Origin of the sequence: Bordetella tumbae, from assembly GCF_965139195.1 — a bacterium.
In the GTDB taxonomy this organism is placed as follows: Bacteria; Pseudomonadota; Gammaproteobacteria; order Burkholderiales; family Burkholderiaceae_B; genus Bordetella_A; species Bordetella_A tumbae.
On sequence record NZ_CBCSJH010000008.1, the window covers coordinates 52,403 to 109,818 of the forward strand.

Sequence of the window (57,416 nt, forward strand, 5' to 3'; positions counted from 1 at the left end):
GCTCTCCCCAGGTACAGTCCGATCAAGGATTTACCGATCTCAAATAGCACCGCCGTCACGAAAGCGCCGGTCCAGACGTCCCGCCAGGCAACTGGCGCCTGCGGCATGAATCGATAGATCAACGCAAACAGCAGCGTCAATGTCCCCAATGTCACGACGATATTCAGCCCCTGTAGCAAGATTTCCCAGCCGGGCATCATGACGCCCGCCCAGCTGCCCAATGCCGCGAGTATCGAACTGATGATCAGTGACACCATCAACAAGAAAGCCAGTGTCAGGACCAGCCCGAAAGACAACAAACGGGCCCGGATCATGCTCCATATCCCGGACTGTTTCTTTGCACCGACTTTCCAAATGCGATCGAGCGCGCTTTGCAGTTCCGAGAATACTGTCGTCGCGCCAACCGCCAATACAACAACACTGATAACGGTGGCCACGATACCTTGCGATGGTTCTTGGGCACCTCGGACGACGCCTTCAATCGTCTTGGCGCCTTCTGCGCCGATCATGGCATGGACCTGCTGAAACAGTTGGCCGCGTACGGCTTCTTCGCCCCAGAAAAAGCCGGCAATCGCGATGACAATGATGACTAAAGGCGCCAAAGAAAACACGGTATAGAAGGCGATCGCTGCGCCCATACTCGGCGCGTAATCATCCAGCCAACTATTAACGGCCTGTTTGGCTAAACCGTAGAAACGTTTGATATGCATTCGGCGCTCCGCATTGGCCGGGACTGCTTATCAGCTCAACCGCTTCACCACTCGCGCCACGCGCGCGATGCCATCTTTACCACTGGCGGCGCGGCCGATTAACGCGGTACCGACCGTAGTCAAAATGCCGCGTCGCAGCACGGTACGACTACGCATACCCGCGACCATCAGCAAGGCACCCAGGCTGAACACGATCAGATGCTCGCCCGGAAAACCGGGCCTTTCGTCGTCAAAGGATTTCAACTCTCTCAACATCGAGCCGGCATCTCGAGCGGAAATGGAAGCCTCGGGGAGGGAATGTGTAGGCATGATGTTCCTTGTTCGATACCGCACAAACCGATGGTCCAGCAAGTGACGTGCCAGAGGTCGTAGACGTCATCAAAACGGGGCGGCGTGTACCCGGCCCGTTGATTTCACCTCAACGACGGGGCCGTACTCGCATGCGGCCATGCAATCGGCGCCCCGTCGAAACGACCCGGATGTGCTCTCGCCATCCGGGCCCGCTATCAGAACATAGTATTGTTATTGGCCGATTTTTCCGGAATCGGCTGAACGGCATCCCAGTGTTCGACGATCTTGCCATTCTCCAGCTTGAAAATATCAATGATGGCGTTACCACGCGTTCCGGGCTCGCGCACCGAATGCACATGCAAGATGACGTAATCACCATCCGTAAATGAACGCTTTATCTCGCTGTGGGATTTGGGGAATTTCTCTTTGAGAAACGCGATGAATTTCCGAAAACCTTCGGGCCCGTCGGCAGCGTTCGGATTGTGCTGCACATAGCGATCACCCACATAAGCAAGTGCCGCGTCGGCGTCCTTCTGGTTCAAGCCTTTTTCATAAAAGGCAAGCACGGTCTGGCGATTAGCCTCTTGCTGCGCCTCGCTCGTTGCCGCTGCGGCGGTACCGGCGGACAGAGCCAGTGCAGCGACAACAACCGTGCGCAAAAGATATTTCGTCATAATGAAACTCATCAACGTTCTCCTGTTGCTGGCGAAAAACCGCAGTGATCAACACATCACTTATTTGCGGCCAACGTCTCTAATTTACCCAGCAACTCGCGAAAACGCACGTTATCGTTCTGTATAACTTCAGAGAACGCTTGTTGATCCCCGCATGGACCATTTGTTTACATTATGGAATGCGAGACTGTATTGTTTGCTGCCCACAGCTGCAATCTTTGGATTTATCCGTGGACGGACGAAATGCGACGTCCGTATGCGATCAAGCCTCGCAAAGTTGCGCAGATCATGGGTAGCATTAGCACTTTCATGGCTCATATCACTATGAACTCTCGTACGCACATCGAACCCACCACCGTCGGTGCGCTGGCCGGCTGGCGTGTCACCACGCCTTATGGCAGCGCGTTGATCTCTCAACAAGGCGCACAACTGCTGAGCTACACGCCAGCAGGCGGGCGGCCATTGATCTGGCTGTCTGAACAAGCAGTCTTCAAACCCGGCACTCCTGTACGTGGCGGAATTCCGATTTGCTGGCCATGGTTCGGCGTCTATGACCGCAACCCGCAATCAGTGCGAGACAGTGTGGCCGCCGCGCCGGGCGCCTCATCGCACGGCTGGGTGCGGCAGGTCGACTGGCAGTTGTCGGCACAACTCATAGAGGATGACACGGCGAGACTGGAGTTCACTTTCGAGGCGCCGCGAGACCATGCCCCTGGATGGACACATCATGCGCAGCTCACACTACTGATGCGGTTCGGCAAAAACATCGAAATCACGCTGTCCGTGCGCAACCGAGGGGTCCAGGACCTGACCACAACGCTGGCGCTGCATACTTACTTGGCCGTCTCAGACAGCCAGCATGTCACCATCCAGGGACTCGAGGGCCACCGTTATTTGGACACCGTGGAAAATTGGGAACCTCGGCAACAACAAGGTGCAGTCAGATTCAACGGCGAAACCGACCGGATATATCTGGACACGGCTACGCCACTCACGCTGCATGATCCTGGTTGGAAACGCGATATCCGCCTGCAAGCGAACGGCTCTCGATCCACCGTTGTGTGGAACCCTGGTGCAGCCAAAGCCGCTCGATTAGCCGATATGGCGGACGACTCGTGGTCGCACATGGCCTGCATCGAAACCGCACGGGTGCTTGACGATGCATTGACGGTAGCGCCTGGAGCCACTGAGCGTGTTTCGTTGTCGATTGGCTGGTTGACGACGGGCTAACGCGGTCAGATTGACTCTAGATCTGGAACAATCTGTCCACCAAATGCAGATTTATCTCGAATAACAACAGAATTACAGTAGTGAAAACGGCATTTCCAATGAATTGCCGCCCCTGTTTTATTGGAGAGATCTGCCATGCAAGCCCAACCTACTCTTTTCGTATCTCATGGCGCCCCGACTTTTGCGGTCGAGCCAGGTTTGGCCGGCCCACAATTGAAGGCGCTGGGCGAGCGCCTTCAATCTCCGCGCGCAGTGCTGATCGTCTCGCCTCACTGGATGACGCGCAGCCTGAGCATTACCGCCTCGGCGCATCCTCAAACCATCCACGATTTTGGCGGTTTTCCCGCTGAACTGTATACGTTGCAATACCCCGTCGCGGGCGACCCCGCACTGGCCGAACGCATCGCAGCGTTGCTGCGAAACGCGGGGTACCACGCAGACCTGGATACCGAACGGGGCCTGGATCACGGTGCCTGGGTGCCGATGATGCACATGTTCCCCGAACACCAAGTTCCCGTGCTGCAGCTCTCGTTGCCGATGCATATCAGCCCCGAACAGACCTGGGCGCTGGGACAGGCTTTGGCACCGCTATCGCAACAAGGCGTGTTGATTGTCGGCTCGGGCAGTTTGACGCACAACTTGTACGAGTTTCGTCAGCATGGCGCGGATGAACCGTATGTGAAGGCGTTCGCGGACTGGGCTCGCCAAGCCGTGCAAACGCATGATCAAAATGCGCTGGTGGGCTATTTGGAACACGCACCACAAGCACGGCGTGCGCATCCTACTGCCGAACATTATCTGCCGCTGTTGATCGCCGCAGGCGCGGCTGCGCCCGATGCCGAGGTCGATGTGCTGGACGGCGGCATCGCCCATGGCGTGTTGTCCATGGACAGCTATGTGTTCAATGCGCCCGCTGTGCACTGATTAATCAGTGCATTTCATGCCGAGGTCTTGCCGCGCATCGGCGACCTCGCCAAGAACGGGGATGACATTGACACTCGGAACGTCGCCCCGTGCCTTGGCAAGCATGAACGCAAGCCCACTGCCAAGGACTGGACTACTGCGATGCAGCGCCGCTCGTCGTAGGCTGCCCCGCGGGCGCATTCTGCTGCAGCCATTGCAGTGACTTCATCCCCGCGCGGCCATCGGGTGTCAGGCCGGCGTCGCGCTGGATGGATTTCAGGGCCTCGCGGGTACGCGCGCCTATCAGGCCATCGGGCTGGCCGATATCGAAGCCGCGCGCGATCAACAGGGTTTGCAGCTCGCGCCGTTGGGCGCGTGAGAGGCCGGGATCGTCGGTCGGCCACGCATGTACAAACGGCCCACCGCCGCGCAAACGATCCGACAGGTGCGAGATCGCCAATGCGTAGCTTTCCGCCGCGTTGTAGGAATATATCGCGTCAAAATTCCGCGTCACCAAAAACGCCGGACCCGAAGGGCCTGCGGGCAATAACAACGCGACCTGCATATCGCCCGTTGGCAATGCGCTGCCATCGGCCTTTTTGACGCCCTTTGCCGCCCAGGTGGATATGGGCTGTTTGTTGCGGCGTCCGGCGCCAGAGGTATCCATGCCATCAGGCAGACTCACCTCAAAGCCCCAAGGCATATCGGGCTTCCAGCCGGCGCGTTTGAGGAAATTGGCGGTGGAGCCCAGCGCATCGGGTACGCTATCGACCAGATCGCGACGGCCATCGCCGTCAAAGTCTACGGCCAATCGCAGATACGTTGAGGGCATGAATTGCGTCTGGCCAAATGCGCCCGCCCACGAACCATTCAGGCGCTCGACGCCCAAGTGTTCCTGCTGGATGATCTTCAGCGTGGCAAAGAACTCGCCACGGAAATAGCTTTGCCGGCGGCCGACACATGACAATGTCGATAACGATGTCAGCAACGGACGTCCGCCCAGGATTTTGCCGAAATTGCTTTCCACGCCCCACACGGCGACCACGGTCGCCGGATCTACACCGAACTGAGACTGCGCACGAGACAACTCGGCCTGCCACTGCTGCAAGGCGAGCTTGCCGTCGGCAACGCGCTCGTCGTCAACCAGCGAAGCCATGTAGTCCCAGATCGGCGTCTTGAACTCGGGTTGCGCGTCCAGCAGAGGCAAGACGCTCAGGTCTGGTTCCAGGTCTTTGGTGTAGGTATCGTAGGTGCTGGCCGATACGCCTTGCTTGATCGCCTGGCCACGCAATTGCGACAGGCACTGAGCGAAATCGGCCGAACTATAGGCGGTTGCCGAAGCGGCCTCGACCGCGGCATTGCCGGCCGTAGCGGCCGATGCCAGCGGTGCAGCGCCCGCCCACAGCGCGAGAGAGATAAAGGGCAAGGAATATCGTAGTGTCATGGGCGGGATTTTATAAGCTGGCGCAAAAAATAGCCGACTGGCGAGGTGACGCCATAGTATCGCGCTGTAACCGGCCTGACACGCTCGATCTGCCCTCCCCCCTTTTCACCGTAACAGCGGCCCAATAGTTGACAGACCATATCGGGCCGCCTGCCGATGCCTATCGATCAAGTCGGAGGAATACCCGCGCTCTCTACCGCCCGATGCCAACGCTCACGATCCTGTTGCAAAAAGGTAGCAAACTCTGCCGGTGTATTACCTACTACCTCAACCCCGTCATTGCTCAGACGCTTCGCGATTTCTGGTTTTGCCAGCACGTTGCTGACCGCCCGTTGCACCTTGTCCAGCACCTCGGCAGGCGTGCCCTTTGCCGCGCAAAGCCCTGTCCATGGCACCAGATCCAATTTGGGCAGGCCGACCTCCGACACAGATGGAATATCCGGAAACGCCGTCAACCGTTTCGGGTTCACGGCCGCCAAGGCACGCAACTGGCCGCTTTGCACATACTGGTACGAGCTGATGGGTTGGTCGAAGATGACCTGGACTTCGCCCGACACCAGATCGCTCAACGCCTGACCGGTGCCCTTGTACGGGATGTGCAGCATTTTCACATCTGCCAAATGCTGCATGGCCTCGCCTACCAGGTGGCCAGCCGCGCCGACTCCCGAAGACGCGAAACTCAGTTTGCCCGGATTCTGCTTCGCATAGTCGATGAACTCCTGCATGGTTTTCACAGGCACCTTGGCATTGACCAACGCCAAATAAGGCGTCATCCCAACCAAGGTCACGGGCACAATGTCGGTTGCGGGCTTGATCCGCAGGCTGGGATATAGAAACGGCTGCACCGACATGAAACCCGTTGTGCAAACCAGTAGGGTATGCCCATCCGGCTCGGCCTTGAGCAACGCATCGGCAGCGATATTGCCGTTGGCCCCTGGCTTGTTTTCAATCACGACTTGCTGGCCCAGTTCTTTACTCAACTCCGGCGCAATCAAACGCGCAATCAGATCGTTCGATCCGCCGGGCGAAAAACCGACCAGAATATGAATAGGCTGAGTTGGAAACTCGGCCGCAAGAGCGCTGGCCGCCATCATCGATAGTGCCGCACCGATCGTCTTGATCAGTAACATGCTGCGTTTGGTTTTCATTGATTCCCCTTGTAGCCAAACATGTGGATGTGGACGCAAAACGCCCACCGTCAAGAAAGCACTGCGCGAGCGCGCGCAATACGTCGACACCCTTCCAGCAACTGCGCGTCGCTGGCCGCGAAAGACAGACGGAAGTGGCTGGGAATTCCATAAGCACTTCCCTGCAGCACGGCCAGGTTCTCTGTATCGAGCAAATGCATCACCCACTCATCGCTGTTGTTGATCACACGCCCGTCCGGCGTTTTCAGGCCGAACAAGGCATCGCAAGCGGCGAAAATATAAAAAGCGCCCTCGGGCCGATAGGCCTGGATACCATCGATCTCGTTCAGCGCCTGAACCACCAGGTCCCGCCGTGCCTGAAAACTGCGGCGGCTGGTCGCAATGAAGTCCTGCGGCCCATTCAACGCGGCAACAGTAGCGGCCTGTGCAATGGCGTTGGGGTTGGACGTGCTCTGCGATTGCAGCTTGACCATGGCTTTACACAACTCGATAGGCGCGGCCCCATAGCCGATACGCCAGCCCGTCATGGCATAGGATTTCGAGACGCCGTTGATGGTCAGCGTACGATCCCTTAGTTCGGGTACGACTTGAGCCATCGTGCAAAATTCGCGGCCGTCGTAAAGCAAGTGCTCATAAATATCGTCGGTCATCACCCATACTTGGGGATGGCGCTTCAATACCTCACCCAATGCCACCAGCTCGTCGCGGGTATACGTCGCGCCGCTGGGATTATTGGGCGAATTCAACAGCAACCAACGTGTGCGTGCTGTGATGGCGCGCTCGAGATCCTCGGGTTGCAGCTTGAATCCCTGCTCGGACTTGCCCGTGACGAAAACCGGTTTGCCATCGGCCAGCAACGTGATGTCGGGATACGACACCCAGTACGGTGCCGGAATGATCACCTCGTCGCCTGGCTCCAGCGTGCTCATCAGCGCGTTGAACACGATTTGCTTGGCGCCCGTGCCCGCCACGATTTCGTTAACGGCGTAATCCAGCCCGTTCTCACGCAACAATTTTTGCCGAATGGCCTCGCGCAACTCTGGCGTGCCGCCTACATCGGTATAGCGGGTTTTGCCTTGCTGCATGGCTTGCCAGGCGGCTTCCTTGATGTGTTCGGGCGTATCAAAATCCGGCTCACCCGCCGTCAGGCCAACAATATCGCGCCCTTGAGCCCGCAATTCTCGGGCACGTGCGCCAGCCATCGAACTCGGGGAAGGCTTGATGCGTTGCAGACGGGAAGATATGGCAATCATGCTTGCGGACCGTTGTCATGGAAAAGACAAAAGTATGTGGCAGGTCCTCGCCAACGGCGTAACGAATAATCGGCAGTCCGGGCTATTCCTTTTTTTCCTGCCTTGGCTGACAATCACTTGCGTGAAATTCGTTCTGATTGTTTTGCGGCCGACCCACCCTCTCAAACCTATGAATCCCACATTCAAGCAGCTCGAAGCGTTTTATTTCAGTATCAAGCTGGGCAGTTTCAATGCTGCGGCCGCTCGATTGCATACGACGCAGTCCGCGATCTCCAAGCGCGTGAGCGAACTCGAAACCATGTTGGACGGCCTGGTCCTGCACCGCAGGCCGGCAGGATTGGCGCTGACCAGCCTGGGCCATCGCTTATTGCCGCTCGCCACCCAATCCATACAGCTGCGTACGCAAATCGAAGACTTGGCCGGCACCGAGCAGACCATCAAGGGCGTATTACGCATCGGCGTCACAGAGCTGATCGCGCTGACATGGTTCAGCCGCCTGATTCAACAATTGCATATCAGCCACCCTGAGCTGCGGCTGGAGCCGCTCGTGGAGTCTGGGGTCACCCTATTTCGCAAGGTGGAGTCGGGGCGGCTGGATCTGGCCATCATGGCCGGGACCTACTGGAAAAACGGCTATACCACCGTACGCGTCGGCCAGACTCAGGACTATTGGATGGCAGGTGCGCATGTGTCCATCCCCAACCGTCCGCTGCAACCTGCGGAATTCGCCAACTATCCCGTGCTGGAACAAGTCGAAGACTCTGCAAAGAATCGTTTTTACGCGGCGTGGAGAGCGGAAAACGGTTTTGTATTTGGCCCGGTATTCACGACCAACAGCCTGGTGGTGCGGCGTGAAATGGTGGCCTGTGGCCTGGGCATCAGCCAGATGCCGCTCGATTATGTGAGGCAGGATATCGATAGCGGTGTGCTGAAAATCGTACGCAGCAATCCCATGCCGCCCGAGACCATCTACAGCGCCGTGTGCCACGAGGACAGCCGCAGCCCCGCCGTCGATCTGGTCGTCAACAAGGCTATCGAGCTATGCGATTTTTCGTGCAGGCCGGAATACCCCAGCGCGGATAATGACCTGAATCCCACGATTCCGCTGCGTTAACGGACAGTCCCCTGCAGCGCTGCCAGCTCTGCCTCGTCGAACCCCGCCAACCGGCGCGCCTCGAGATTGAACGGTCCGCGCAGCTTTGGGGCGCTATAACGCTGCGCCAACTCAGCATAGCAAGCCACAGGATCCAGCCCCTGCTGATCGCAAAGATAACGAAACCATTGATTCCCAATCGCCACGTGCCCGATCTCGTCACGCAGGATGATGTCCAGGATAGCGCCGCCGTCCTTGTCCCCGGCGCTGATCAGCTTGTCACGAATGAGCGGCGACGCATCCAGGCCGCGGGCCTCGAGGGTGCGCGGCACGAGCGCCAGGCGGGCCAGCAGATCATCGCGGGTTTTTTCCGCCATTTCCCATAGCCCGTTGTGCGCAGGAAAGTCGCCATAAACGTGACCCAAGGTGCCTAGATGGGTATTGAGCAGGTCGAAATGATAGGCCTCCTCACGCGCCACCCGCAGCCAGTCGCGGTAGAAACCTTCGGGCATGCCCGGGTACCGCCACACGGCATCCAGCGCCAGGTTCACCGCATTGAACTCAATATGCGCGAGCGCATGCAACAACACGGCGCGGCCCTCACGGGATTGCACAGAGCGCTGTTTGACCTGTTGAGGCGGTACGAGCTCGGGCGCGTCAGGGCGTCCGGGTAAATTGACAGGCTCGTCCAACACCAGGTCGGTACTAAGCACGGCATCGTCGCAAATAGCTCGGACAGCAGCCAATTTGTCCGGCCAGGCTCTCGCAGCCAAGGCTGACAGTGCCTGGCTACGCAGATCGGGGCGAATCATGGCGGAAATCACAGTATCGGTCATACAAAAAGAGAGAAAATCATCACCGTGCGATGGGTGTGCTCCATAGTAACCACAATGCCGGTATCACGGATTGCGGCAACTCGTCGGCCAGACTTTATCATTACGCCATGACCTCTCCCGCTCGCCTCGGCATCGCCACCTCGTTATCCCAAATAGACCCGTCCGAATGGAACGCGTTGGCGGGCAATCAGCCATTTGTGCGCCACGAGTTTTTGTCGGCACTACATGAGACAGGCTGCGCGTGCCCCGATACGGGCTGGGCACCGTACTACTTGGTACTACGCCGCGACGAGCGTCTAGTCGGTGGCGTACCACTCTATTTGAAATCCCACTCACGCGGCGAATACGTTTTTGATTACGCCTGGGCGGATGCCTTTGAGCGGCATGGTTTGCGCTATTACCCAAAACTGTTGAGTTCAATTCCGTTTACACCGGTCGGAGGATCGAGGCTATTGGCCGGCACGCAAGAAGACCGTCTGACCTTGGCGCAGGGCTTGATTGAATTGGCACAGGGATTGAAGGTCTCTTCGCTGCACATGCTTTTCCCTGACGAAGACGATTTGCTCGCGCTGCGCGAGGCCGGCTATATGGTGCGCGAAGGGGTGCAGTTTCATTGGCGCAATGCGGGATATGCGCATCTGGATGATTTTCTGGCGGCGTTGAATCACGACAAACGAAAAAAAATCCGCCAGGATCGCAAAAAGGTCCTTGAGGCAGGCGTCGAGTATCGCTGGCTGCACGGCACGCAAATCGATGCGCAGTCCCTGGATTTTTTCTATCGCTGCTATGAGCAGACCTATTTTGCGCACGGCAATGCACCCTATCTGAGCGCAGAATTTTTTGAACGCCTGCATCGCGAGATCCCCGACACCCTGGTATTGATTGTGGCAGTACGAGACGGACAACCCATCGCCGCAGCCTTGAACATGCGGGGCGGCGACACGCTGTATGGGCGTTATTGGGGATCGCTGGAATTTGTCTCGGGCCTGCATTTCGAGACCTGCTATTTACAGTCGATCGACTACTGTATCCAACATGGACTGGCCAGTTTCGAGGGTGGCGCGCAAGGCGAGCATAAGATGGCGCGGGGCCTGCTGCCCACGCCTACGTGGTCGGCGCATTGGATTGCTGATGCCAGATTCGCCGCAGCAATCGAGGACTTTCTGGAACGCGAGACACAGGCTGTAGACGGGTATCTGGGCGAACTGGAAGCCCACACACCCTTTCGGCGCGTACCCTGATTACAGAAAGTGATCGAGCAAGCGCCGGCTGTGTTTGTCCAGCGCGGCAACATCGCGGATCAGATAATGAATGCCATGGCTATCGTCGATCAACAAGGTCTGGCCAACCAGGCGGCGGATGTCTTCCTCGCCTTTTAGCGTGAACGACGTGTCTCCCCTATCTGTCTGAACGTCCCATACAGAGGGCGTGGCGTAGGTGGACACCGCGTTAATGCGCAGAATTTCCGGCATGAATTCGCGGCTGGCCAAAGCATCATTTACCTGCTGCTGCGTTTCGCGAGGCAAGTCGTCCAGCGTGTCCAGCCACAGCAGCTCGTATCCGTCCGCACTCACAATCGAGATGCCATGCAGCGGATCGCTGATCGGAAACGCCCGCACGACTTGAACGTCCTCGTGTGCCTGACCATCGGATGATACGTATACCCAGCGGCCCGAGACATTGAGACGCAAGGAAAACGCCGGCTTAGTATTGTGCATCGTCGTCCTCCGAGGGCAGATCATTTTCGTTGGTGCGAGCCTGGGCCTGATACAGCCGGTAGTACGCCCCCTGTCGAGCCATGAGTTCTTCGTGCCCGCCCTGCTCGATGACGCTGCCGTGATCCAGCACCACCAGACGATCCGCACGGCGCAAGGTACTGAGACGGTGTGCGATGGCGATCGTCGTCCGTCCACGAACCAGATTGTCCAAGGCTTTCTGGATTTCTTTTTCTGTCGTCGTATCGACCGATGAAGTGGCTTCGTCCAGGATCAGTACGCGAGGATCGATCAACAACGCCCGCGCGATGGAAATGCGTTGACGCTCGCCACCCGACAGCGCTTGGCCTCGCTCGCCGACCAACGAGTCATAACCATGCGGCAGGCGCAAGATGAAATCATGTGCATGCGCCGCACGCGCCGCCGCCACGATCTCGTCGCGTGTCGCTTCCGGTTTACCGTAGGCAATGTTTTCCGCGATGGAACCAAAGAACAAAAACGGCTCTTGCAATACGAGACCGATGTTGCGCCGATAATCCGCAATGCGCAGCAAACGAATGTCGGTATCACCCACGAGGATGGCGCCCTCGGACACGTCGTAAAAGCGGCAGATCAGGTTGATCAAAGTGCTTTTCCCTGACCCGCTGTGGCCTACCAGCCCGATCATTTCTCCGGGCTCGATACTCAGATTCAGCCCTCGAATCACCGAGCGATTGCCGTAGCGGAACGCCACGTTTCGCAGCTCGATACGACCATCCACTCGCTCCAGCCGTGCAGGGACGGCAGGCTCGGGAACACTGGATACATGGTCGAGAATATCGAAGATCCGTTTGGCGCCTGCAGCCGCCTTTTGCGTGACGGACACGATGCGGCTCATCGAATCGAGCCGCGTATAGAAACGGCCGATATAGGCCAGGAATGCTGCCAGCACCCCTACCGTAATCTGTTTGTTGGCGACTTGCCAAATACCGAACACCCATACGATGAGCAAGCCGATTTCCGTCAATAGCGTGACGGTGGGCGAGAACAGCGACCACAAGCTATTGACGCGATCGTTGACCTCGAGGTTGCGGTTATTCGCCAGCCGGAAACGCTGAACCTCGCGCTTTTCCTGGGCAAAGGCCTTGACCACGCGAATACCGGGAATCGTATCGGCCAATACGTTCGTGATCTCGGCCCAGATGCGATCGACTTTCTCGAAACCATGGCGCAGCCGATCACGCACTGCGTGAATCATCCAGACGATAAAGGGCAACGGTGCGAGCGTGACGAGCGCCAACCAGGGATTGATCGACACCAGGATGGCTGCCGTCATGGCGATCATCAACACATCGGTCGCGAAATCCAGCAGATGCAAAGACAGGAAAACGCAGATGCGATCGGTCTCGCTGCCGATGCGGGACATCAGATCGCCGGTGCGCTTGCCGCCAAAATACTGCAACGAGAGTTGCTGCAAATGCTCGTAGGTCGTGGTGCGCAGATCGGCGCCGATGCGCTCGCTCACCCAGGCCAGGATGTACGTGCGCGCCCATCCCAAGCCCCACGCCAATAATGCCGACAGCAACAAGCCGCCCAGATACCAGCGCACCAAACCATGATCGATCGGCGTGCCGTTCTGAAATGGAATGAGCACATCATCCATCAAGGGCATCGTCAGATAAGGCGGCACCAGCGTGGCGGCCGTCGCCAGCAAGGTCAATATGAATCCAACGATCAAGGCTGCACGATAAGGCCTCGCAAAACGCCACAAGCGCAATAGCGCCCACGTCGACGTGGGCGGCTCGATCGCCTGCTCACAGGTCTGGCACTCGGCATCCTCCGCTGACAGCGGCTGACCACAGCCTGAACAGCGCGGTTTGTCGTCAAGTACCGTGCTGTGCTGCCGCGCCTCGAACTTTGCAAGTAAACGCAACGCTGCGGAATTATTTGCCAACGTAAAGCACCAAACCCCTAGCCCCACATCGCCCTCATTCAGCGACAAGACCGCAGCACCCGCATGATCATGCAAGCTCAACCGCAACGTCGACGTCAGCCCCCATTCGCGCCACTGCTCATGGTCGGGGGATTTCGCCAGCAATCGTTGATTGGTCAATACAACCAGGCCAGGCCGGAAACGCAGGCGAGTGTCCAGATCGGTTTCCAAGCAGGCCAGAATGGCTTCGCCGGGCGCAAGGCGGGACCGCATTGCGTCGTACAGGGCAGCGTGAGGCTGCCCGGAAATGCCCAAAAAAGGCGGCTTGTTTTTCATGAATGGGGGTCCGGCGAGGCCGGGAAGGCGGCCTGTCCCTTCCTTACAACAGCACGAGTTTATCGGCGTAAAAAGGCGGCGTATAGTAGCAGCCGGATTTATCAATTTCCACTACTAGGAATCATCCCAGCCCAGGCTTCGGCTTCGCATTCTGCACGACATCCCCGCCACATTGTGGGGCCCCCTGTCCGCCGACGCTCCTCCCCCCTCCTCGACCATGAACGATAAAGACATTGAATTTCTCGATGTCGTGGCTTTGCGCGGCCCGAACATTTGGACTTACCGCCCGGTTCTTGAAGCCTGGGTGGACATTGGCGCCCTGGAGGACTATCCGTCGAACCTGATTCCTGGGTTTTACGAACGGCTCTCATCCTGGCTGCCAGGCCTGATCGAGCATCGATGCAGCCCTGGCGTACGGGGCGGTTTTTTGCAGCGCCTGCGCGAAGGCACCTGGACGGGCCATATCCTGGAACACGTAACGCTGGAGCTGCAAACGCTGGCCGGTCTGCCGGGTGGCTTTGGCAAGGCGCGGGAGACCTCGCGGCGCGGTGTCTATAAAGTCGTGGTGCGAGCCTGGCAGGAACACGTCACGCGTGCGGCCCTGGACGAGGCGAGAGCCCTGGTATTGGCTGCCATCAAAGACCATGATTTTGACGTTGATCGCGCGGTAGCGCGGTTGCATGATCTGGTCGATACGCACTGCCTGGGCCCCAGCACCGCCTGTATTGTCGACGCCGCCGACGATCGCGATATTCCTTGCATAAGGTTATTCGAAGGCAATCTGGTCCAGTTCGGCTACGGCAACCGCCAGCGACGCATCTGGACAGCCGAGACTGACCGCACCAGCGCGATCGCAGAAGGCATCTCGCGCGACAAGAACCTGACCAAATCCTTACTGTCCGAGTGCGGTGTACCCGTGCCCGAAGGCCGTGAGGTCGACACCCCCGAAGCCGCTTGGGAAGCCGCCCAGGATATCGGCCTGCCCGTGGTAGTCAAACCCTGCGACGGCAACCATGGCCGGGGAGTTTTCACCAACCTGACCACCGAAGCCGAGGTCTTATCCGCCTACGCTGTCGCCGTAGACGAAGGCAGCGGCGTCATCGTGGAGCGTTTTGTGCAGGGTAATGAGCACCGCCTGCTGGTCGTAGGAGACCGCCTGGTTGCCGCCGCCGCGGGCGAACCGGCCTGGGTGACCGGCGATGGCCAGCACTCCGTCGACGAACTGGTCGAGCTGCAACTCAATACGGACCCCCGGCGCGGCCGCACGGAAAACCACCCTCTGAACAAGGTACGGCTGGATTCCGCCGCCCGCCTGGAACTGACGCGGCAATCTCTGTCGGCCGACAGCATTGCCGAGCACGGCAGGCGCGTCCTGATCCAGCGCAGCGGCAATGTGGCCTTCGATGTCACCGACCGCGTACATCCCGATACGGCCCACACCGTGGTGCTGGCCAGCAAGATCGTCGGGTTGGATATTGCTGGCGTGGATCTGGTCGCCGAAGACATCTCAAAGCCCCTGGAGGAACAACGCGGCGCCATCGTCGAAGTCAACGCCGGCCCCGGCCTGCTCATGCACCTGAGGCCTGCCGACGGGACGCCACGCCCGGTCGGCCGAGCTATTGTTGACCACTTGTTCCCAGAGAATGACGACGGCCGTATTCCTGTTGTCGGCATCACAGGCACCAACGGCAAAACCGTGGTGGCGCGATTGGTAGCTCGCCTGCTGTCCTTGTCCGGCCGGCAAACGGGTTTGGCGTGCAGCGAAGGACTTTATGTTGGTCCCCAGCACGTGCAAACCGGCGACTGCGCAAATTGGGAAAGCGCTCGGCGGCTGCTGATGAATCGTCGTACCGAAGCCGCCGTGATCGAGAACGACAGCGCGGTGATACTCGGTCAAGGGCTGGCTTACGATCGATGCCAGGTAGGCGTGGTGACCAACATAGGCCAGGGCGATCATCTGGGCGATTTTGACATTCAGGACACCGAGCGTCTGGCCAATGTGTTTCGCACGCAAGTCGACGTTGTGCTTCCCACGGGCACTGCCGTCCTGAATGCACGAGATCCGCTGGTCGCGGAAATGGCTCCGCTATGTGACGGCGAGGTGCTGTATTTCAGCCCGGATGCCAATCTGGCGGTGCTGCGCGCGCATCTCGAGCTGGGCCACCGCGCGGTTTTCGTGCGGGACGGCAACATCGTGCTCGCCACGGGCCGCGATGAAACCTTGCTGGCCCGCGTGGCCGACATCCCGCTCACGCATGGCGGCCGCGTTGGCTTTCAGATCGAAAACGTTCTGGCAGCGGCAGGAACTGCCTGGGCGTTGGGCATCCCGGAGTCCATCATCCGCGCGGGTATCGAGGCTTTTGACGTCGACCAGGCTGATGCGCCGTGGCAATTCACGTTGTTTGAACGCAGGGGTGTCACGGTGGTGGTGGATGACGCTCACAACGCGTCGGGGCTGCAAGCATTGCTCGATGCCGTGGAGAATTTTCCCGCTGAGCGGCGTTGCGCGGTCTATGCCGCGGGAGCAGATCGGCGCGATGCCGACCTCGTCGAACAGGGGCGATTGCTCGCCCAGGCGTTTGATCACGTGGTGCTGTATGACGACGCCACTGTGAATAGCCGCCGGCCGGCTGGCGAGGCGCGTGCGCTATTGCGCCGGGGACTGGCGCAAGCCGCATTGGAATTCTCTAAAACGATCAGGATCGAAGAAGAACCGGATCATGCTCGTGCCATTGATCAGGTGCTGAATGCTATTCAGTCAGGCGACTTTGTCCTCCTGCAATCTGACGAGCGCTATTCCGGTCCCACCATCGATCGCGTGCGTCACTGGATTCAACAATAAATAACAACGCCTCGCACAGGACTCTAGACTATGGAAGTCTCCCGTATTCGCGCCCTGCGCGGCCCCAATTTGTGGAGCCGCAATACCGCTATCGAAGCCATCGTCACCTGCGACGATGCCGAGTGCGCCATCGATGAATATCTACCCAATTTCGAGGCCGAGCTACGGGCTCGATTTCCGCAGATTGGCCGGCTGCGTCCTGACGGCCATCAGGGCGCCCTCTCGATCGCTCACGTTTTGCAGGACACCGCATTGGCGCTGCAGGCCCATGCTGGCTGCCCGGTAACGTTCGGGCGTACAGCAGCCACCATTGAGCCCGGCGTATTCCAGGTCGTCGTCGAATACAGCGAAGAAGACGTGGGGCGGCGCGCCATGGAGGCGGCCACGCAACTGCTGCAGGCGGTACTGGCGGGCTCGCCCTTTGATGTGCCGGCGGTCCTGGCCGAGTTGCATGAGATGGACGAAGACGTGCGCCTGGGGCCCAGCACGGGCTCTATTGTCAATGCAGCGCTGGCGCGCAATATTCCCTTTCGGCGGTTGACGCAAGGCAGTATGGTGCAATTCGGCTGGGGCAGCCGGCAACGCCGTATTCAGGCCGCTGAGACGGATGCGACCAGCGCGATCGCGGAATCCATCGCGCAGGACAAAGACCTGACCAAAATGCTGCTGCATGCAGCGGGCGTCCCCGTTCCCAGAGGGCGTTCTGTGTCAGACGCCGAATCCGCATGGCAAGCAGCACAGGAGCTTGGCGGCCCTGTCGTCGTCAAGCCTCGGGACGGCAGCCAAGGCCGCGGCGTTGCTGTCAATATCGAGAGCCGCGAACAGGTCATTGCCGCGTATGAGGTCGCCGCCGGGATCAGCGACGAAATCATTGTTGAACGCTACATCCCCGGCCACGATTTCCGGCTGTTGGTCGTGGGAGATAGTCTGGTCGCCGCAGCGCGCCGTGATCCCCCTCGAGTGACCGGCGACGGACGCCACACTATCCGCCAGCTCGTCGAACAGGTGAACGCCGATCCCCTGCGCGGCGATGGCCATGCGACGTCTTTGACGAAAATCCGTTTTGACGACATTGCGTTGGCCACCCTGCAAAATCAGGGCTATGACGCCGATGCTATCCCTGCGGCCGGGACTTTGATCACCTTGCGCAATAACGCCAATCTCAGCACGGGAGGATCAGCGACGGACATGACCGACGAGGTCCATCCGGAGTTGGCGGCCCGTGCTGTGACGGCAGCGCGCATGATAGGGCTGGATATTTGCGGCGTGGATGTGGTGGCGGAGACGGTGCACCAGCCCCTTGAGGAACAGCATGGTGGTGTCGTCGAGGTCAATGCTGCGCCGGGTTTGCGCATGCATTTGAATCCCTCGTTCGGCAAAGGCCGTGCTGTCGGTGAGGCGATTATTTCCAGCATGTTCGCCGACGGCGATAACGGCCGCATCCCCATCGTGGCAGTGGCCGGCACCAACGGCAAGACAACGACGGTACGATTGACTGCGCACTTGCTCGCCAGCGCGGGACATCGCGTCGGCATGACGAATTCCGATGGGGTCTATGTGGGCTCGCGCTGCATCGATACGGGCGACTGCAGCGGCCCTCGCAGCGCGCGCCGCATTCTCGCGCACCCCGATGTCGATGCGGCCGTATTCGAAACCGCACGTGGCGGCATTTTGCGTGAGGGCCTGGCCTTTGATCGTTGTGATGTCGCCATCGTGACCAATCTGGGCATGGGCGATCATCTCGGGCTGGGCTATATCAGTACGGTAGAGGACCTGGCGGTCGTCAAACGCGTGATTGTGCAATACGTGCATGCGGGCGGCGCTGCAGTACTGAATGCCACCGATCCTGCCGTCGCCAACATGGCGATCGCATGTCCCGGAACGGTGGTGTACTTTTCCAATGATCCGACGCATCCGTTGATCGGTACGCATCGCGCTCAAGGGCACCGCGTGGTTTACCGTGATGGCCCCCTCATTGTCGCTGCGCAAAAGGACAGCGAAATCACAATTGCGCTCAGTGATATTCCGTTGACGCGCAACGGCAGCATCGGGTTTCAGGTAGATAACGCCATGGCGGCAATGGCCGCCGCATGGTCTCTCGGCATTGATTGGGCGGTTATCCGGTCGGGGCTTGCGACATTTGTGAGTGATGCGTCGACCGTACCCGGCCGCTTTAATGTGTTCGACTACAAGGGCGCGACGGTCATTGCCGACTACGGTCATAACCCTGACGCGATCCAGGCGCTGGTGCAGGCGATCGACGCCATGCCTGCGCAACGGCGCAGCGTAGTGATCAGCGGCGCCGGAGACCGGCGAGACGAGGACCTGCGGCTGCAGACCGAAATCCTGGGCGATGCATTCGACGAAGTCGTGCTGTACGAAGATCAATGTCAGCGTGGGCGGGCCGATGGAGAAGTATTGGCGCTCTTGCGCGAGGGCTTGAGCGCCGCGCGCCGTACCCGGCATGTGCAGGAAATCCATGGTGAATTCCTGGCCATCGATACTGCGCTGGATCGTTTATCAGAGGGTGACTTGTGCCTGGTGCTGGTGGATCAAGTCGATGAGGCGCTGGCACACCTGCAGCGCAGAATCGCGGCAGCTGAACATCCCGTGCAGGCCTGCACCAACGTCGCAACCGGCTGCGAATAGCACCCTATCTCTGCCCATAATTCGCCGAAATGTCGTTACAACTTTCCGTCAAAATCGCATAAAACTTTACTAATCAGTAACTGCCCCTGGGGCCGTCGCGCTCCCGCATCTCAGTGCGGGAATCGCTACGGCCCTATTTACATTTACCAACAGCATCGTTTGACAGCCCGCCGGGGTGGCTCGTAGGGTGGTAACACGCTCATCAACCCGGAGGATCACTATGAACAACGATATCGTTGCAGGAAAGTGGAAACAATTGACCGGTAAAGCCAAGGCGGCCTGGGGCGAACTGACCGACGACGAATTGACTCGCGTCGAAGGCAATGCTGAACGGCTGAGCGGTTTGATCCAGGAACGTTACGGCAAAACCAAGGAAGAAGCCGAAAAAGAAGTCCGCACTTTTTTCGACGCCAATCGCTAATGGGCTAATTGCACTCTTCGAGGAGAACTAAAAATGCTGTACTACGCTGCCGTGTTCTTCGTGATTGCCATCATCGCCGCTGTCTTGGGCTTCGGCGGTATTGCCGCCGGCGCTGCCGGCATTGCCAAGATTCTGTTCTTCGTATTTCTGATTTTGGCGGTGCTATCCATATTGAGCGGTGCACTTAGAAAGAAATAGACCGCGCGCGGCCACGCTCGGCCGCGCCCTCCACCCGATGCCACGTCATCGCTATGTAGAAGGAGCATTTCTATGAACATGCGTAAACTGATCATTGCCACGGCCATCGGAGCTGGTGCCATGTTCGGCGCCGTCGGTACGGCAGTTCATGCTGCCGAGGGCGATACCAGCAAACAATCTGTTAGTGAGTACGCATCGGACACAGTCATCACGACCAAAGTCAAAGGCGCGCTGGTCGCCGACTCGACACTCAGCGCGCTGGACATCTCCGTCGAAACTACTGATGGAACCGTCATGCTCAGCGGCACCGTGGGCACCGAAGCCCAAGTCGAACAAGCCGCCCGTGTGGCCCGTGACGTCGAAGGCGTCAAGCAAGTGCAGAACGACATCAAGGTCGATCCAAGCAAAGCTGAAAAGAAATAGTTGATAGAGGCGTCAGACTACGACATGAACCGCGTCTGGTCTGACGCCAACTATTTCCGACCGCTGCCGCCCTGACCGCCGCCCGGCGTAAAGGGAAACGAAGAGAACATGGCGCGCGTCTGGTCTTGCATTTGATCCTGCATCTGCACGAACAGGTTTTTGCTCTGATCAATATAGTTGTTCATCATGTTCTGCAGCATCGGCGTCTGCACATTCATAAACTGCGCCCAGGCCTCCGGACCGAATTGGCTACCGTACAAGCCTTTGGACTGCTCTGCCATGCGTTGCTGAATTTCCATGAATGCCTGGATATTCTTTTCCAGGTACGAACCCATGATGCCTTGCATGGCGTGGCCATAGAAACGAATGATCTGCGAGAGCATGTTCGAGGAAAACATCGGCATGCCGCCGCTTTCTTCTTCGAGGATGATCTGCAGCAGAATGCTGCGCGTCAGGTCGTCGCCGCTTTTGGCGTCGATCACCTGGAATTCCTCGTTGGCCAACACCAGTTGCTTGACGTCCGCCAGCGTGATGTAGGTACTCGTCTGGGTATCGTACAAACGACGATTGGGGTACTTTTTAATCAGGCGCTGACCGGCGCCAGTTTGAGCTTGCGTCATGGTTGTCCCCGAGATCGGGCGATCTCTTTAGCTTTGAAGTATTCCTAGTGTAAGCCGGAAAGCCTGCACATGCTTTCCGGCTCGTCTTTCATCAACCCATGTGCAGGCCGCCATTGAGCGAAAAATCAGCGCCCGTCGAAAAACCGGATTCGTCTGAAGCCAACCATGACGTCATCGATGCGATTTCTTCGGGGGTTCCCAGACGACGCACGGGAATCGTCGCGACGATTTTCTCCAACACATCGGGACGGATGGCGCGCACCATATCCGTGCCGATATATCCGGGCGAGATCGTGTTGACCGTTACGCCTTTGCTGGCGACTTCTTGAGCCAATGCCATCGTAAAGCCGTGAATACCGGCTTTGGCCGTTGAGTAGTTGGTTTGGCCGAACTGCCCTTTCTGCCCATTGACCGAACTGATATTGACGATACGGCCCCATTGACGCTCGACCATGCCTTCGATGACCTGCTTGGTCACATTGAACAAGCTGTTCAGATTGGTATCGATCACTGCACGCCAATCATCGGCGGACATTTTGCGAAACAAGCCATCGCGAGTGATCCCCGCGTTGTTGACCAGCACATCGACAGGCCCCAGCTCATTGGACACACGTTCGAACGCGGCCACGGTGGAGTCCCAGTCGGATACATTGCCGACCGATGCATGGAAGGTAAATCCCTGGGCAGCCTGCTCATCGAGCCACTGCTGGTAGTTGCGGCTGGGGCCGCAGCCGGCCACTACGCGAAACCCGTCTTTGGCCAATCGGCGGCAGATCGCCGTGCCTATGCCGCCCATGCCGCCCGTAACGTATGCCAGTTTCCCGCTCATATCCCTTCCTCCTGCGCACTGAGCGCCTCAATAACGTACTACCTGCTACTGATACTGCCGGATTGCTTATTCGATAACCACTGCTTGCTGTGCATACTCACTCTTGGTTCAAAACACTCCCGTCCGTCCATACAAAAATCCTGCTCGAGCGGCTCAAGCTGCTCGGACTTTAACGTAACTGCCTGGCGCCGGTTCGATCGGCGCATAGCGGGTATTTCCGGCTTTGGTACGTGCGCGGCGCTTGACGCCGGCACGTTCCGCCAACCACTGAGACCAATCGGGCCACCAACTGCCTGCACGTTCGGCCGCTTGTGAAAACCATACGCCAGGATCTCCGGGCAAGGCGGCATCGTCGCTGACCCAGTAGCTGCGCTTGCCAGCCTCGGGCGGATTGATGACACCAGCGATGTGGCCTGACGCACCCAGCACAAAACGCAGCGGCCCACGCAGCAACTGCGTCGATGCATAGGCAGAGGTCCACGGCACAATGTGATCCTCGCGCGAGCCGTATAAATAGGCCGGCATTTTCAAGCGCGTCAGATCCAGTGCGACGTCTGCGGCGCGGGCGCGTCCGGGCACCTTGAGATTATTTTCCAGGTAGGTATTGCGGAAATACCAGGTAAAAAAAGGCCCCGGCAGGTTGGTGCTGTCGCCGTTCCAGAACAACAAGTCGAACGCAGGTGGCGTCTGCCCTTTCAGGTAATTGCTCACCACATAATTCCACACGAGCTCGTTGGGCCGCAGAAACGAGAATGTCGTCGCCAGATCGCGGCCTGCCATCAAGCCGCGCTGGCCGATCTGCTGATCGCGCAGCATGGCATGAGCTTCGTCGACGAAAACCTGCAGTACGCCGGTGTCATGAAAGTCGAGCAGCGTGGTCAACAGCGTCAACGATGCGGCAGGATGTTCGCCGCGGGCCTGTGCCAGGGCCAACGCCGATGCCAGCATTGTTCCTCCGACGCAGAACCCCAGTGCGTTGACCTGGTCTTGCCCAGAAATGTCACTGGCGACCTGCAGAGCCTTGAGCACTCCATTATCCAGATACTCGGACCAAGTGGCCTGGTCGACGCCATCCTGATCGGTCGACAGCGGATTGCGCCACGACACCATGAAAACCGTGTGACCCTGAGCGACCGCATAGCGCACAAACGAGTTGGCCGGCTGCAAATCCAATATATAGAACTTGTTGATATTGGGCGGCACGATCACCAATGGACGCTCGTAGACCGTATCCGTTTGGGGTGTGTATTGAATCAGCTGGAACAACGCGTTCTGAAATACGACCTGGCCCGGCGTCGTAGCGACATTGCGGCCGATCTCGAACCGGCTGTCGTCGGTCTGGCTGATACGGCCCTTGCGCAGATCGTTGGCCAGATTGGCCAGGCCGTCGCTCAACGCCCGGCCTGCCGTGTCAATGATCGACTGTTGCGCATCCGGGTTGAAGGCCAGGAAATTCGACGGCGACAGCGCATCCACCCATTGCATGATGGAAAAGCGCAGCCGATTGCGCAACGGCTCGCCCACCTGCGCGGCATCGACCATGCGCGACAGCACCCGTGCCGACAACAAATACGCGTGCGCCATCAGCAGATGCTGGCGGCTGGCAGCCCACGCCGCGCCACGAAAACGCCGATCCGCAGGTGGCGCCAGTACGCCACGCTGCGCCTCGTCGCAAATACGCAGCCACTCTCGCGAAAAGTCGGCTTGGATATCTGCCAGCGCGTCCGGCGCCACGCTAACCGGGACGGGCCAAGCAGCGGAAATAGGGGCGTTCACTTCGACACCTTGTTATGGTCTAAGGCAGGAATGCAGCATCAACCTGCCTCCCCGCGAGATTAAATCACCTGCGTGACAGCCCGATGGTGCATGGCGCCCCAGAGGCTGTCAATGCGGGTATACAAGAACTCGGGTTTATACCGAAAACGAACTGTCACGCCATGCCAGCAGGGCCATGCGGCCAGTCGTCCCGTCCCGCCGGTACGAGAAAAAACGCCCGGGATCGGAAACCGTACACAACCCAGAAGCATGTACGTCCTCAACCCCTGCCCGTCGCAGCCGTAATAGCGCGAGCGCGGGAAGGTCTGCCAGCCATTTGCCAGGATGCCCGGCACGAGGTGTAAAGCAGGCCAGGGCCTGCGGACCGCCGGAGGCAAAAGCCTCGCGTACATCCTCTCCGACTTCGAAATGGTCCGGACCGATACCGGGCCCGACCCACGCTCGCCAGCCGCGTGCGGCCGGCGCCTTGGTGCGCAGTTGCCGCAAAGTATTTTCCAGAACACCGCCAGCCAGCCCCCGCCAACCGGCATGGGCGGCGCCTACCACGGTGCCATCCAGATCCGTCATGAATACGGGCAAACAGTCCGCCACCATGATGGCCAACACCCGCCCGGGGGTTGAGGTCACACTGGCGTCAGCGGCAAACTCTACTGTCCCCGCATCGGCCGCCGGGCTGTCGGCATCGACTACCTCGGCGCCATGGACCTGGCGCAGCCACAAGGGTTCGGCAGGGACCGCTGCACGCACGCGGCGGCGATTCTCCTGTACGGTTTCCGGCACATCGTCGGCCCGCAGCCCCAGATTCAAGGTGTCATGCGGAGCGACCCCTACGCCCCCGGCTCGCGTGGTGCAGAAATAGCGAACGCCCGGCCATTGGGGGCCGGTAATAACAGGTAATCCGTGAATCACGTGCTCCATTGCGTGGCTTCCTGGGCTTGTCTCATGTCTTCGGGAGGATCGGCACGAAAGACGGCTTCGCCGCGGCCGCCCGGATCATCGAAATGCAAGGCGCGGGCATGTAACATCTGCCGTGTCGCGCCCGTAGCCTCGCGTCCCCCGTAGATGGTATCGGCCAACAGCGGATGGCCCAGGCTGGCCAGGTGCACACGGATCTGATGCGTACGCCCCGTTTCCAGACGGCAAACCACCTCGGTCACCGGCTCGCCCCCCGGGGCGCGGCCGTGCCGCAAAGGTGAATAATGCGTAACAGCAGGTTTCGGAGCAATCGGGCGCTCGACGCTCATGCGGATAGGCACGCGCGCATCACGGCCGATCGCGCGATTGACGACACCCGCAGTCTTCAGCCAGCCATGCGCCAGGGCGATATATTCCCGGCCCATGCTGCGCGCCTGAAGTTGTCGAACCAGATGAGTTTGTGCCAAGTCGTTACGGGCGACCACCATCAAGCCGGAGGTATCCTTGTCCAGGCGATGCACGATCCCTGCGCGCGCCACTCGCGTCAGTTCGGGGTAGCGGTGCAGCAGGCCATTGAGCAGCGTGCCGTGCCAATTACCGGCGCCAGGGTGCGTCACCAGGCCCGCGGGTTTGTTGACGACGATCCAGTCGGGGCTTTCGTCCACCACCCCGAACTCGACCGGTTCGGGCGTAAACGCCAGGCTTTCCGGGGCAGGCTGCTCCCAGACGGCGATGACGTCGCCGGGGCCGACCACCTGGCGTACCTTGGCTGCAGCGCCGTTGACCTGGACCCAGCCGGCCTCGATCCATCCCTGCAAACGGCTGCGGGAATGCCCGTCCAACAAGGCGGCCAGTACCTTGTCGAGGCGGTCGGCTCGCGTGCCGGGCGGCACAGTAATACACTGAGGTTCGTCATCTGCCGCGAAGCTGGCACTGTCATCGGCAAGGGCGTCTGTATGGGACATGAAGCAAGATCATATAATTCAGCCGTGCCATCCTAACACCAAGGAAACGTATCTCGTGATTTTCCGTACTGCTGCCCTCTCGAACCGCCCTGCTCTACGCGGCTCGCTCCTGCGCGCGGCCATCGCGCTGTCCGTCGCTCTGACTGTCGCAGGCTGCAGCGGCACCGATACCAAGTATGACAAGACCGCTGGCTGGAGCGCGGAACAGTTGTACGCCGATGCCAAAGTCGAAATGGACTCCGGCGGCTGGAACGAAGCGCGCGACCGGCTCACCGCCATTGAAAGCCGATATCCGTTTGGGGTCTACGCTCAGCAAGCCCTGATCGACTTGGCCTACGTCAACTGGAAAGACGGCGAAAACGAACAGGCGCTGGCCGCCATTGATCGATTCCAGCAGATGTACCCCAATCACCCTGGCACCGATTACATGCTCTACCTGAAGGGGCTGATCAATTTCACCCCTGCCAGTGCGTTCATGAGCAACCTGACGGGCCAGGATCCTGCTGAGCGGGATCCCAAGGGATTGCGGGCCTCTTACGATGCCTTCAACGAGCTGATCAAGCGCTTTCCCCAAAGCAAATACACGCCTGACGCCCAACAGCGCCTGACATGGCTGGTCAATGCCATCGCCATGAACGAGGTCTATGTCGCGCGCTACTACTACGAGCGTGGCGCCTATATCGCAGCGGCCAACCGTGCCCAGACCGTGATCACGGATTTTGAGGGCGCCCCGGCCTCCGAGGAAGCCCTGATCATCATGTCGGCCTCGTATGGCAAGCTCGGCATGACTGACCTGCAGAACGACGCCCAGCGCGTGCTCAAGACCAACTACCCGGACAGCACCATGGACGAAAAAACGCTGCTGACCGACAAGAGCTGGTGGAACCCGTTCTCGTGGAAATAATCTCCGCGTAGTCGATATGAAATGTGCCGCCCGAGAGGCGGCACATTTCATTTATCTACAGGCGGACCACAATGTGGCCGCCCGGGAACACTCACTAATCGCCCTGCTCGCGGCGGGCGTAAAACGCCAGGACCTCGTTCATATCGCGCGTGCGGGAAAATGGCGGCAAGCCCCGCCACAAACGCTTGCCATAGGGTTTTTCGACCAGGCGGGCATCCCCGACCATCAGCACCCCCCAGTCACTTTCCGTCCGAATCAGACGGCCAGCCCCCTGTTTCAGGGAAATTGCCGCCTCGGGCAATTGATATTCCGCAAAGGGATTGCCGCCGCGCTCTCGACACGCACGCAGCCGGGCCTCGATCACCGGGTCGTCCGGCGGCGCGAATGGGAGCTTGTCGATCGCGACCAGGGTCAGCACATCGCCAGGCAAGTCGATACCTTCCCAGAATGTCGCGCTGCCGACCAGCACCGGATGCTCGAGCTTGCAAAAACGATCCAACAGATCGCGCCGGGTCGCGTCGCCCTGTTTCAGCAACGGCCAGTCGTACCCCTGATCCTCGAACGTCTCGGCCAACAGCGCGGCCACCCGATCGACGGCGCGCAAGGTCGTGCACAACACCAGCGTCCCGCCTGGACTGGCCTCGAGTAGCGGCATCAGCGTCTGAACAAAACGCTCGGCAAAACGCGGCGATTGCGGCTCGGGCATGTCGCGCGGAACAAACAGTAATCCCTGGTTGGTGTAGTCGAAAGGGGACTCCCAACGCCCTGTTCGGGCGTCATTTAGTCCTAATTGACGAGTGTAGTGGCCAAAGTCCGCCTGCACCGACAAAGTCGCCGAGGTCAGGATCCAGGCCTGGCCAGGTTTGCGAAATTTTGAGAACGCCTGGGCCACCGACAACGGTGCAGAATGCAGCCGGACATGATGCTGCCCATGCTCGACCCAGCGCACGGCCGGGCCGCTGAACAACCGCGCCGCCGCAGCACCTTGCAGCAGGGCGCGAGCGGTAGAAAGGCCATCATCAGAGGATTGGCCCGACGAATCATCATCCGCCCGAGCCGGCTCGTCATCGTCCGCAGGCTGAGCCGACGCGAGGGCTTGCAGATCCTGCCCCCAGCCTTCGTCAGCCAGTGTTGATCCACTGTTGGCCGTTGCATCGTCGCCCTGAACGACAGCGCCTGCGTTGGAACCATCCCTGGCAGGTGTCGCCCACTTTGCCAGACGCAATGCGATGTCTGCGCCGCTGCGGGCCGCAGCGGCCAGATCGGGGTGCTTTTCCGCGACGCCCGCCAATGCCCTCGTGGCAGCCTCGACCGCGTGGCGCAAGGCCGCCAGCGCGGCATCGAATTGCTCTGCGTCCGGCATGGCTTCAAAGGTCGCCTTGCGCCCCGGCAATTGGTCCAATGGCGCACAGACCAGGCGCAGTTCGCGAGCTGCGGTTTCCACATGCCGGCTGACATCGGCCCATTTCGCGGCTTCACGAGCATAGGCCAGGCCTGCGACCTCCAGAGCGCGGCCGAAATCGAGCAACTGATGGGTCGACACACTGCTGCCCAAGAATCGGGTCGCCGTGTCGGGCAACTGATGTGCCTCGTCAAAGATCACCGTGTCCGCCTCGGGCAACAAGTCGGTCACGCCTTCTTCGCGCAGTACCAGATCGGCCATGAACAAAGCGTGATTGACGACGACGATGTCAGCCTCCTGGGCCTGACGCCGCGCCTTCAGCACAAAGCAGTCCCGAATGCGCGGGCATTCCTGACCGAGGCAGTTTTCGCGCGTAGACGTCACCCGGTTCCAGATATCGGCATCCTCGGGGATTTTTCCCAGATCGGTGCGATCGCCGGTTTTAGAGATGCCTGCGAAGACCTGGATCTGGCGCAACTGCGAAATCTCGGTACGTGATTTCAGGGCGCGCTCGTCGCCTTGCAGGCGATCCAGATGATAGTGACAGACATAGTTCCCCCGCCCCTTGAGCAGAGCCGCCGTCACGGGCGCAGCCAAGGCCGCGCGCACCCGCGGCAAATCGCGGGCAAACAGCTGATCCTGCAGCGTGCGGGTTCCCGTCGAAATAACGACTTTCCCCCCGGCCACCATGGCGGGCACAAGATAGGCCCAGGTCTTGCCAATGCCGGTCCCGGCCTCGGCCACCAGCGTTGCGCGATCGGTAATGGCCTGGCCAATTGCTTGCGCCAGCTCGATCTGGGCCGGACGGGGGCTATAGCCAGGCAAGGCCTTGCTCAACGGACCGTCAGCGGCAAAAAACTCGGAAATATCCAGATCTAGCATCAATCACATCAACGATTAGGGGCGCTCAATGATACCCCGAGCCCCCAGGGCACCGTGCTCAAAATAACCCTCGACATGCGCCTTGTCGCCGCCTTGTGGCAAAATCCGGCCCTTGATTTCCCTTTGCAGCCGTATCGAGATGCCTGACACTTCCGCCACCACGAGCACTGCGCCCAGCGTCGACCAAGCCCGTATCCTTGCCCAGCTTGCCACCGAGCTGGGCAGCCGCCCCTCCCAAATCGCCGCCGCCGTCGAGTTGCTGGACGACGGCGCCACCGTGCCCTTCATCGCACGCTACCGCAAAGAAGCGACCGGCGGCCTGGACGACACGGTATTGCGTAACCTAGAAGTCCGATTGGGCTATCTGCGCGAGCTCGAAGAGCGGCGCGGCACCATCCTGGAATCCATCACGCAACAGGGCAAACTTACGCCTGAATTGCAACAGGAAATTGCCACCGCAGATACCAAACAGCGTCTGGAAGACTTGTACGCGCCGTACAAACCCAAGCGCCGCACCCGTGCCCAGATCGCTCGCGAAGCCGGCCTGGAGCCCTTGGCCGACGGCATTCTGGCCGACCCCGCGTGCGACCCGGCCGAGTTGGCGGCGCAATACCTGAATCCCGAGGCCTCGATCAACGACGCCAAGGCAGCCTTGGACGGTGCGCGCGACATCCTGGCCGAGCGCTACGCCGAAAATGCCGACCTGCTGGCCGACATGCGCGAGCACCTGTGGTCCACCGGCCTGTTGTACGCCAAGGTCGCCGAAGGCAAAGAAACCGAAGGCGCAAATTTCCGCGACTGGTTCGATTTCAACGAACCGGTACGCACCCTGCCCTCGCACCGTATCCTCGCGCTGATGCGCGGCCGCCAACAAGGCGTGCTGGAACTGCGCCTGGGACTGGAGGCGGAACTGGAAGCGCAGACGCCGCATCCGTGCGTGGCACGCGTGGCCAACTTCCTCAAGCTCGGCAATGGCCTGTTCGCCCTGGATGCCTCGCCACGCGCGCGCTGGCTGGGCGAAGTCTGCCGCTGGACCTGGCGCGTCAAACTGTTGACCACGTTTGAAAGCGAACTGTTCGGCCGTCTGCGCGAAGAAGGCGAAGCCGAGGCGATCCGCGTATTCGCCGCCAACCTGAAAGATCTGCTGTTGGCCGCGCCGGCCGGCCCCAAGGCCGTGCTGGGCCTGGATCCCGGCATCCGTACCGGCTGCAAGGTCGCCGTCATCGACCGCACCGGCAAGGTCGTCGATACCGCCACCGTGTATCCGTTCGAGCCGCGCCGTGACCGCGAAGGCACGATCGCCACACTGGCAGCCCTGGCAGCCCGCCATCAAGTCGAGTTGATCGCCATCGGCAACGGCACCGCCTCGCGCGAAAGCGAAAAACTGGTGGGCGACATGATGAGCCAGTTCCCCGATCTGAAACTGACTCGCGTGGTCGTCTCCGAAGCCGGTGCATCGGTGTATTCCGCCTCGGAAACCGCCGCTCTGGAATTCCCCGATTTAGACGTCACGCTGCGCGGTGCCGTCTCCATCGCCCGCCGCCTGCAAGACCCGCTGGCCGAACTGGTCAAGATCGATCCCAAGGCCATCGGCGTCGGCCAATATCAGCACGACGTCAACCAACGCGAACTGGCGCGCTCGCTCGACGCGGTGGTCGAGGACTGCGTGAACGCAGTGGGAGTGGATGTGAACACCGCCTCGGCCGCCCTATTGGCGCGCGTGTCGGGGCTAAATTCCCTGCTGGCCAAAAACATCGTTGCCTGGCGCGATGAAAACGGTGCATTTCCCACTCGCGACCAATTACGCAAGGTCCCGCGCTTTGGCGAAAAAGCCTTCGAACAAGCTGCCGGCTTTTTGCGTATCCCGAATGGCGCCAACCCATTGGACGCCTCGGCAGTGCACCCGGAAGCCTACCCCGTCGTCGAACGCATCGTGGCCAAGATCAAGGCCGACGTGCAACAGATCATCGGGCAACGCGAGGCACTGAAAGGCGTATCGCCTGCGGACTTTACGGACGATCGTTTCGGCCTGCCTACCGTGCGCGACATTTTCTCCGAGCTGGAAAAACCCGGCCGCGATCCGCGTCCCGAGTTCAAGACCGCCCAGTTCAAAGAAGGCGTGGAAACGCTGAACGACTTGTACCCCGGCATGGTGCTGGAGGGCGTCGTCACCAACGTGGCCAACTTTGGCGCATTCGTCGATATCGGCGTGCATCAGGACGGTCTGGTTCACATCTCGGCCCTGGCAGAGAAATTCGTCAAGGACCCACGCGATGTGGTGCGCGTGGGCCAAACCGTCAGTGTCAAAGTGCTGGAAGTCGATGCCGCCCGCAAGCGTGTCGCCTTGACCATGCGCTTGAATGACACGGCCCAGCCCGCACGCCGCAGTGGTAGCGATGTGCCGCGCAATGGTGGCAATGGTGGTGGCGCTGCACGCGGCGCAGGCGGCGGACGCCGTCCCCAGGGCGATGCTGGCCGTAACAACGAGCCGCGCAACAGTGCCATGGCGGATGCCTTCGCCAAGCTCAAACGCTAAGGCACGTCAGCCCAGCGCTCGTCTCACCGAGCCCTCGGGGGCCGGCCCTCCAGCCCCTGAACCGCACCCCAAACGTTGACATTGCGTTCAACCTTTGGGGTGTTTACGTTCTGGCGCCCAGGACAGGCCATCATCCGGCCCCTTCTGACCAAGCCTCTGCCGAATTACCGCGCCAACGCGTTACACTGGACGATTGTCCAATCATGCTTTCCGCCTCGACTCATGAGTACCCGCGTTCTAACCGGCATCACCACCTCTGGCACTCCTCACCTCGGCAACTGGGCTGGCGCTATCCGCCCGGCCATCAACGCCAGCACCCAGCCGGGTACCGACGCGTTCTACTTCATGGCGGACTATCACGCGCTGATCAAGTGTGACGATCCCGCCCGCGTAGCGCGGTCCCGGTTGGAAATCGCCGCCACGTGGCTCGCCGGTGGCCTGGACCCCGAACGCGTAACGTTTTATCGCCAATCGGATATCCCCGAGATTCCCGAACTGTGCTGGATCCTGACGTGTGTCACGGCCAAGGGCCTGATGAACCGCGCGCATGCCTACAAAGCCTCGGTCGATCAAAATACCGCCAAGGGTGTCGAACCCGATGACGGGATCACCATGGGCTTGTTTTCCTACCCGGTGCTGATGGCCGCGGACATCCTGATGTTCAACGCGAACAAGGTCCCGGTGGGGCGCGACCAGATCCAGCACCTGGAAATGGCGCGCGACATCGCCCAACGCTTTAACCATCTCTACAACGGCGAGTATTTCGTCCTGCCGGAAGTCGTCATCGAAGAATCCGTCGCCACCCTCCCGGGTCTGGACGGGCGCAAGATGTCCAAGAGCTACAACAACACCATCCCGCTGTTCGAGGGTGACCCGGCCGCGCTGCGCGCTGCCGTCATGCGTATCGTGACGGACTCGCGCCAACCGGGCGAGCCCAAGGATGCCGAGGGTTCGCATCTGTATACGCTGTACCGCGCCTTTGCAACCGAGGATGAGTCCGCAGCCTTTCGCGCGGAGCTCGAGGCCGGCATGGGCTGGGGCGACGCCAAACAAGCCCTCTACGAGCGCCTGGAGCGCGATATTGCCCCCATGCGCGAACGCTATCAGGCCCTGATGGCGCATCCCGAGCGTATCGAGGACATTCTGCAAGCGGGCGGCGAAAAGGCCCGCAAACTGGCCACGCCGTTCATGGCGCAATTGCGCGAGGCCGTCGGTCTGCGCCGCCATACCGCCATCCCGGCAACAAACAAAACCGCCACCAAGAAATCCAGCAAAGCAGCGCGCTTTGTCAGTTTCCGCGATGACGATGGCACGTTCCGTTTCCGGTTGCTCGGCGCAGATGGCCAAGAGCTCTTGCTATCACGCAGCTTTGATAATCCCAAAGAAGCGGGCGCCCTGGTACAACGCCTGCAGGCCGGCAGCGACCAGGACATTCTGCAGGTAGATGGGCTGACTTACACGGCAGTGCTGGATGGCTCGGCCATCGCTCAAGGACCCGCCGTTGCTGATGAAGCGCAGCGCGATGCGTTGTTGGCTCAAGTGCGTCTAGCCTTGGCTGCGCAAGGCTGACAAAACGCGAACGAAGCCTTTCCCGAACAAGGATGATCTTGAATCCCGCACCAACGTGCGGGATTCAAGAGGCTGCTCTGGCACAAAGACTGCTTAAAACCCGTACAAGCGCACCGAGTTCTCAACCAGCACACGCGTACGCAGCGCCTCGTCAGACAACCAGGTGCTGATTCCCTGCGCCAATCGTTCGCGGCCTATCTCCCGATAGGCGCTGACCTCGTGCGGTGACTTGCCCGGCTCGCGATTGGTGTGTGGCCAATCGCTGGCCCATAGCATCCGATCAGGATTGGCCTCGATGAATGCCGCCGCCAATCGTGCCACAGCCTCAACGGCAGCACCCGATGCATCGATGCGATATGGCGCGGACAGCTTGACATAGGCCGCGCCTGAGGCAACCAAACCCAACACCGATTGCACCCGCGAGTCTGTCAACGCAGTACCTGCCGGCACGCCAGCAAAGTGATCCAACACCACAGGCACAGGTAAGGTCTGCAGAATGGGGATCACCTCTGCGATGACGTCCAACGAGGCATACACCTGCACGTGCCAACCCAGCGGCGCCAACCGTTGCGCCCACACCTGCAGATCATCACGCATGCGCTGCGTATCGCGGCTACCTGTGCTTTCCAGGTTCAGCCGCAATCCGCGCACACCCGATGAATGCAAATCATGCAGCAACACATCAGAAGCGCCGTCATCCAACACCGCCACACCACGCCCTGCTCCATCCAGATCGCGCAAACCATCGAGCATGCAAGTATTGTCCGTGCCATACACGCTAGGCTGCACGATCACTGCACGGGTGGCACCCAATGAGCTCATGTGTTGCTTCAGGTCCGTCACCGAAGCGGCCCCTGGCGTGTAGTGGCGATCCGCCACCATGGGATAACGGACTGGATCGCCCACGATATGAACGTGGCAATCGCAAGCTCCCGGCGGCAGTGCTGGCGTGGCCATGATCATGCCGCCCGCAACTGATCGACCACGGCCTTGCCGGCAGCACGCGTACCGAGCTTGCCACCGACATCGGCCGTGCACTGGCCCGACGCAATGCTCGTAGCGAGCGCAGCTTCGATTGCTTTACCGGCGTCGAGGAATTTTTGTCCTCCTTTGCGCTGGCCGTACCAGGTCAACAGCATGGCAGCCGATAACAGTTGCGATGCGGGGTTAGCCAGATCCTTGCCTGCGATATCAGGAGCCGAACCGTGTGCAGCTTGCCCCATGGCATGATCACGTCCAGCGTTCAGCGAGCCCCCCAATCCCAGACTGCCAGAAAGCTCCGCAGTCAGGTCCGACAAGATATCGCCGAACATATTGGTCGTGACAATCACGTCATAGCGATCCGGTGCGCGGACCACATGCGCCATCATTGCGTCGACAATGACATCATCCACGCGCACCTCGGGAAACTCCTTGCCCACCTCGTGGCACGTATCGATGAACATGCCATCACCGATTTTCAACACATTTGCCTTGTGCACGATCGTCACATGTTTCTTGCGCGTCATCGCCAACTCAAACGCAGAGCGCGCGATACGTTCGCAACATTGACGCGTGATACGACGCAATGACACGACCACATCCGGCGTAATCAGCATCTCGCTGCCACCCGATTCGATATTGCGATCCGCGTAAAACCCTTCGGTGTTCTCACGCACGACAACCAGATCAAATTCGCCTAATCGTGCAGGCATACCCGCATAGGTGCGGGCTGGACGAATGTTGGCGTACAGGTCCAGATTTTTCCGAAAGAATTTCGAAGGATTGATTTCGCCTTTGGATTCATCCTTGAAATCGTACGTAGCCATAGGACCCAGCATCAGTCCATCGGCAGCCAGGACTTTTTCCAACAACGCGGGCGTCACCGTCGCACCATGACGCTTGAGACTGTCGTGGCCCGCCACGTCGTGATCCAACTGCAAGCCTAGATCGAAACGTTGCGACACAGCCTCTAGCGCATCTACTGCAACCGCCATCGTTTCAGCGCCAATACCGTCGCCCGGCAATACAACGATCTTCATGAGAACACCTCGAAAATAAATGACGTTAAGGTTCGATAGATACGCCGGTTTGCGCGACCAGGCGTTGATATTTTTGCATTTCGCGACGAACAAACGCCGCGAACTCATCTGCCGTATTCGGCCGAATAACGACGCCGTCTTCCTCGAAACGTTCACGTATGGACGCATCGGACAGCGCAGCGTTAATGTCTTTATTCAACCTTTGCACAATCGGGGACGGCGTCGCAGCGGGCGCAAAATATCCGCCCCATAAACTGAACTCGAATCCGGCCACCGTGTTTTCGGCTACCGCAGGGACATCCGGTAACGCGGCGATACGCTTGGGTGTGGACACCGCCAAAGCCTTCAGCTTGCCAGCAGAAATATGCGGCATCGCTGCCGCGGCGCTGGAAAAGAAGAAATCGACGTGCTGCCCCAACAAATCCGTCATCGCCTGGCCCGCCCCTTTATAAGGCACATGCACCATCGTACTCTTGGTCCCCAACGCCAATGCCGCCGCTGCCAGATGGCCTGGTGTTGCCGTACCGGACGAGGCATACGTCACACTATCCGGTTTCGCCAATGCAGCGTCAATCAATGACGCCAGCGATTTGTACGGTGAGTCCGCTGGCACAACGAGCACTAAAGGAGAGTCGCCCACCAGCGCGACGGGCACAAAATCCTTTTGCGGGTCATAACCCAGGTTTCGCATGGCAAACGGGTTCACTGCCATTTCACCCGTCTGTCCCAGCAGCAAGCGATATCCATCGGGATCATCGCGTGCAACCATGCGGGCGCCGATCGCGCCGGAGGCGCCGGGCCGGTTTTCCACCACCACGGTCTGCTTCAATGACTTGCTGAGTTTTTCGCCGATCAGACGCGCAAACACATCGCCTTGGCCCCCCGGCGCATAGGGAACGATCACCGTCACAGGCTGCGAGGGATAGTCCGCCTGGGCAAATGCAGTACGCCCGCCGATGGCCATCCAGGCAGCGGCAGCGCCCGCGCTAGCCAGCAGGCGGCGGCGAGCCGGCTGCTGTAGCGAGGAATTATTAGACATAGGGAATCTCCTGCACCGATACATCAATCCAGGCGCATGCCGGATTGCTTCACCACACCGCGCCACAATGCCAGTTCTGCAGACAGCGCCTTGCCAAAATCACCGGGTGTACCCGCAAACAAGTCTGCACCCTCGTTCGTCAATCGTTGACGCACCAGGTCTGCAGCCGCGGCTTCATTTACCGCGGTATTCAATTGCTGAACGATCGATGCCGGAGTGCCAGCAGGCGCCAGAATGCCCCACCACGTCGAAATATTGAAGTCAGATACCCCCGCTTCCGCCATAGTCGGCGCATCGGGGAACAAGGGAGAGCGCTTCTCCCCGGTCACAGCCAAGAGCTGCACCCGCCCTTCTTTAACCTGCCCCAAAATCGTCGGTACCGTCGCAAAGAACACCTGCACCCGGCCGGCCAGCAGGTCCACCGTTGCGGGGCCGCTGCCCTTGTATGGCACATGCATCATCTGCACATTGGCTTTTTGCTTGAATAGTTCGCCGGACAAATGATTGATACTGCCCGCACCGGCGGAGCAGAAATTGATTTCGTCGGGACGCTCAGTGGCCAGCTTGCGCAAATCCGCGATCGACTTTACGCCCAGGTCTTTGTTAGCCACCACCAGCAAGGGGCCACGACCGATCAGCGCCACCGGCGCGAAAGATTTCTCCACGTCATAGGTGCTGGAAACCTCAGCCGCGGCGTTGGTGACGAACGTCGACGTCGCGAACAGCAAGGTGTATCCATCGGGGTTGGCATGAGCCACGTTATTGGCCCCAATAGAGCCTCCGCCGCCGCCGTGGTTCTCTACCACGACAGGCTGCCCCAGGCGCTCACTCAAGGTGCGGGCCATATCGCGCGCAATGCTATCCGTACCGCCACCTGCGGCAAACGGCACCACCAGCTTGATGGGTTTAGTAGGAAAACCCTGCGCGCCGGCCAAGGCGGGCATGACGCATGCAACCGCTAAAGCTGCATATCGACGGATGTGCTTTAAGTAACGCATAAGGCGATGTCTCCTGATTGCCTGAATGGACTGGATTCTTTTGGTGAAATGACACAAGCTCTTTTGTTCTGGTCCCGCCGAAATGATTTGATATGCGACTACGTCAGCCGCGCTGCCGCAGCAATTTGAGGCGCTCCAGCAATGCCTGGTGAATGTGATGCCGCGCAGCGGCTGCGGCACGCTCAGGGTCGCGGCTGCGGATGGCTTCCACAATATCGTTGTGCTCTTTCATCGCGACCTTGGCACGCGCTTTGGAGCTCAACGTACTGCGTCCCAGCAGATAGGTGGTATCGGTCAAAGAGCGCAACGACCGGATCAAATGCCGGTTATGCGCGGCGCTGTAGATAGCGTCATGAAAACGCAGATTCAACGCCACCGGATCCGCATCGCCCTCGTCCAGAATCGCCTGCATATTGGCGATCTCGGCATCCGTGGCATGCTGTGCCGCCATTGCGGCAGCGGCCGACTCCAGCACTTCGCGCATGGCATAGAGCTCGCCCACCTCTTGCTGATCCATCGTGGCTACGACCATGCCTCGTCCGGGCTCATGGCGCAGCAGTCCTTCGTCCTGAATGCGCTTGAGCGCCTCGCGCACTGGCGTACGCCCCATGTCCAGTAAGGCCGCAACCTCGATCTCGCGCAACCGCATGCCGGGCGTAAATTCGCCCATGAAAATGCGCTGCTTGATCTCGTTATAGGCGGCGAACGCCTGCGAACTGGTTTGCGGAATAGGCATGAGCATCTCTATATATTCTTAAATATATTTTTGCATACAAAAAATAGAAGCGCAAATAGAGACAACGATGCCGCGTCTTATTTTTGACAGCACTGTGAGCGGCCGCCCTCCCTCATCCGCCTGTTACAGCTATGCTGAGTAGCCACCTTTCAGATAAGGTGCGTGGTTTCTCAACATCCTCAGATGCTCAGATTTCCACTTTCCCTATGTTGCGAATTTTGGAGGCAATCATGCGCAAACTTTCTTTATATGATCTTTCGAATGTATATGGCGGCATCACGCCGGACTCTGGCGATGTAGAGCTACAGAGAACACTGTTCTTGAGTATGGCGGCTCATGCGGCAGGCTACGCAATGGGTCAAACGCTGGGTGGGCAGTTTGATTTTGGAGACGCAGCGACATCAACGAAAGACAGCTTGATCGTACCGCTCGCCAGCGATTCCGTCTTACGCTGTATGGACGCTGGGGCGATCTCTGCAAGGCTTCGCCAAGCCGCCGTCCTCACCGCAGCGGGGCTATATGGATTCGCAGAGGGGTGGGACGATGCCCATGCGCATACCTTGGAAGTCCGCTGGTAAAGCGGCTCTTCGTGCTCTATAGCAACTGATCTATCGTGAAGCCCAAAAAAATGGATCAGTTGCCTACCTAACGGGCTTTCCCGAAGTGCCGAGGCCGCTCCCTCAAGCACAGCGTTACGATTTTGCCGGATTTCCTGGTCCTGGAGGCGCATGCTCCAAGGCCGCCGCCAATGCCAACACGTTTGCTGCCTCTTGTTCTCCGTTATCAAGCAGCGCGTGCATCGCCGGAAAAAAGTCGATGCCCAGACGGATGAACTGTTGCACTGTTGCTCGATAATTGAATCGTCCTAGATCCATTAACGCCTCGGTAGGCGACGCGCCAACAGACAAGAGAAGCTTCACCTCGTCGAGTGATTTACTGGTTTTCGCCATATCCCGTAGCAGAGCAGACGCTGCCGGCTCTGCCCCCTCGAGAACCACGGCTTTTAGGGCTGATCGCTTCTCCTCTTCGGATATACCGTCCGCCTGGAGTATATTTTTTAACTCAACATAGGCTAGAAGGTTGGCTGCAGGCCAGCTAGCAAAACACCGAGCGCTACGCTGGCGCAGAATCTGCAACGCGCCGACAACGTCACCGCCCCACTCGATCAGTTTTTGTAGTAGTTTCTCGCCTCCCTCCCACACACAGTGATGCACAAGTAACTCTCGACTATCCAGCCCGACTGCAATCAGCAATCGCACGCGCTCAAATCTCGGGGATTTAAACAGCGCCGCCCATTCTTGTTCATTTGGGGTGACACCTTTTTTGTACAGAATGGCGCCACCTCCTAGCCAACGCTCGGGTTCCGCACCCGGCACAGCCATCAGGCGCTTTAGCGTCTTTATCTTCTCGTCATCAGACCGGCTTTGCATGTCATCCAACATGAGGCATACCATGTCGTGCTGCGCAAGTCTCTTTAACACGTCGTTCTTGCCCGCGCGCTCGGCTTGGTCTAGAACGACAAAGACATCATCGGCACGGATGTGCTCGCGCAGAACAAGTTGATGAATTACGTCCCGGAAGGGCAGGCGCTGCATGGCGGGTAGCGTACTTGCCCCGGCGTCAAAAAATAATTTTGCGGCATATCTCGATCTGTGCTCCATGGCGAGAGCGAAGGCTTCGGATATATCGCCTCGCGCTTCGATCAGCATCAGCGCCGTGATCGTGGCCTGCTTGGCCGGCGACTCATAGTTCCCTCCTTTTTTTGCCAGAGAACCGAGAGCCACGCTGTCGTCTGTGCGAGCGCCCACATCGATCAATGCTTGCATCAACGCGACATTGCCCTTTTCCGTCGCGCGCATTAATGGGGTATATCCATCGCGATCCTTGGCGTCAAGAATCTGCGGATCATTACCCGCCCGGCCCAACAGCATCTTTACCATTGCATCATGACCGCCAGCGATTGCCTGATGGAGTACCGTCTGTCCCTCACGCTCGTCAATAGTGGTCAAGTCGAACTGATATTCATCAAGCAGATGCACAAGCGCGTCGATATCGCCCGTTTCCGCGGCGTGAAAAGCGCCATCCGTAATCATTTCCGGCGCAGGCGGCGTGTCGATCGACGGCATGGAAGGTGCCGTTTGGGAGATAGAACTCTGTAGTGTTTCCATGATGAAGCCTCCAAGAATGCAATAAGTAACTACAGCGCCAGGTGCGTTCCATCCAGCGCTGCTGATGCGATCTTAGTGACCTAAGTTCGAGTCCTCCCCGTATTGATACTTCCTGAGCAAGGGTGAAAATGGGAATCGGCGATAAATCAGCCCTGCTCTGCGCGCACGCCTTGTAGCGCGCCACATTCTGCTCGTTAGGTGGATACAAACCCGGCAACGGCGTGCCCGCCTTGACCTCGGACATGATCCAGCCCTCCAGGCGCTGCGCCGCCGTTTGCCCATACAGGCAACCCGGTTCCCAATACGCCCTCAAGGTAACGGCAGAACCGAATGTATTCCGTCTAAAATTTTTTGACATCCAATCAGGCCACGGGAAAAACGATCTCTGTCCCGGCTATACGTACTGCCTGGCGTGCTTGCCCGAGTGGTCGAGACCGTTCGAGTCACCGAGATGGGCAAGCTCGCTTGGCCCATACCGCGCGGGGAGAGACTCGTCAGCGCACACACCGGCAGCACTCAGGATCTCGACTGCGTTGAAATTCCCGCCTTTCAGTTCATCCTGAAGAAGTCGTTTGGCCCCGTGCACGACCGCGTCGTCACGCGCCAACAATTCTCTGAGTAACGTTATTCTGTCTGAAGCGGATAGATTTTTGGGCGCAAGTACGAGGACTTTTATCGCCGAATAGGCAATGAGGGCCTTTGATTCTAATGGAGCATCCGCCTTCAGCGCAGCAGTGGCATTGGCCCCCAATGCGATCAATATCTGCATTGGCAACATCTCGCGTTTGGCAGCCATCTTCAGTAATGTGCGAGCGGCAACCATTCCGACTACAGCCCTAAGGCTCTCCATGTCCGTTCTCCCCCAGAGCAACAATAAATTCCCAAGCATGGGTTCGGCAACATCAATATTCGCAGCAGCCAGGATTGTTTTCATAGCACTTACCTTTTCCGGATGCGCTTCCTCTTCCTTGCCAGCAATGTCAATCAACAGCAACACTGGATCGAATTCCCGAGTATCAATTAACGCTTTGACTCCCGTCACATCACCCTGCATGGCGAAACGCGTTAACAGATCCCTGGCTACCGTTTTTTCGTTCTGGCACGGCTGCCGTACCAATGGCACATCTCCGGTGGTTGAATCATCCATGACTTGATGGACATCATCAGAGGGATTTTTCGACAAAGACAGGACATCGACTACGTGCATTGCGGATGATGAATTGAAAGCCAGACTGTGTGCTTGTGTCATGCGGAAGGCTCATTAGGAGAAATAACGAACAGGACAGAACACCACAGAAGATCTATCGAACTGGTGTGGGCTGTGGTCGAGTCTTATTATTCGTACCCTAGCCAGTTCTGAACACGTCTATCAGTCTGAAATTCGCGTGCTCCTGCATTCCATACGAGGGAAGCATGCGATCACGAAATACGACGCCAACGCCTTGAGGAAAGAGGCACCCAATGCGACCGGTCATTTCCTGGAGACAACCAGTATTGCGCCCCTGAGCAAGATTGCTCAGGGGCAAAAAAAGATACAACGACGGATCAGCCCTGCTCTGCGCGCCACGCCTTATAGCGCGCCACATTCTGCTCGTTAGGTGGATACAAACCCGGCAACGGCGTGCCTGCTTCGACCTCGGACATGATCCAGCCCTCCAGGCGCTCCTGCTCGACAGAGGCCTCGACCACATCATTGATCAGATCTGCGGGAATCAACACGGCGCCGTCGCGATCGAGCACGATGTAATCGTTCGGAAAGACCGCCACGCCGCCGCAACCCACGGGCTCTTGCCAACCGACAAAGGTCAGGCCAGCAACGGATGGAGGCGCTGCGCCGCCATTTGCCCACACAGGCAACCCTGTTCCCAATACCCCTTCGAGATCACGCACGACACCGTCTGACACCAATGCACTCACTCCACGCTTTTTCATCCGCGCGCAGAGAATATCGCCAAAAATCCCCGCATCATTGACGCCCATTGCATCCACGACGGCAATCGCGCCCTCTGGCATAGCCTCGATTGCCGCACGCGTGGATATAGGAGAGGACCATGATGCAGGCGTGGCGAGATCCTCGCGAGCAGGTACAAAGCGCAAGGTAAACGCGCGGCCGACGATGCGTTTGGCAAAAGGAGCCAGCGGAAACGCGCCGCGCAGCCAGACATTGCGCAGGCCCTTCTTGAGCAGAACGGTGGTCAGCGTCGCGGTCGTGACGCCTTCCAGGGCTTGTTTGATCTTCGGTTCAATAGGCAATGCATCTACAGACATAGGAGGCTCCTGAAATGAATAAGAGAACAAACGGGAAATCAATCGGCCAGATCGGCCAACAGACGTTGCTTGCCTGCCAGTACGTGTTGTTCGGCCAGCTCGCCAGCGCGAACCACGTCACCCGCCTTGATGGCGTCGACAATGCCGCGGTGCTCTGCATTGGAACGATTCATTTTGGCGGTGTAGTTGAAAAATTTACGGCGAAACAGATGCAGCTCGTTGACATATTCCGTGTATGCACGCGCGGCATGGCGGTTGTTGCTGTATTCCAGGATCAAGTCGTGGAATTTCAGATTCAGCTCGTAATAGCTGCCGCCATCGGAGATTTCGGCAGCAGCCTCCATCTGGGTCAACAGATCCTCCAGTGCGGCAGTGCGCTCGGGCGACAGATACTCTGTCGTGCGCCGCGCCGCATAACCAAAGATCAACGCACGCAGGTCATAGCTCTCGAGCATGTCCCGCATCGACATCTGGCGTACGAACATGCCTCGATGCGGCACCGCAGTGACCAGGCCGCTGCCGGCCAGGATGCGTATAGCCTCACGGATCGGCCCCCTGCTGAACCCCATCCGCTGTGCCAGCGCGGCCTCGTTCAGCCGTGACCCTGGCGCAATGTCGCCCGAATAGATCAGACGCTTGATTTCCTCGGCCGCGGTCGCCGCGAGCAACGGTAGCTTTTGTTCGGATGGTTCAGTCATAGGCACGGAAAAGTGAGCAGGAAAGTGTCGCTGCGACAAGGCGATTATGACGGCAAATTGTACCTGCGCGCCTGTCAGTCCGCCCCACATCGAAGACAAATTTCAAACAATCGTATTCGATTTAAATAAAATTGTTGACACTTTTTGAGTGACTTCATACCATGACTTCACAAAACAAGAGCAAAAACCGGCCGCGCCCTTGGGGCTCGGCTCTCGCCTGGCCCATCGCCTCGCGGTAAAGGATGGGTCCGCCACGTCATGAGAGGAGCACTCGCCCATGTCTGACACGCAACACTCGCTGCCCTTGTCGCCCTACCGGGTCATTGATCTGACCCGGGTACGAGCCGGCCCGACGGCCGTACGCCAATTGGCAGACTGGGGGGCCGAGGTCATCAAGATCGAAGAGCCCGTCAACCCTGCCACCGAGACGGAGATGGGGGGAATGAGGCTAGGCCCCGATTACCAGAACCTGCAACGCAATAAGAAAAGCCTCACGCTCAATCTCAAGAGCGCCGAGGGGCGAGCCGTGCTCGAAAAACTGGTGAAAAACGCCGACGTCATCGTCGAGAACTACCGGCCCGACGTCAAACATCGACTGGGGATTGATTACGAGACACTCCGGCAGATCAACCCACGTCTGGTCTACGCCAGCATCTCCGGCTTTGGCCAGGATGGCCCCTATGCCAAGCGCCCCGGCTACGACCAAATCGTGCAAGGCATGGGCGGCTTGATGTCTGTCACGGGTCTGCCTGAGTCCGGGCCTGTGCGTGCAGGTATTGCCATCGCCGACACTACTGCCGGCCTGTATTGCTCGATCGGCATTTTGATCGCCCTGCTCGATCGTGAGCGCACGGGTGTGGGTCAATGGGTGCAGACATCACTGTTGGAAGCCCAACTGGCGATCCTCGACCTGCAGGCGGCCCGCTGGCTCGTGGCAGGTGAGGTTCCCGTCCAGGCGGGCAACAATCACCCCACGATCATCCCGACGGGCTTGTTCACTGCCCAGAATGGCCCGATGACGTTGCAGGTGCCAGGTCAACTGATGTGGGAACGCCTGTGCAAGGCGCTGGACAAGCCGCAGTGGCTGGACAACCCGCAATACCGCACCAATCGGGATCGATCCATCCATCGCGAAGCACTCAATCAGGAAATCAACGCGATATTTGTGCAGCAGCCTCGTGAATACTGGATCGAAAAACTCAATGCTGCAGGCCTGGCCTGCGGCGCCGTCAACACGGTGGATCAGGCCTTTGCCGACCCGCAAGTACAGCATCTGGGTATCGCGTGGCCGGTACGGCATCCCCAGTTGGGTGATATTCAATTGGTCGGTCAGCCGATCAAGAGCAGTCGGCACCAACCCACGTTACGGACGGTGGCGCCGATGCCGGGCGAACACAATACCGAAGTGCTGCAAGGGCTGGGCATCGACCAGTCCGAACTCCAGACGCTAAGGAATCAGCATGTCATCTGAGCACACTCCCATGCTGCGTTATCAAAAAGATGGCGGCGTAGCCACATTGTCCATTGATCATCCCACGCGGCATAACGCGATGACGTTCGACATGTGGGCGGCGTTGCCCGGGTTGATTGAACAGGCGGACGCCGATCCCGATGTACGCGTATTGGTGTTGCGCGGCGCAGGCGAAAAAGCCTTTTCGTCCGGCTCCGATATCTCGCAATTCGGCGAACGCCGCAGCACCGAAGCCGGCGTAAAGCTATGGAACGACACGGTGGTGGTCGCTGCAGATCGCTTGGTCCGCCTAGGCAAGCCCTCCGTAGCGCTGATACGCGGATTATGTTTTGGAGGTGGCGTCGGGCTGTCGTTGCATTGCGATCTGCGTTTTGCGACGCCTGATGCGAGCTTCAGCATCCCCGCAGCAAAGCTGGGGGTGGGCTACTACCCTGCTTGGCTTAAACGGCTGTCATCGCTCGTGGGACCTGCCGTCGCAAAGGAAATCATGTTCACGGCGCGCCGGTACGATGCAGCCCAGGCGTTGAAGGTAGGCCTGGTCAACGATGTGCGCGACGAGGCCGAAACACTGGAACTCGTCACCAGGATGGCGAGCCTGGCGCCGCTGAGTCTGCGCGCCAGCAAAATGGCCATCGACGAAGCCGTCGAACCGGGCAAGTACGGCGACGATGCCTGCCAACAAGCATTGCGCACGTGCTTTGCCAGCCAGGACTACAAAGAAGGCCAAGCGGCATTTCAGGAAAAACGGCCACCCGTATTCGCTGGCCGCTGATCTTCACCCAGCCTACCCCGACGCCCTGCAACAGGAAATAGGAGACAGAAAGTGAAGATAGAAAAAATCACCGCCACGCTGCATCGGCATGAGATCGACCTGCCCGATATCGGCAAATCGATCGAGAGCCGCATGTTTGTCTTTGTCGAAGTCACGACCGACGAGGGTCAAAGCGGCTTTGGCATCACGGGTTCAATCCTGCCCTGGGCCGTCATCGCCTGCATAGAAAATCATCTGGCACCGGCCCTGAAAGGACGCGACGTATTGCACACCGAAGCGATTCATGCGCACGTGTGGAAACAGCTGAACAGCCGCGCGTATACCGGCGTGATCTCCAATGCGTTGTCGGCTATCGACGTTGCGCTGTGGGATCTGCGAGGCAAGCGAGAGTCGCGCTCTGTGCACGAGTTGTTGGGCGGCTTTCGGAATTGGGCGCCGACTTATGCGACCTTTGGCTATCCGTTTTTTGATGAACGGCAACTCGCTGACTACGCGCGCAAGTTCATCGACGATGGGCACACGATGCTGAAGATGGTGGTCGGTGGAGAACCGTCACGCACTTGGCGCGACGATGTTCGGCGCGTGCACGCCGCGCGCGAGGCCATCGGCTCGGACGCGGCGCTGATGATAGACGCTAATTGCTGGTTCAACCCCTATGAGGCGCGCTTGTTGTGCCGCGCGATCGAGGATTGCGAACTGATGTGGTTCGAGGAACCCATCCAGCAGAATGATGCTCGCGCGCTGGCAGACCTGCGGGCCAATACTTCCATACCGATTGCCGCCGGACAAATGGAAGGTCATCGTTGGCGTTATCGCGAACTGGTCTCGCATCATGCGGTGGATGTGTTGCAACCCAATGTGCTCTATAACGGCGGCTATACCGAATCGCTGAAGGTGGCGCACCTGGCCCAGGCCTACAACCTGCCCATGGCCAATGGAGGCGGCTGGCCGATTTTCAATATGCATTTGCTATGCGGCCTGATGAATGGCGGACCGGTCGAATTCCATTACGGGATGTGGCAAACGGGCAAGCATTTCTTTTACGGCACGCCAGACCCTGTGAACGGCCGCATGACCTTGTCAGGCAAGCCTGGACTGGGATTTACGCCGAATTACGACGCGTTGGAGGCAGCCCGTATCACGGACCCATCTCAAAGCCGACTCGAAGGGCGCGATAGCCACGGATACTTGCTGCGTGAGGCCATCACCGCGACATAGAGCACCCCAGTTTTCGCAGTTCTGCAAAAAAAGGCCTCACATCACGCCTGCGGCTGACTACTCGCCCACGAGCACTTTTACCGTAAGGCAGACTCGGCAGCAAAACGAAATCCGGTCCATGGCACCGGATACATCCTGGAGGAAGACAAATGAGTATCTCTATCGCCGCTCGCATGGCGTCGGCCTGCGCAGTGCTCGCACTACTCTCTGCACCTGTCTCGGCTCATGCGGAGTATCCAGAAAAGAACATACGCATGATCATTCCGTTTGGTGCGGGCGGGGGCAGCGATGTGCTGGCTCGCACGATCGGCTCGGTCATCAAGGACCTCAAGCTCGTACCGGTGGATTTCATGTATGAGAATCTGCCCGGCAGCAGCGGTGCGCGCGGGTACAAGGAAGCGTCGCGCCGCAAGGGCGATCCATACACGATGGCAACGGTCAGCGTGAGTTTTTTCACGACGCCGCTCTTGGGCCGTGCGCCGTTCAAACAAGAGGACTTCACGCCTATTGCAGCGATTTCGATGTCACCGTATGTGCTGGTGGTAAAGAGCGACTCGCCTTATCAATCCCTGAAAGACATGGCTCAGTCCAAACGGCTGACTACGGGTACGGTAGGCGTGGTCTCGGACGCACGGCTGTTGGCTGACATGGTGAGCAAGCAGATGAAAGTCAAAGTAGACGTGGTGCCTTTCGATGGCGAAGGGGAAATCACCACGGGCGTGTTGGGCAAGCATATTGATTTCATGTTTGGCAATCCCAGCGAAGTCATGCCTCAGATCGAGGCCGGCACGATGCGCGCCCTGGCCGTGAGTGCAGGTCAGCGGTTGTCCTCGATGCCTGATGTCCCGACGTTCAAGGAACAAGGCTACGACATCGAACACACCATGCTGCGCAGCGTCGTGATGCCCAAGGGCGTCGAACCGGAGGTCGTCGCGTACTGGGAAAACGTGCTGCGTAAAGTCGCAGAGAGCAAAGAATGGAAAGAGCGCTATCTGGATCGCTACAAGGACGAGCCGCGCTATGAAGACGCGGAACAGACTGCGGCGCTGATCCAGCAAACCAACCAGCGCTATGTCGCCATCATGAAGGAACTGGACATCATCAAATAACTACCGGAACGCCAATAATGAAAATCGAGACACTGGATCGTGTTTTTGCGATGTTCTTGTTTCTGTTGGGCCTGAGCATCGCTTATTTTGCACCCTCGTATGGCTACATGACCGATGGCAATCCTGGCGCAGGATTTTTTCCGCTATGGGTGGGATTAGCCATCGCAGGACTGAGCATGGTGAATTTCGTGCGCAGCGTAGCAGGCAAGGAAAAACTGGCTCAGGAAATCGCATTGTCCAGCCTGATCAAACCGGTGGCCCTCACGGGTGCCCTGGTGGCCTTTGTTTTTCTGGCAGAGCCATTGGGCATGATGCTGGCGTGCGCGGCACTCGTGTTCGCGATAGGCTGGATCATCCGCCCGCACTGGGACCGGGTTTTTACCGCAAAGATCGTCGCAACGGCAGTGCTGTTTCCGGTCGCCGGCGAACTGGCCTTCGGCGTGTATCTTGGCGTGCCTTTGCCCAAAGGGTTGTTGGGAATCTGACTGTACACACATTAAATGAGGGAACAACATGGACTCCATCGTCCTGCTACTCGAAGGTATAGTCAACGCACTGTCATGGTCGGTGCTGGCAGCCACACTGATCGGTGTCTTGATCGGATTGTTCGTCGGTGTATTGCCGGGTCTGGGTCCCGCTGCCGGTGTAGCGATCATGCTGCCGGTAGCGGTCGGCTTTGGCGGTGTCGAAGCCATCGCCGGCCTGGGCGGGATTTATTACGGCGCCATGTTTGGCGGTGCTGTTACCTCCATTCTGCTGGGGATCCCTGGAGAGTCCGCATCAGTCATGACCGTGCTGGATGGCTATGCAATGGCCAAGCAAGGCAAGGCGGGCGAGGCGTTAGGCATCAGTGTGTTTTCCTCGTTCACCGGCGGCATATTCGGTCTGCTGGTCATGGCACTGCTGGCGCTGGCGATCGCGCGCGTAGCCATTGAATTTGGACCGACCGAAATGACGGCCGTCATGGTGCTGGCCTTTTCGCTGGTGAGCGTGCTGGGTGGACGCAACATCATCAAGGGATTCACTGCGCTGTTTCTGGGTATCTGGATCGGCATGATAGGCATGGATCCCATTTCGGGACCGCCGCGTTATACCCTGGGGTCGATGGACCTGCTGGATGGCGTGGATTTCACCATCATTGCGGTTGGCATATTCGGGCTCGCCGAGATATTTTTCAATCTGTCGGAAAAGGCTGAAGGCACCCGAGCTGCAGCCAATTATTCATTGCGCTCGTTACTGCCCCGCGTGAGCCATATGATCCGCTGCAAGGGCGCGGTGGTGCTGGGATCTATCATGGGTTTTCTCGTGGGCGTGCTGCCTGGCGTGGGCGCGACGGCGGCCACGATGTTGGCCTATGCGGCCGCCAAAAAGGTATCACGTACTCCCGAAGAGTTTGGCAAAGGCGCCATGCAGGGCGTTGCGGCTCCTGAGGCAGCAAACAACAGCGCAGCCTATGTGTCCATGGTGCCTATGTTCACACTGGGCATCCCCGGCTCGGCGACCACTGCCATCATGCTGGGAGGGCTCTTGATGTTGGGCCTGCAACCAGGGCCCTTGCTGTTTACCAACAATCCGGATTTCGTGTGGACGGTGTTCGGCAGTTTCTGGATAGGCAACGTCATGCTGTTGTTTCTGACACTGCTGATGATTCCCTTGCTGGCAAGCGTAGTGTTCGTTTCTACGGCGCTGCTCTACCCGGTTGTAATCGGCATGATTCTGTTCGGGGTATTTTCGATCAATTACTCGATGTCTGATGTCCTGCTGGCGCTGGGTGCAGGGGTGCTGGGCTATCTGATGCTCAAGCTGGAGTATTCGGCGGTCCCACTGGTGCTGGGAGTGGTGCTCGGCCCCATGCTGGAGAACAATATCCGCCGAACCTTGATCCTGTCCGAAGGCGGACTGGGCGTGTTCTTCGAGCGCCCGATCTCTCTGGCGTTCTTCCTGCTGGCCGCATCAGTGGTGCTCTTTCCGCTGATATCGAAATGCTGGAAACGAAAATCGGACAGGAGTTAGAGATCAGAAAAAAGCCAACACGGGGGCCGCCACTGCGCATAGCCCCCCGGCGGACAGTGCAGCGACTGGCCGATAGCTGACGAACCAAATCAGAATCAAGCCCGCAAAACTCAAGATACCGATCCATTCCACGGTGCCATAGGACCACCCCCATACCGCAGCCGACGCCCATAGCGACAACGCCAGTGCGGTCCAACCAACGATACGCAGGGGGGTACGATGACGGCGCGGCAATTCGCGGTCGAACACATCCTCGTAGTGGCGATCCATACCCAGGCACAACGCGGAGAAGCCAGCATAGGCCAAGCAGAAAGCGGCAATACTCATCATGACGTCACCTCATTAACAGTACAGCTGGCGGTGACGGAGGTGGCTGCAGCACGTGCTGTACTGACCGCATCAGGGCGAACGGCCTTGCGGCCTGCCGGAACTGGGCGGGCCGATGTTGTCTTGTTTTTCTGGTACGCCTTGCGCGCCTTGTGAGCCATCCAGCCAAACAGGACGGCCGCAGCCAGCGAGGTCAGGTCAAATCCCGCCATGACCCAATCGCCGGCCGGCAACGACATGCCCAAGTGCCGGTCCGTCGTCAAGGCATTCAACACTGGCAATGCCAGCGCCAACACCGCAGTCAACGACAACAGATCCATCCACTTGCGCGTACGAAATGCAAAGGCATAAATAAAACTCAAGCCCCAGACAATGAAGAACGCGCGGGTTTCCCAAGCGCCTCGCCCAACCAGGTCAGCGGGCACCAACCGGTTTGCCCAGAAGTACACCACCACCGCCAGACAAAAACCGGCGATGCTGGCGGCGTTCAGGGCATCGACCAAGCGCAGCGAAAACTTCTGCTGAGCCGCGGCGCCGACTTTCTGGCGACGCTTGGCAACCCATAACACCAAGCCGGTGCCGACCATCGCCGTCCCTGCCAGGCTGACCAGGAAATACAGCCACCGCAGCAGCGGCGCAGCAAAAAAACCCAGATGCAAACCGATGATCGTATCGGCAGTCGTCATCGCAGCACTGTTGTTATCGTGCCGCGATAGCAGCGCACCATCGATCCCATTGAATTGCATGCTGGGAGCATTGCGGCCATACGATACGCGTTCGCCCGAGTCTCGAGACACCGATACCATCGCGTTCTGTTTGCCGGGATTCGTCACCACCAGGCGTCCCGCACTACCGCCCTGCCACAGCGAGGTTGCCTGTGCCACCAACGGACCCAGCGGCAACAGCTCGGCCTGGCCGTCGGTCGGACGCTGCTGAGGCGAGCCCGGGAACCGCTCGTCAAAATATGCACGGGGCGTGTCATAGGCAGCCGAAATCCCCGCAGGCAACAGCATGACCACAAAGAGCAGCAGCCCGCTGAACGTAATCATCAGATGAAACGGCAATCCCAACACTGACAAGGCGTTGTGCCCGTCCATCCACGCGCGCTGCCCGCCCTTGGCGGGCCGGAATGTAAAGAAGTCCTTGAAGATTTTCTTGTGCGTCACGATGCCGCTGATGATGGCCACCAGCATGAACATCCCCGCGATACTAGCCAGCCAACGCCCCCATGGACGGGCCATTTCCAATTCGAAATGAAAGCGATATAAAAAATCGCCACCGCGCGTTTCACGGGCCTTGATTTCCTGACCGGTCGCGGGATCGAGTGTCACGCGTTTGAACCCCCGTTCGCCCGGCGCGGGCTTGAGAATTTGGTACAACAAACTCAGATAAGGCTCGCGTGCCGAGGGCAAATCAATGAACCAGCGCGAGGCGTCCGGCGCATGTGCGCTCAGATAACGCTGCGCCATGTCGGCGGCCTGGTCTGCAGGTAATACCTGCTGCTGCGCTGGCGCCTCTGGCTGCATCCACGTAGTGATTTCGGGCCGGAAAAATGCCAATGTCCCAGTCAGGAACATCGCAAACAAGATCCATCCGAACACCAACCCGGCCCACGTGTGCAGCCACGCCATCGCTTGCCGAAAGCCCTCACCCTGTTCGGAAGGAGAGCGCATGGATTTCGACTTCGCGAAAGCCTTGGACGACACCGAACTGTCTGGCGTCACTGGGGACGTGGCCTGAGCAGCGCTGGATTTTGAGGCTTTTGTCATGCGGCCCCCGCCAACCGGCTGAGCCAGAACAGCCCTGCCAGCAGCACCGTCGGCACGAGGATCCCGGCCCACGCGCGCCACGTATTACGGGCGGCAAACACCCACATGACGGCAATCGTATAGGCGACGAACGCAAGCATGCTCGCCGTCACGACGGCATCGACACGCACCATGGGCAGCCACACGGCCAGACTGGCGGCCGTTGCCGATGCCAACGCATACCCGCCAAATACCGCAGCGATAATGCGCGAGACGACGGCCCATCGATAGCGCGCCAACCCGGCGCCGGGAATAGGTTTCACTGCAAATCCTGCGAACTCGATAATTTGAGAATTATAATCATTACGAGAAAAAACGGGCGCTTCTTTCCCGCCTTCGTAGAATGAAGGCCGTCCAGCAGGCGCCCGCCTCGGCGTTACCAGCGATAGCGCACCGCAGCCTTGACGGTGCGGTCATAGCCGTACCAGCACCAAGCCTCGCTCAAGCACGAGGCCACATAACGCTTGTCAAAGACGTTCGCGACGTTCAGGCTGACCTGCCAGCCTTTCAGTGCCGGCTGATAACGGCCGAGGTCGTAGTCCAGTCCCAAATCAAACAGTGTGGCGCTGGATACCTTGAACGTATTGTTGGCATCGCCCCAGGTTTCGCCCAGATAGCGCACACCGGCCCCTACTCCCAGACCGGCCAGCGGCCCGCTTTGCATTTCATAGTGCACCCATGCCGACGCCTGATGCTTGGGTACGCCGGCCGGTTGTGTACCCTTCATGCTGACACCTGCGGCATTGGGATTGTCTTTGGTATAGGCGTTCTGCATCCAGCTGTACGACGCAATCACGCTCAGCCCGTCGACCGGCTCGGTTTTGGCCTCAAGCTCCAGACCGCGGGTGCGCACCTCGCCCGCTTGGATACTGCAACGTCCGCCGCTGCAGATATGGGTCGGATCCGGGTCCGTCGTGGTCAGGTTTTTGCGACGGATGTCGTAGACCGCAGCCGTCAACAAGGTACGCGAACCGGCGGGTTCGTATTTCACGCCCAACTCGTATTGCTCGCCCTCGACCGGATCAAACGGAGCCCCATCCCAGCCCGTGCCGTTTTGCGGCTCGAACGACTGCGAATAGCTGAAGTACGGCGCCACGCCATTGTCGAACAGATAGAGCAACCCCGCGCGACCGGTAAAGGCCTGTGCGCGCTGAGGCGTATGCGTGCGCACCCCGGTGTTCAGATTGGTCGCGTTGGTGTTGGTACGCGCCCAGTCATAACGCCCGCCCAGCAGCACCGACAGACGGCCGAGCTTGATTTGGTCCTGGAAATACAGGCCGGCTTGATATTGCGTCTGGGTCTGGTCGCTGGTGAAGGCCGGCATGGTAAAGCCCATGTCGTAGTTTGGATTCCAAGTGTCCAGATTCAGGAAATCACCAGTCTGCGAGGCCGACAAGGTATCCGTATTGACGCGCTGATAATCAAAACCCAACAAGGCCGTGTGATCGAAAGGCCCCGTGGAGAAATTGGCCAGCAGATTGTTGTCCAGCGTCAAGGCATCGAACTTGACGTCGGTACCGGTCAGACCGCGCTTCAGGTAGCGATAGGTGCCTGGATCTGCCCAACCGCTGTTATAGATACTGCGATATTCGGCATCCGCGTGCACATAGCGTAATTTCTGGGTTGCTTTAAAGGTGTCGTTAAAGCGATGCTCAAACTCATAGCCCAAGGAATAGTGCTTGCGGTCGCTGCGCTCGAAACCTTTGTCCCCATCGTAGAAGCTGCGTGAGAAACGGCTGCCATCCGGTAAGGCATGCACCGTACCCATCGCAGGCAGGGCCCCGTACGCCCCCATATCGGGATCGCGCTGGAAATGCGTCAACACAGTCAAGCGGGTATCCGCAGTGGGTTGCCACAAGAACGACGGCGACACGTAATAGCGGCGTTCCTTGGTATCGTGCAATTGGCCGTCAGCCATATAGCCTGCGCCGACTACGCGATATAGCAAGGTGCCGTCGTCGTTCAGACTGCCGCCGACATCAGCCATCCCGCGCAACAACGAGTTGGTGCCGACTTCGACACCGAGCTCATTGACCTGCCCGGCCACCGGCCGTTTGCTGACCTGGTTCACCACGCCGCCAGGGCCGCCTTGGCCGTACATGACGGACGAGGGGCCTTTCAGGACATCGACCCGTTCCAGCCGATAGGCATCCACCTGCGGCAAGGCATCCCGGCCGCCGAAGACACGCAGCCCATCCAGGTAGGACGTAGCGGAAAAGCCCCGGATCGTGAACTGATCCAGTCGAGTCGCGGTCGCACCTCGCGTTTCCACCGCTACGCCAGGGGTATAACGCAGCACCTGGTTCAACGTGTTTGCGCCTTGTTGAGCGATTTGGGTCTGCGTGATCACCGAAATGGATTGCGGCGTTTCCAACAACGGCGTGTCCGTCTTGGTGCCAGTGGACGCGACGGTGGAAACCACACCATAGGTCTGGCCCGTGCCGGTCTCGCCCTGCCCTTGCACCACCACGGGAGCCAGGCTCACCGTGTCGCCCGCCATCGACGGTGAGCGCCGCAAATGCCAGCCACCCGTCCCGGGATAAGCCTCCAGGCCGCTTCCTTGCAAGATGGCGCGAAAACCCTCGCCAGCGGAATAGCTGCCCTGCAAACCCGATGCGCTCAATCCCGATACCAGGCCGGTATCGAATGAAATCAGTACGCCGGCCTGCCGCGCGAATGCGGTCAATACCTCACCCAGTGGTCCAGCAGGCACCGAAACACTGCGTGCGCCGGCTGCCGATTGGCTTGGTTGGGCGCCAGCCGCCTGCGCCAGCACAGCCGGATGCACCGACACCAGCCCTGCGCCCGCCAACGCCAACACCAGCGCGGGCAATGCGCCAGGATGCCGGGCGCCTCGTATGTCATAGCCAGCGCTTATGCGACGGGCCGCCCGGGATGAGAACAAGGAAGCAAGAAAAGACAAAACAAGACTCCTGCGGAAATGAACGGGTTACAAAAGCCATTCCGCACGAGCACGCAAAACCTGCAGGCGATGAGACGACTGAATAGAAACCAAAAGTAAATCCAGAGTGCCTGCGACGATCTACACGCTTCGCTGTTGAGAGTGCTCGTCAACGCCATCGACTCGCACCCACCACGATCCCCAGCGTTTGATCGTGATCGGCAAGACGTGCTGCAGCATTTCCAACGCACCATCCGTGTCATCCAACGGAAATACGCCGGATACCGATAAATCCGCCACATCGGGACTGACCGAGAGCACCCCGTGGCGATAGCGCGCCAGCTGGGCAACGACCTCGGCCAATCGATCATCATTAGCGACAAGCAACCCGTCCATCCAGGCGGCCCGGCTGCTCTGCGCCGCTGTCTCATGCCAGGCGTCGGCCTGGCGATATAACGCTGCGCCCGCATTCAGTACTCGAGGCTCGCTGCCCTGCGCACTCACACGAAGTGAGCCCTCGTAGACATCGACGCGTATTCCAGACGGCTGCCGCCACAACGAAAAATGCGCGTTGATCGCCTCCAGGCGGCTGCCGTCGACATTCACCAACAAAGGAGACACGCTTGGGTCGCGATCGACAGCGATGCCCATTTCACCTCGCCACAACGTCAACTCACGCTGCCCGTCGCGAAACGCCGATGACACCGCCGTATCGCTGGCCAAATCCATCCGGACATGGTCCGGCAACACGACACGGCGCCGTTCGCCCACGCGCGTACTGTAATCGGCCACCAAACGCTGCCAAGGGGTCCATTCATACGTGGCGGCACCGGTACCACCCAGGACGGCGCCTGCAATCAGTCCCTTGAGCACGGCGCGCCGCTGTCGGCCATGCGAACGGCTGCCCTGCCGAGCGGTTGTCGCCTCCACTAAATGCGCATGCGCAAAGTCCGAGGGAATATCACGTACGGCATGAGCGAGACCCTCCAGGCGCGCCCAGGCGTGCTCATGACGCGGATCTGCTGCTCGCCATTGCCGACAGGCATTCAATGCAGCAGTCCCGCCCTCACCGGATTGCAATTTGACCCACCACGCGATGGCGGCCTGGGCAATGGGATCGCCCATCGTCTCAATCCTGGAGGCAGACATAGCAGGCCATCAACGCGCGGGTCATATATTGCTGTACTGCACTCAAGGACACGCCGAGCCGCTCGGCGATTTCGGCATAGCTCAAGCCGTCAATCTGGGCCATCACAAATGCCCGCCGCACATTGTCGGGCAGATCCGCCAGCATCCGATCCAGCATGGCAATCTGCTGCAAAACTGCTGCACGCGTTTCTGCGGAGGGTTGATGAGGTTCCGGCAAGGCGGCCAGATAATCGAGATACGCCTGCTCCAGGCCGGCGCGTCGATAATGATCGATCAGCAAGCCCTGGGCGATCGTGCGTAAAAATGGACGGGCCTGCTCGGCCCGGACTTGCTTGCGGCCGGCAATGACCCGCACAAACACGTCCTGAGTCAGGTCCTCTGCCCGGAAAGGATTGCCCAGCTTGCCCCGCAGCCATCGGAACAGCCATGGCTGATGATCACGGTACAGCTCGTCAATGGGCGCCGCCGCGGGCGCGACGGCCACGCTCGGTATGGAGGTTTTCACGGCGGGCAGAGAAAAAGCGCAAACCGCGATGGTAATTGATAACTACTATTATTATCAATCAGATTACGCAGAGATGCTGCCGCACCCAGGCCATGACGTGTTGGCACAACAACACGTCACCCTGCCCTCCTTCCTGAAGCGACCGCTTGCAGTTCTTACAGCCCGACCGTCAAACGGCGCTCGGACTCCAAATACTCGCGTGACTGCATTTCCAGGATGCGCGACACAGTGCGGTGAAACTCATTGGCCAACGCGCCTTCGGTGTAGAGCTCCTCGGGCTCGCATTCCGCCGACATGATCAGCTTGATCTTGTGGTCGTAAAACACGTCGATCAACCAGGTAAACCGGCGAGCCTCGGACGCTTGGCGTGGTCCCATGCGAGGCACATCCGACAAAATCACCGCGTGAAAACGGCTGGCCAATTCCAGGTAATCGTTCTGCGAGCGCGGACCACCGCATAGCGTCGCAAAATCGAACCACACCACAGACCCGGCCAACGCCTGTGCACGCAGCTCGCGATGCTCGATGTGCAACACAGGCTCTTGCGGCGGCGTGTCGGCCAGCCGATCAAAAGCGTCCTGCAAAGCAGCCTTGGACTGCTCATTCAGCGGCGAGTGATAGCACTGCACCTGCTCCAGCGAGCGGCGCCGATAATCAATCCCCGCATCCACGTTCAAGACATCCATGCGTTTCTGGATCAGCTCGATCGCCGGCAAAATCCGATCGCGATGCAAGCCATCCGGATACAAGGTCGATGGCTCGTAGTTGGACGTCATCACAAACGACGTGCCGTACTCGAATAGCTTGAGCAACAAACGATAGAGAATCATCGCATCGGCCACGTCCGACACGTGGAACTCGTCAAAACAAATCAAGCGATAACGCTTGGCCACCCGGCGCGCCACCTCATCCAGGGGATCTTGCATCCCTTTGACGTTTTCCAGCTCGCGATGCACGCCGCGGATGAACTCATGAAAATGCAGCCGCGTTTTGCGCACCACGGGTACCGTGGCATAAAACGCGTCCATCAAAAAGCTTTTGCCGCGCCCCACTCCCCCCCACAGATACACACCGCGCGGGACATCGGGCCGGTTCAATAACTTCTTTAACGCATTCGAGCGCAGGGCCTTGAAACGCACCCAGTCGTCGTAATACGCCTGCAATCGGTCAATGGCTTGCTTCTGCGCCACATCAGGGTGATACCCCCGCTCCGCCAGGGATTGTTCATAGTATTCGCGGACGTTCATATCGCAGCTGCAAACCTAAAAGAAAAAAGGCGGGTCAACCGCCTCATACTATTCATCTGGCAATCTGTCGTATGCACCACCGGCAAGGGGACACCATCGCGCATAGGCGAACAAACATTTGCCATCGTATCGGCCAACACGCACAGGCCCGAACGAACCATCACTACACAGACAAGCGCCGAGCCGTTGCAGCCCGGCGCCCATCTATACATCGCTCAGAATCAGAAATTCAGCGTGCGCTTGTCCACCGCCAGAGCGGCTTCTTTCACGGCTTCCGACAGAGTCGGGTGAGCGTGGCAAATACGCGCGATGTCCTCGGCCGCACCACGGAATTCCATGATGGTCACGGCTTCGGAAATCAGCTCCGATGCCATCGGGCCAATGATATGCACGCCCAACACCTCATCGGTCTTGGCATCCGCAATCACTTTGGCAAAACCCGTCGTATCACCCAACGCGCGCGCACGGCCGTTCGCCATAAAGGGGAAGCT

At 59.1% G+C, this 57,416-nt stretch carries 51 protein-coding genes (2 of these 51 running past the window's edge); 19 read left to right on the top strand and 32 right to left on the bottom strand.

Features of this window, described 5'->3' with window-relative positions:
- The 3 genes from ACNA0J_RS11595 to ACNA0J_RS11605 all read right to left on the bottom strand — a co-directional run.
- Positions 1-710, bottom strand: the 5' portion of a protein-coding gene (locus ACNA0J_RS11595) for a YihY/virulence factor BrkB family protein (RefSeq protein WP_415819015.1). 184 nt of this gene lie to the left of the window's left edge; 710 of the gene's 894 nt are visible here — the first part of the coding sequence; the start codon lies at positions 708-710; its stop codon lies off the left edge, out of view.
- A gap of 30 nt (positions 711-740) precedes the next feature.
- Positions 741-1,019, bottom strand: a complete 279-nt coding sequence (locus ACNA0J_RS11600) for an adenine nucleotide alpha hydrolase family protein (protein WP_415819016.1) — start codon at positions 1,017-1,019, stop codon at positions 741-743.
- Between the two features lie 197 nt (positions 1,020-1,216).
- Positions 1,217-1,675, bottom strand: a complete 459-nt coding sequence (locus ACNA0J_RS11605) for a nuclear transport factor 2 family protein (RefSeq protein WP_415819129.1) — start codon at positions 1,673-1,675, stop codon at positions 1,217-1,219.
- Between the two features lie 309 nt (positions 1,676-1,984).
- Here ACNA0J_RS11605 and ACNA0J_RS11610 point away from each other — a divergent pair, with 309 nt between their 5' ends.
- A complete protein-coding gene (locus ACNA0J_RS11610) occupies positions 1,985-2,905 on the top strand; it encodes a D-hexose-6-phosphate mutarotase (RefSeq protein WP_415819017.1) in 921 nt (306 codons plus the stop codon).
- Between the two features lie 135 nt (positions 2,906-3,040).
- Positions 3,041-3,829, top strand: a complete 789-nt coding sequence (locus ACNA0J_RS11615; RefSeq protein ID WP_415819018.1) for a DODA-type extradiol aromatic ring-opening family dioxygenase — start codon at positions 3,041-3,043, stop codon at positions 3,827-3,829.
- Positions 3,830-3,962: 133 nt separating this feature from the next.
- Here ACNA0J_RS11615 and ACNA0J_RS11620 read toward each other — a convergent pair whose 3' ends face one another.
- The 3 genes from ACNA0J_RS11620 to ACNA0J_RS11630 form a co-directional block, all read right to left on the bottom strand.
- Positions 3,963-5,225, bottom strand: coding sequence for a lytic murein transglycosylase (locus tag ACNA0J_RS11620; protein WP_415819130.1), 1,263 nt, complete (start codon positions 5,223-5,225; stop codon positions 3,963-3,965).
- Positions 5,226-5,419: 194 nt separating this feature from the next.
- Entirely contained in the window at positions 5,420-6,400 is a 981-nt protein-coding gene (locus ACNA0J_RS11625; RefSeq protein ID WP_415819019.1) for a Bug family tripartite tricarboxylate transporter substrate binding protein, read from the bottom strand.
- A 50-nt stretch (positions 6,401-6,450) separates the two neighbouring features.
- The gene (locus ACNA0J_RS11630; protein WP_415819020.1) at positions 6,451-7,653 is read right to left on the bottom strand and encodes a pyridoxal phosphate-dependent aminotransferase; all 1,203 of its coding nucleotides are present in this window, start codon (positions 7,651-7,653) and stop codon (positions 6,451-6,453) included.
- Between the two features lie 169 nt (positions 7,654-7,822).
- Between ACNA0J_RS11630 and ACNA0J_RS11635 the strand changes: the two genes are divergently transcribed.
- Positions 7,823-8,767 carry a LysR family transcriptional regulator gene (locus ACNA0J_RS11635; protein ID WP_415819021.1) on the top strand — a complete coding sequence of 315 codons (945 nt, stop codon included), beginning with the start codon at positions 7,823-7,825 and terminating at the stop codon, positions 8,765-8,767.
- On the opposite strand, the gene ACNA0J_RS11640 is transcribed toward ACNA0J_RS11635, so the two are convergent.
- Complete coding sequence (locus tag ACNA0J_RS11640) at positions 8,764-9,582, bottom strand: ferritin-like domain-containing protein (protein WP_415819022.1); 819 nt, start codon at positions 9,580-9,582, stop codon at positions 8,764-8,766. The genes ACNA0J_RS11635 and ACNA0J_RS11640 overlap by 4 nt on opposite strands.
- A 107-nt stretch (positions 9,583-9,689) precedes the next feature.
- Here ACNA0J_RS11640 and ACNA0J_RS11645 point away from each other — a divergent pair, with 107 nt between their 5' ends.
- Positions 9,690-10,823: a GNAT family N-acetyltransferase gene (locus ACNA0J_RS11645; protein WP_415819023.1), complete on the top strand. Its 1,134-nt coding sequence runs from the start codon at positions 9,690-9,692 to the stop codon at positions 10,821-10,823.
- Here ACNA0J_RS11645 and ACNA0J_RS11650 read toward each other — a convergent pair whose 3' ends face one another.
- Complete coding sequence (locus ACNA0J_RS11650) at positions 10,824-11,300, bottom strand: cyanophycin metabolism-associated DUF1854 family protein (protein WP_415819024.1); 477 nt, start codon at positions 11,298-11,300, stop codon at positions 10,824-10,826.
- A complete protein-coding gene (locus tag ACNA0J_RS11655; protein WP_415819025.1) occupies positions 11,287-13,545 on the bottom strand; it encodes a cyanophycin metabolism-associated ABC transporter in 2,259 nt (752 codons plus the stop codon). The genes ACNA0J_RS11650 and ACNA0J_RS11655 overlap by 14 nt, the downstream gene beginning before the upstream one ends.
- A 217-nt stretch (positions 13,546-13,762) precedes the next feature.
- On the opposite strand from ACNA0J_RS11655, the gene cphA (ACNA0J_RS11660) reads away from it, so the two are divergent.
- The 5 genes from cphA (ACNA0J_RS11660) (at position 13,763) to ACNA0J_RS11680 (ending at position 20,078) form a co-directional block, all read left to right on the top strand.
- A complete protein-coding gene (cphA, locus tag ACNA0J_RS11660; protein WP_415819026.1) occupies positions 13,763-16,387 on the top strand; it encodes a cyanophycin synthetase in 2,625 nt (874 codons plus the stop codon).
- A gap of 30 nt (positions 16,388-16,417) precedes the next feature.
- The gene (gene cphA / locus ACNA0J_RS11665) at positions 16,418-19,036 is read left to right on the top strand and encodes a cyanophycin synthetase (RefSeq protein WP_415819027.1); all 2,619 of its coding nucleotides are present in this window, start codon (positions 16,418-16,420) and stop codon (positions 19,034-19,036) included.
- 220 nt (positions 19,037-19,256) lie between these two features.
- The gene (locus tag ACNA0J_RS11670) at positions 19,257-19,457 is read left to right on the top strand and encodes a CsbD family protein (protein WP_094820351.1); all 201 of its coding nucleotides are present in this window, start codon (positions 19,257-19,259) and stop codon (positions 19,455-19,457) included.
- 33 nt (positions 19,458-19,490) lie between these two features.
- Positions 19,491-19,655: a DUF1328 domain-containing protein gene (locus ACNA0J_RS11675; RefSeq protein WP_415819028.1), complete on the top strand. Its 165-nt coding sequence runs from the start codon at positions 19,491-19,493 to the stop codon at positions 19,653-19,655.
- A gap of 72 nt (positions 19,656-19,727) precedes the next feature.
- Entirely contained in the window at positions 19,728-20,078 is a 351-nt protein-coding gene (locus tag ACNA0J_RS11680) for a BON domain-containing protein (protein ID WP_415819029.1), read from the top strand.
- 50 nt (positions 20,079-20,128) lie between these two features.
- Here ACNA0J_RS11680 and phaR read toward each other — a convergent pair whose 3' ends face one another.
- The 5 genes from phaR to ACNA0J_RS11705 form a co-directional block, all read right to left on the bottom strand.
- Entirely contained in the window at positions 20,129-20,698 is a 570-nt protein-coding gene (gene phaR, locus ACNA0J_RS11685; RefSeq protein ID WP_415819030.1) for a polyhydroxyalkanoate synthesis repressor PhaR, read from the bottom strand.
- Between the two features lie 91 nt (positions 20,699-20,789).
- Positions 20,790-21,527, bottom strand: coding sequence for an acetoacetyl-CoA reductase (gene phbB / locus ACNA0J_RS11690; RefSeq protein ID WP_415819031.1), 738 nt, complete (start codon positions 21,525-21,527; stop codon positions 20,790-20,792).
- A gap of 153 nt (positions 21,528-21,680) precedes the next feature.
- Complete coding sequence (gene phaC / locus ACNA0J_RS11695; RefSeq protein WP_415819032.1) at positions 21,681-23,303, bottom strand: class I poly(R)-hydroxyalkanoic acid synthase; 1,623 nt, start codon at positions 23,301-23,303, stop codon at positions 21,681-21,683.
- 135 nt (positions 23,304-23,438) lie between these two features.
- Complete coding sequence (pgeF, locus tag ACNA0J_RS11700; protein WP_415819033.1) at positions 23,439-24,221, bottom strand: peptidoglycan editing factor PgeF; 783 nt, start codon at positions 24,219-24,221, stop codon at positions 23,439-23,441.
- Complete coding sequence (locus tag ACNA0J_RS11705) at positions 24,209-25,183, bottom strand: RluA family pseudouridine synthase (RefSeq protein ID WP_415819034.1); 975 nt, start codon at positions 25,181-25,183, stop codon at positions 24,209-24,211. The genes pgeF and ACNA0J_RS11705 overlap by 13 nt, the downstream gene beginning before the upstream one ends.
- A gap of 109 nt (positions 25,184-25,292) precedes the next feature.
- Between ACNA0J_RS11705 and ACNA0J_RS11710 the strand changes: the two genes are divergently transcribed.
- Positions 25,293-26,087 carry an outer membrane protein assembly factor BamD gene (locus ACNA0J_RS11710; RefSeq protein ID WP_415819131.1) on the top strand — a complete coding sequence of 265 codons (795 nt, stop codon included), beginning with the start codon at positions 25,293-25,295 and terminating at the stop codon, positions 26,085-26,087.
- A 94-nt stretch (positions 26,088-26,181) separates the two neighbouring features.
- Here the strand turns inward: ACNA0J_RS11710 and ACNA0J_RS11715 are convergent, their stop codons facing one another.
- Complete coding sequence (locus tag ACNA0J_RS11715; RefSeq protein ID WP_415819035.1) at positions 26,182-28,371, bottom strand: ATP-dependent DNA helicase; 2,190 nt, start codon at positions 28,369-28,371, stop codon at positions 26,182-26,184.
- 139 nt (positions 28,372-28,510) lie between these two features.
- Between ACNA0J_RS11715 and tex the strand changes: the two genes are divergently transcribed.
- Together tex and ACNA0J_RS11725 are read left to right on the top strand one after the other, a co-directional pair.
- Positions 28,511-30,907, top strand: coding sequence for an RNA-binding transcriptional accessory protein Tex (gene tex / locus ACNA0J_RS11720; RefSeq protein ID WP_415819036.1), 2,397 nt, complete (start codon positions 28,511-28,513; stop codon positions 30,905-30,907).
- Between the two features lie 222 nt (positions 30,908-31,129).
- Positions 31,130-32,476 carry a tryptophan--tRNA ligase gene (locus ACNA0J_RS11725; RefSeq protein WP_415819037.1) on the top strand — a complete coding sequence of 449 codons (1,347 nt, stop codon included), beginning with the start codon at positions 31,130-31,132 and terminating at the stop codon, positions 32,474-32,476.
- A gap of 93 nt (positions 32,477-32,569) precedes the next feature.
- Here the strand turns inward: ACNA0J_RS11725 and ACNA0J_RS11730 are convergent, their stop codons facing one another.
- The 5 genes from ACNA0J_RS11730 to ACNA0J_RS11750 all read right to left on the bottom strand — a co-directional run bounded on the left by ACNA0J_RS11730 (position 32,570) and on the right by ACNA0J_RS11750 (position 37,270).
- Positions 32,570-33,433, bottom strand: coding sequence for an amidohydrolase family protein (locus ACNA0J_RS11730; protein WP_415819038.1), 864 nt, complete (start codon positions 33,431-33,433; stop codon positions 32,570-32,572).
- 2 nt (positions 33,434-33,435) lie between these two features.
- Positions 33,436-34,497, bottom strand: coding sequence for an isocitrate/isopropylmalate dehydrogenase family protein (locus tag ACNA0J_RS11735; protein WP_415819039.1), 1,062 nt, complete (start codon positions 34,495-34,497; stop codon positions 33,436-33,438).
- 25 nt (positions 34,498-34,522) lie between these two features.
- A complete protein-coding gene (locus tag ACNA0J_RS11740) occupies positions 34,523-35,536 on the bottom strand; it encodes a Bug family tripartite tricarboxylate transporter substrate binding protein (RefSeq protein ID WP_415819040.1) in 1,014 nt (337 codons plus the stop codon).
- Between the two features lie 23 nt (positions 35,537-35,559).
- Positions 35,560-36,534: a tripartite tricarboxylate transporter substrate binding protein gene (locus ACNA0J_RS11745; RefSeq protein ID WP_415819041.1), complete on the bottom strand. Its 975-nt coding sequence runs from the start codon at positions 36,532-36,534 to the stop codon at positions 35,560-35,562.
- A 103-nt stretch (positions 36,535-36,637) separates the two neighbouring features.
- A complete protein-coding gene (locus ACNA0J_RS11750; RefSeq protein ID WP_415819042.1) occupies positions 36,638-37,270 on the bottom strand; it encodes a GntR family transcriptional regulator in 633 nt (210 codons plus the stop codon).
- A 230-nt stretch (positions 37,271-37,500) separates the two neighbouring features.
- On the opposite strand from ACNA0J_RS11750, the gene ACNA0J_RS11755 reads away from it, so the two are divergent.
- Positions 37,501-37,848 (top strand): hypothetical protein, encoded by a 348-nt coding sequence (locus ACNA0J_RS11755; protein WP_415819043.1) that lies wholly within the window; start codon positions 37,501-37,503, stop codon positions 37,846-37,848.
- Positions 37,849-37,962: 114 nt separating this feature from the next.
- Here the strand turns inward: ACNA0J_RS11755 and ACNA0J_RS11760 are convergent, their stop codons facing one another.
- From ACNA0J_RS11760 to ACNA0J_RS11775, 4 genes are all read right to left on the bottom strand, one after another.
- Positions 37,963-39,438, bottom strand: a complete 1,476-nt coding sequence (locus ACNA0J_RS11760; RefSeq protein WP_415819044.1) for an ankyrin repeat domain-containing protein — start codon at positions 39,436-39,438, stop codon at positions 37,963-37,965.
- Between the two features lie 394 nt (positions 39,439-39,832).
- On the bottom strand, positions 39,833-40,687 hold the full coding sequence (locus tag ACNA0J_RS11765; protein ID WP_415819045.1) for a hypothetical protein: 855 nt from the start codon (positions 40,685-40,687) through the stop codon (positions 39,833-39,835).
- Positions 40,688-40,983: 296 nt separating this feature from the next.
- Positions 40,984-41,706: a ribonuclease activity regulator RraA gene (locus tag ACNA0J_RS11770; RefSeq protein ID WP_415819046.1), complete on the bottom strand. Its 723-nt coding sequence runs from the start codon at positions 41,704-41,706 to the stop codon at positions 40,984-40,986.
- A gap of 38 nt (positions 41,707-41,744) precedes the next feature.
- Positions 41,745-42,404 (bottom strand): GntR family transcriptional regulator, encoded by a 660-nt coding sequence (locus ACNA0J_RS11775; protein WP_415819047.1) that lies wholly within the window; start codon positions 42,402-42,404, stop codon positions 41,745-41,747.
- 277 nt (positions 42,405-42,681) lie between these two features.
- On the opposite strand from ACNA0J_RS11775, the gene ACNA0J_RS11780 reads away from it, so the two are divergent.
- The 6 genes from ACNA0J_RS11780 to ACNA0J_RS11805 all read left to right on the top strand — a co-directional run bounded on the left by ACNA0J_RS11780 (position 42,682) and on the right by ACNA0J_RS11805 (position 48,987).
- Entirely contained in the window at positions 42,682-43,875 is a 1,194-nt protein-coding gene (locus ACNA0J_RS11780) for a CaiB/BaiF CoA transferase family protein (RefSeq protein WP_415819048.1), read from the top strand.
- Entirely contained in the window at positions 43,865-44,647 is a 783-nt protein-coding gene (locus ACNA0J_RS11785; protein WP_415819049.1) for an enoyl-CoA hydratase, read from the top strand. The genes ACNA0J_RS11780 and ACNA0J_RS11785 overlap by 11 nt, the downstream gene beginning before the upstream one ends.
- A gap of 51 nt (positions 44,648-44,698) precedes the next feature.
- The gene (locus ACNA0J_RS11790) at positions 44,699-45,865 is read left to right on the top strand and encodes a mandelate racemase/muconate lactonizing enzyme family protein (RefSeq protein WP_415819050.1); all 1,167 of its coding nucleotides are present in this window, start codon (positions 44,699-44,701) and stop codon (positions 45,863-45,865) included.
- Between the two features lie 149 nt (positions 45,866-46,014).
- A complete protein-coding gene (locus ACNA0J_RS11795) occupies positions 46,015-46,974 on the top strand; it encodes a Bug family tripartite tricarboxylate transporter substrate binding protein (protein WP_415819051.1) in 960 nt (319 codons plus the stop codon).
- 17 nt (positions 46,975-46,991) lie between these two features.
- Positions 46,992-47,459 carry a tripartite tricarboxylate transporter TctB family protein gene (locus ACNA0J_RS11800; RefSeq protein ID WP_415819052.1) on the top strand — a complete coding sequence of 156 codons (468 nt, stop codon included), beginning with the start codon at positions 46,992-46,994 and terminating at the stop codon, positions 47,457-47,459.
- A 28-nt stretch (positions 47,460-47,487) separates the two neighbouring features.
- Entirely contained in the window at positions 47,488-48,987 is a 1,500-nt protein-coding gene (locus ACNA0J_RS11805; RefSeq protein ID WP_415819053.1) for a tripartite tricarboxylate transporter permease, read from the top strand.
- Between the two features lie 3 nt (positions 48,988-48,990).
- Here the strand turns inward: ACNA0J_RS11805 and ACNA0J_RS11810 are convergent, their stop codons facing one another.
- The 8 genes from ACNA0J_RS11810 to lpdA all read right to left on the bottom strand — a co-directional run.
- Positions 48,991-49,317 (bottom strand): DUF3325 domain-containing protein, encoded by a 327-nt coding sequence (locus ACNA0J_RS11810; RefSeq protein ID WP_415819054.1) that lies wholly within the window; start codon positions 49,315-49,317, stop codon positions 48,991-48,993.
- On the bottom strand, positions 49,314-50,987 hold the full coding sequence (locus tag ACNA0J_RS11815; RefSeq protein ID WP_415819132.1) for a PepSY-associated TM helix domain-containing protein: 1,674 nt from the start codon (positions 50,985-50,987) through the stop codon (positions 49,314-49,316). Before ACNA0J_RS11815 ends, ACNA0J_RS11810 begins: the two co-directional genes overlap by 4 nt.
- Positions 50,988-51,079: 92 nt before the next feature.
- Positions 51,080-51,385 (bottom strand): DUF3649 domain-containing protein, encoded by a 306-nt coding sequence (locus ACNA0J_RS11820; RefSeq protein ID WP_415819055.1) that lies wholly within the window; start codon positions 51,383-51,385, stop codon positions 51,080-51,082.
- A gap of 113 nt (positions 51,386-51,498) precedes the next feature.
- A complete protein-coding gene (locus ACNA0J_RS11825) occupies positions 51,499-53,982 on the bottom strand; it encodes a TonB-dependent siderophore receptor (protein WP_415819133.1) in 2,484 nt (827 codons plus the stop codon).
- Positions 53,983-54,165: 183 nt separating this feature from the next.
- Positions 54,166-55,149 carry a FecR family protein gene (locus ACNA0J_RS11830; RefSeq protein ID WP_415819056.1) on the bottom strand — a complete coding sequence of 328 codons (984 nt, stop codon included), beginning with the start codon at positions 55,147-55,149 and terminating at the stop codon, positions 54,166-54,168.
- A gap of 4 nt (positions 55,150-55,153) precedes the next feature.
- Positions 55,154-55,687 carry a sigma-70 family RNA polymerase sigma factor gene (locus ACNA0J_RS11835; RefSeq protein WP_415819134.1) on the bottom strand — a complete coding sequence of 178 codons (534 nt, stop codon included), beginning with the start codon at positions 55,685-55,687 and terminating at the stop codon, positions 55,154-55,156.
- 146 nt (positions 55,688-55,833) lie between these two features.
- Positions 55,834-56,925 carry a cell division protein ZapE gene (gene zapE / locus ACNA0J_RS11840; protein WP_415819057.1) on the bottom strand — a complete coding sequence of 364 codons (1,092 nt, stop codon included), beginning with the start codon at positions 56,923-56,925 and terminating at the stop codon, positions 55,834-55,836.
- Between the two features lie 221 nt (positions 56,926-57,146).
- On the bottom strand, positions 57,147-57,416 hold the end of the coding sequence (gene lpdA / locus ACNA0J_RS11845) for a dihydrolipoyl dehydrogenase (RefSeq protein ID WP_415819058.1). 1,158 nt of this gene lie beyond the right edge of the window; the window shows 270 of its 1,428 coding nt (coding positions 1,159-1,428); its start codon lies off the right edge, out of view; it ends in the stop codon at positions 57,147-57,149.

Excerpts from the sequence above, each read along its gene's own strand:
- ACNA0J_RS11625 (WP_415819019.1), bottom strand. The coding sequence starts at position 6,400 with ATGAAAACCAAACGCAGCATGTTACTGATCAAGACGATCGGTGCGGCA.
- ACNA0J_RS11635 (WP_415819021.1), top strand. The coding sequence starts at position 7,823 with ATGAATCCCACATTCAAGCAGCTCGAAGCGTTTTATTTCAGTATCAAG.
- ACNA0J_RS11705 (WP_415819034.1), bottom strand. The coding sequence starts at position 25,183 with ATGTCCCATACAGACGCCCTTGCCGATGACAGTGCCAGCTTCGCGGCA.
- phaR (WP_415819030.1), bottom strand. The coding sequence starts at position 20,698 with ATGACGCAAGCTCAAACTGGCGCCGGTCAGCGCCTGATTAAAAAGTAC.
- ACNA0J_RS11600 (WP_415819016.1), bottom strand. The coding sequence starts at position 1,019 with ATGCCTACACATTCCCTCCCCGAGGCTTCCATTTCCGCTCGAGATGCC.
- ACNA0J_RS11605 (WP_415819129.1), bottom strand. The coding sequence starts at position 1,675 with ATGACGAAATATCTTTTGCGCACGGTTGTTGTCGCTGCACTGGCTCTG.
- cphA (WP_415819026.1), top strand. The coding sequence starts at position 13,763 with ATGAACGATAAAGACATTGAATTTCTCGATGTCGTGGCTTTGCGCGGC.
- ACNA0J_RS11770 (WP_415819046.1), bottom strand. The coding sequence starts at position 41,706 with ATGTCTGTAGATGCATTGCCTATTGAACCGAAGATCAAACAAGCCCTG.
- ACNA0J_RS11645 (WP_415819023.1), top strand. The coding sequence starts at position 9,690 with ATGACCTCTCCCGCTCGCCTCGGCATCGCCACCTCGTTATCCCAAATA.
- ACNA0J_RS11640 (WP_415819022.1), bottom strand. The coding sequence starts at position 9,582 with ATGACCGATACTGTGATTTCCGCCATGATTCGCCCCGATCTGCGTAGC.
- ACNA0J_RS11815 (WP_415819132.1), bottom strand. The coding sequence starts at position 50,987 with ATGCGCTCTCCTTCCGAACAGGGTGAGGGCTTTCGGCAAGCGATGGCG.
- ACNA0J_RS11715 (WP_415819035.1), bottom strand. The coding sequence starts at position 28,371 with ATGCTAGATCTGGATATTTCCGAGTTTTTTGCCGCTGACGGTCCGTTG.
- ACNA0J_RS11800 (WP_415819052.1), top strand. The coding sequence starts at position 46,992 with ATGAAAATCGAGACACTGGATCGTGTTTTTGCGATGTTCTTGTTTCTG.
- ACNA0J_RS11755 (WP_415819043.1), top strand. The coding sequence starts at position 37,501 with ATGCGCAAACTTTCTTTATATGATCTTTCGAATGTATATGGCGGCATC.
- phbB (WP_415819031.1), bottom strand. The coding sequence starts at position 21,527 with ATGAGCGGGAAACTGGCATACGTTACGGGCGGCATGGGCGGCATAGGC.
- ACNA0J_RS11740 (WP_415819040.1), bottom strand. The coding sequence starts at position 35,536 with ATGTCTAATAATTCCTCGCTACAGCAGCCGGCTCGCCGCCGCCTGCTG.
- ACNA0J_RS11610 (WP_415819017.1), top strand. The coding sequence starts at position 1,985 with ATGGCTCATATCACTATGAACTCTCGTACGCACATCGAACCCACCACC.
- ACNA0J_RS11795 (WP_415819051.1), top strand. The coding sequence starts at position 46,015 with ATGAGTATCTCTATCGCCGCTCGCATGGCGTCGGCCTGCGCAGTGCTC.
- ACNA0J_RS11730 (WP_415819038.1), bottom strand. The coding sequence starts at position 33,433 with ATGGCCACGCCAGCACTGCCGCCGGGAGCTTGCGATTGCCACGTTCAT.
- ACNA0J_RS11765 (WP_415819045.1), bottom strand. The coding sequence starts at position 40,687 with ATGACACAAGCACACAGTCTGGCTTTCAATTCATCATCCGCAATGCAC.
- ACNA0J_RS11680 (WP_415819029.1), top strand. The coding sequence starts at position 19,728 with ATGAACATGCGTAAACTGATCATTGCCACGGCCATCGGAGCTGGTGCC.
- ACNA0J_RS11745 (WP_415819041.1), bottom strand. The coding sequence starts at position 36,534 with ATGCGTTACTTAAAGCACATCCGTCGATATGCAGCTTTAGCGGTTGCA.
- ACNA0J_RS11810 (WP_415819054.1), bottom strand. The coding sequence starts at position 49,317 with ATGATGAGTATTGCCGCTTTCTGCTTGGCCTATGCTGGCTTCTCCGCG.
- ACNA0J_RS11725 (WP_415819037.1), top strand. The coding sequence starts at position 31,130 with ATGAGTACCCGCGTTCTAACCGGCATCACCACCTCTGGCACTCCTCAC.
- tex (WP_415819036.1), top strand. The coding sequence starts at position 28,511 with ATGCCTGACACTTCCGCCACCACGAGCACTGCGCCCAGCGTCGACCAA.
- ACNA0J_RS11750 (WP_415819042.1), bottom strand. The coding sequence starts at position 37,270 with ATGCCTATTCCGCAAACCAGTTCGCAGGCGTTCGCCGCCTATAACGAG.
- cphA (WP_415819027.1), top strand. The coding sequence starts at position 16,418 with ATGGAAGTCTCCCGTATTCGCGCCCTGCGCGGCCCCAATTTGTGGAGC.
- ACNA0J_RS11630 (WP_415819020.1), bottom strand. The coding sequence starts at position 7,653 with ATGATTGCCATATCTTCCCGTCTGCAACGCATCAAGCCTTCCCCGAGT.
- ACNA0J_RS11805 (WP_415819053.1), top strand. The coding sequence starts at position 47,488 with ATGGACTCCATCGTCCTGCTACTCGAAGGTATAGTCAACGCACTGTCA.
- ACNA0J_RS11785 (WP_415819049.1), top strand. The coding sequence starts at position 43,865 with ATGTCATCTGAGCACACTCCCATGCTGCGTTATCAAAAAGATGGCGGC.
- pgeF (WP_415819033.1), bottom strand. The coding sequence starts at position 24,221 with ATGGAGCACGTGATTCACGGATTACCTGTTATTACCGGCCCCCAATGG.
- zapE (WP_415819057.1), bottom strand. The coding sequence starts at position 56,925 with ATGAACGTCCGCGAATACTATGAACAATCCCTGGCGGAGCGGGGGTAT.
- ACNA0J_RS11675 (WP_415819028.1), top strand. The coding sequence starts at position 19,491 with ATGCTGTACTACGCTGCCGTGTTCTTCGTGATTGCCATCATCGCCGCT.
- ACNA0J_RS11615 (WP_415819018.1), top strand. The coding sequence starts at position 3,041 with ATGCAAGCCCAACCTACTCTTTTCGTATCTCATGGCGCCCCGACTTTT.
- ACNA0J_RS11670 (WP_094820351.1), top strand. The coding sequence starts at position 19,257 with ATGAACAACGATATCGTTGCAGGAAAGTGGAAACAATTGACCGGTAAA.
- ACNA0J_RS11655 (WP_415819025.1), bottom strand. The coding sequence starts at position 13,545 with ATGAAAAACAAGCCGCCTTTTTTGGGCATTTCCGGGCAGCCTCACGCT.
- ACNA0J_RS11780 (WP_415819048.1), top strand. The coding sequence starts at position 42,682 with ATGTCTGACACGCAACACTCGCTGCCCTTGTCGCCCTACCGGGTCATT.
- ACNA0J_RS11775 (WP_415819047.1), bottom strand. The coding sequence starts at position 42,404 with ATGACTGAACCATCCGAACAAAAGCTACCGTTGCTCGCGGCGACCGCG.
- ACNA0J_RS11760 (WP_415819044.1), bottom strand. The coding sequence starts at position 39,438 with ATGGAAACACTACAGAGTTCTATCTCCCAAACGGCACCTTCCATGCCG.
- ACNA0J_RS11650 (WP_415819024.1), bottom strand. The coding sequence starts at position 11,300 with ATGCACAATACTAAGCCGGCGTTTTCCTTGCGTCTCAATGTCTCGGGC.
- ACNA0J_RS11735 (WP_415819039.1), bottom strand. The coding sequence starts at position 34,497 with ATGAAGATCGTTGTATTGCCGGGCGACGGTATTGGCGCTGAAACGATG.
- ACNA0J_RS11830 (WP_415819056.1), bottom strand. The coding sequence starts at position 55,149 with ATGGGCGATCCCATTGCCCAGGCCGCCATCGCGTGGTGGGTCAAATTG.